General features: G+C 45.3%; 39 protein-coding genes (1 of these 39 cut by a window edge). 9 read left to right on the forward strand and 30 right to left on the reverse strand.

Going from position 1 to position 50,535, the window contains the following annotated elements:
* The 4 genes from QUB26_RS01455 to QUB26_RS01470 form a co-directional block, all read right to left on the reverse strand.
* Positions 1-568: the 5' portion of an SDR family oxidoreductase gene (locus QUB26_RS01455; protein WP_333240883.1), read on the reverse strand. 308 nt of this gene lie to the left of the window's left edge; 568 of the gene's 876 nt are visible here — the first part of the coding sequence; the start codon lies at positions 566-568; its stop codon lies beyond the left edge, outside the window.
* A 171-nt stretch (positions 569-739) separates the two neighbouring features.
* The gene (gene xth, locus QUB26_RS01460; RefSeq protein ID WP_333316258.1) at positions 740-1,525 is read right to left on the reverse strand and encodes an exodeoxyribonuclease III; all 786 of its coding nucleotides are present in this window, start codon (positions 1,523-1,525) and stop codon (positions 740-742) included.
* A 76-nt stretch (positions 1,526-1,601) separates the two neighbouring features.
* Positions 1,602-1,991 (reverse strand): hypothetical protein, encoded by a 390-nt coding sequence (locus QUB26_RS01465; protein ID WP_333240877.1) that lies wholly within the window; start codon positions 1,989-1,991, stop codon positions 1,602-1,604.
* 164 nt (positions 1,992-2,155) lie between these two features.
* Complete coding sequence (locus QUB26_RS01470; protein ID WP_333316260.1) at positions 2,156-3,634, reverse strand: NB-ARC domain-containing protein; 1,479 nt, start codon at positions 3,632-3,634, stop codon at positions 2,156-2,158.
* 215 nt (positions 3,635-3,849) lie between these two features.
* Here QUB26_RS01470 and QUB26_RS01475 point away from each other — a divergent pair, with 215 nt between their 5' ends.
* Together QUB26_RS01475 and QUB26_RS01480 are read left to right on the forward strand one after the other, a co-directional pair.
* Positions 3,850-4,590: a calcium-binding protein gene (locus QUB26_RS01475; RefSeq protein WP_333211172.1), complete on the forward strand. Its 741-nt coding sequence runs from the start codon at positions 3,850-3,852 to the stop codon at positions 4,588-4,590.
* A 505-nt stretch (positions 4,591-5,095) separates the two neighbouring features.
* Complete coding sequence (locus tag QUB26_RS01480) at positions 5,096-5,308, forward strand: type II toxin-antitoxin system HicB family antitoxin (RefSeq protein ID WP_333316263.1); 213 nt, start codon at positions 5,096-5,098, stop codon at positions 5,306-5,308.
* 84 nt (positions 5,309-5,392) lie between these two features.
* Here QUB26_RS01480 and QUB26_RS01485 read toward each other — a convergent pair whose 3' ends face one another.
* From QUB26_RS01485 to QUB26_RS01510, 6 genes are all read right to left on the reverse strand, one after another.
* Positions 5,393-5,656 (reverse strand): hypothetical protein, encoded by a 264-nt coding sequence (locus QUB26_RS01485; RefSeq protein WP_333316265.1) that lies wholly within the window; start codon positions 5,654-5,656, stop codon positions 5,393-5,395.
* Between the two features lie 17 nt (positions 5,657-5,673).
* Complete coding sequence (locus QUB26_RS01490) at positions 5,674-6,999, reverse strand: DUF2254 domain-containing protein (protein ID WP_333316267.1); 1,326 nt, start codon at positions 6,997-6,999, stop codon at positions 5,674-5,676.
* The gene (locus QUB26_RS01495; RefSeq protein ID WP_333316269.1) at positions 6,996-8,024 is read right to left on the reverse strand and encodes a mechanosensitive ion channel family protein; all 1,029 of its coding nucleotides are present in this window, start codon (positions 8,022-8,024) and stop codon (positions 6,996-6,998) included. Before QUB26_RS01495 ends, QUB26_RS01490 begins: the two co-directional genes overlap by 4 nt.
* A gap of 146 nt (positions 8,025-8,170) precedes the next feature.
* Positions 8,171-9,292, reverse strand: a complete 1,122-nt coding sequence (locus QUB26_RS01500; protein ID WP_333316271.1) for a hypothetical protein — start codon at positions 9,290-9,292, stop codon at positions 8,171-8,173.
* Positions 9,293-9,306: 14 nt separating this feature from the next.
* Entirely contained in the window at positions 9,307-9,858 is a 552-nt protein-coding gene (locus QUB26_RS01505; protein ID WP_333240853.1) for an SH3 domain-containing protein, read from the reverse strand.
* A 155-nt stretch (positions 9,859-10,013) separates the two neighbouring features.
* The gene (locus QUB26_RS01510) at positions 10,014-10,625 is read right to left on the reverse strand and encodes a hypothetical protein (RefSeq protein ID WP_333248158.1); all 612 of its coding nucleotides are present in this window, start codon (positions 10,623-10,625) and stop codon (positions 10,014-10,016) included.
* A gap of 494 nt (positions 10,626-11,119) precedes the next feature.
* Between QUB26_RS01510 and QUB26_RS01515 the strand changes: the two genes are divergently transcribed.
* Both QUB26_RS01515 and QUB26_RS01520 read left to right on the forward strand, forming a co-directional pair.
* Positions 11,120-12,043: a DUF2382 domain-containing protein gene (locus QUB26_RS01515; protein WP_333240847.1), complete on the forward strand. Its 924-nt coding sequence runs from the start codon at positions 11,120-11,122 to the stop codon at positions 12,041-12,043.
* Positions 12,044-12,093: 50 nt separating this feature from the next.
* Entirely contained in the window at positions 12,094-13,059 is a 966-nt protein-coding gene (locus QUB26_RS01520) for an S-layer homology domain-containing protein (RefSeq protein ID WP_333316273.1), read from the forward strand.
* 23 nt (positions 13,060-13,082) lie between these two features.
* Here QUB26_RS01520 and QUB26_RS01525 read toward each other — a convergent pair whose 3' ends face one another.
* The 6 genes from QUB26_RS01525 to QUB26_RS01550 all read right to left on the reverse strand — a co-directional run bounded on the left by QUB26_RS01525 (position 13,083) and on the right by QUB26_RS01550 (position 19,928).
* On the reverse strand, positions 13,083-14,714 hold the full coding sequence (locus tag QUB26_RS01525; RefSeq protein WP_333316275.1) for an alpha-amylase family protein: 1,632 nt from the start codon (positions 14,712-14,714) through the stop codon (positions 13,083-13,085).
* 423 nt (positions 14,715-15,137) lie between these two features.
* Positions 15,138-15,704, reverse strand: a complete 567-nt coding sequence (locus QUB26_RS01530) for a DUF3611 family protein (protein WP_333053759.1) — start codon at positions 15,702-15,704, stop codon at positions 15,138-15,140.
* 185 nt (positions 15,705-15,889) lie between these two features.
* Entirely contained in the window at positions 15,890-16,729 is an 840-nt protein-coding gene (locus QUB26_RS01535; RefSeq protein ID WP_333240837.1) for a hypothetical protein, read from the reverse strand.
* 342 nt (positions 16,730-17,071) lie between these two features.
* Positions 17,072-18,112, reverse strand: coding sequence for a hypothetical protein (locus QUB26_RS01540; RefSeq protein ID WP_333316277.1), 1,041 nt, complete (start codon positions 18,110-18,112; stop codon positions 17,072-17,074).
* 247 nt (positions 18,113-18,359) lie between these two features.
* Positions 18,360-18,974, reverse strand: coding sequence for a hypothetical protein (locus tag QUB26_RS01545; RefSeq protein WP_333316279.1), 615 nt, complete (start codon positions 18,972-18,974; stop codon positions 18,360-18,362).
* Between the two features lie 93 nt (positions 18,975-19,067).
* A complete protein-coding gene (locus QUB26_RS01550; RefSeq protein WP_333240827.1) occupies positions 19,068-19,928 on the reverse strand; it encodes a formate/nitrite transporter family protein in 861 nt (286 codons plus the stop codon).
* Positions 19,929-20,458: 530 nt separating this feature from the next.
* On the opposite strand from QUB26_RS01550, the gene QUB26_RS01555 reads away from it, so the two are divergent.
* The 4 genes from QUB26_RS01555 to QUB26_RS01570 all read left to right on the forward strand — a co-directional run bounded on the left by QUB26_RS01555 (position 20,459) and on the right by QUB26_RS01570 (position 24,037).
* Positions 20,459-20,710: a hypothetical protein gene (locus tag QUB26_RS01555; RefSeq protein WP_333240823.1), complete on the forward strand. Its 252-nt coding sequence runs from the start codon at positions 20,459-20,461 to the stop codon at positions 20,708-20,710.
* Between the two features lie 13 nt (positions 20,711-20,723).
* Complete coding sequence (locus tag QUB26_RS01560; RefSeq protein ID WP_333240819.1) at positions 20,724-21,773, forward strand: AI-2E family transporter; 1,050 nt, start codon at positions 20,724-20,726, stop codon at positions 21,771-21,773.
* Between the two features lie 212 nt (positions 21,774-21,985).
* Positions 21,986-22,837, forward strand: coding sequence for a DUF1206 domain-containing protein (locus QUB26_RS01565; protein WP_333240817.1), 852 nt, complete (start codon positions 21,986-21,988; stop codon positions 22,835-22,837).
* 231 nt (positions 22,838-23,068) lie between these two features.
* Positions 23,069-24,037, forward strand: a complete 969-nt coding sequence (locus tag QUB26_RS01570) for a TIGR03885 family FMN-dependent LLM class oxidoreductase (protein ID WP_333240813.1) — start codon at positions 23,069-23,071, stop codon at positions 24,035-24,037.
* 23 nt (positions 24,038-24,060) lie between these two features.
* Here the strand turns inward: QUB26_RS01570 and QUB26_RS01575 are convergent, their stop codons facing one another.
* From QUB26_RS01575 to QUB26_RS01585, 3 genes are all read right to left on the reverse strand, one after another.
* The gene (locus QUB26_RS01575; RefSeq protein WP_333240809.1) at positions 24,061-25,287 is read right to left on the reverse strand and encodes a mechanosensitive ion channel family protein; all 1,227 of its coding nucleotides are present in this window, start codon (positions 25,285-25,287) and stop codon (positions 24,061-24,063) included.
* Positions 25,288-25,688: 401 nt separating this feature from the next.
* Positions 25,689-26,600: a DUF2382 domain-containing protein gene (locus QUB26_RS01580; protein WP_333240806.1), complete on the reverse strand. Its 912-nt coding sequence runs from the start codon at positions 26,598-26,600 to the stop codon at positions 25,689-25,691.
* Positions 26,601-27,452: 852 nt separating this feature from the next.
* Positions 27,453-28,688 (reverse strand): HetZ-related protein, encoded by a 1,236-nt coding sequence (locus tag QUB26_RS01585; RefSeq protein ID WP_333240802.1) that lies wholly within the window; start codon positions 28,686-28,688, stop codon positions 27,453-27,455.
* Between the two features lie 43 nt (positions 28,689-28,731).
* Here QUB26_RS01585 and QUB26_RS01590 point away from each other — a divergent pair, with 43 nt between their 5' ends.
* Positions 28,732-28,983, forward strand: a complete 252-nt coding sequence (locus tag QUB26_RS01590; protein WP_333240799.1) for a hypothetical protein — start codon at positions 28,732-28,734, stop codon at positions 28,981-28,983.
* 225 nt (positions 28,984-29,208) lie between these two features.
* Here QUB26_RS01590 and dtd read toward each other — a convergent pair whose 3' ends face one another.
* The 11 genes from dtd to QUB26_RS01645 all read right to left on the reverse strand — a co-directional run bounded on the left by dtd (position 29,209) and on the right by QUB26_RS01645 (position 50,100).
* Positions 29,209-29,664, reverse strand: a complete 456-nt coding sequence (gene dtd, locus QUB26_RS01595; RefSeq protein ID WP_333240947.1) for a D-aminoacyl-tRNA deacylase — start codon at positions 29,662-29,664, stop codon at positions 29,209-29,211.
* A gap of 248 nt (positions 29,665-29,912) precedes the next feature.
* Positions 29,913-30,806, reverse strand: coding sequence for a DUF2382 domain-containing protein (locus QUB26_RS01600; protein WP_333316281.1), 894 nt, complete (start codon positions 30,804-30,806; stop codon positions 29,913-29,915).
* A 220-nt stretch (positions 30,807-31,026) separates the two neighbouring features.
* Complete coding sequence (locus QUB26_RS01605) at positions 31,027-31,887, reverse strand: DUF2382 domain-containing protein (protein WP_333316283.1); 861 nt, start codon at positions 31,885-31,887, stop codon at positions 31,027-31,029.
* A 659-nt stretch (positions 31,888-32,546) separates the two neighbouring features.
* A complete protein-coding gene (locus tag QUB26_RS01610; protein ID WP_333245954.1) occupies positions 32,547-33,062 on the reverse strand; it encodes a DUF1499 domain-containing protein in 516 nt (171 codons plus the stop codon).
* A 68-nt stretch (positions 33,063-33,130) separates the two neighbouring features.
* Positions 33,131-34,789: an adenylate/guanylate cyclase domain-containing protein gene (locus tag QUB26_RS01615; RefSeq protein ID WP_333246311.1), complete on the reverse strand. Its 1,659-nt coding sequence runs from the start codon at positions 34,787-34,789 to the stop codon at positions 33,131-33,133.
* On the reverse strand, positions 34,764-37,322 hold the full coding sequence (locus tag QUB26_RS01620; protein ID WP_333246309.1) for a response regulator: 2,559 nt from the start codon (positions 37,320-37,322) through the stop codon (positions 34,764-34,766). The genes QUB26_RS01615 and QUB26_RS01620 overlap by 26 nt, the downstream gene beginning before the upstream one ends.
* Positions 37,319-37,711: a response regulator gene (locus QUB26_RS01625; protein ID WP_333246308.1), complete on the reverse strand. Its 393-nt coding sequence runs from the start codon at positions 37,709-37,711 to the stop codon at positions 37,319-37,321. Before QUB26_RS01625 ends, QUB26_RS01620 begins: the two co-directional genes overlap by 4 nt.
* A gap of 210 nt (positions 37,712-37,921) precedes the next feature.
* Positions 37,922-39,346: a response regulator gene (locus tag QUB26_RS01630; RefSeq protein ID WP_333246306.1), complete on the reverse strand. Its 1,425-nt coding sequence runs from the start codon at positions 39,344-39,346 to the stop codon at positions 37,922-37,924.
* 7 nt (positions 39,347-39,353) lie between these two features.
* The gene (locus QUB26_RS01635; protein WP_333246305.1) at positions 39,354-43,298 is read right to left on the reverse strand and encodes a PAS domain S-box protein; all 3,945 of its coding nucleotides are present in this window, start codon (positions 43,296-43,298) and stop codon (positions 39,354-39,356) included.
* Positions 43,299-44,073: 775 nt separating this feature from the next.
* Complete coding sequence (locus QUB26_RS01640) at positions 44,074-46,842, reverse strand: family 10 glycosylhydrolase (protein ID WP_445299581.1); 2,769 nt, start codon at positions 46,840-46,842, stop codon at positions 44,074-44,076.
* A gap of 519 nt (positions 46,843-47,361) precedes the next feature.
* Positions 47,362-50,100 carry a DEAD/DEAH box helicase gene (locus QUB26_RS01645; protein WP_333246301.1) on the reverse strand — a complete coding sequence of 913 codons (2,739 nt, stop codon included), beginning with the start codon at positions 50,098-50,100 and terminating at the stop codon, positions 47,362-47,364.
* Between the last annotated feature and the right edge of the window lie 435 nt (positions 50,101-50,535).

The raw sequence follows: 50,535 nt of genomic DNA on the forward strand, positions 1-50,535 counted from the left end.
CCTCGACTGTTGCCGAATCTACTGCAATCTTTGCTAAGTCGTCGGTACTGACAACAGAGGTGCGGTTTTTGCCGTCGCCAATCAGCAGGTAAAGTCCGGTTTCTCGAAATCTTTCTGCTAGGGGTAACAAGCTGGAAGCAAAACCGGCAGGCCGCAAGATTGTATAATTCAATCCGCTGTTTTGCAGGTATTTTTCTACTTCTCGCTTGGCTTTGAATACTGCGGAATCTTCGTATCCCCGATCGACTCCGAGTACCGAAAGAAAGACAAAGTGCTGCACTCCGGCTTCTTTGGCGCAGTCGATCAGTTCTATGTTAGCGCGGTAGTGTACTGCTTGAACGTCGCCCCCGGTGCCGTGGGTGCTGATGATGTACTGCACTCCTTGGCAGGCTTTTTTAATATCTTTGTCTTGTTTTAAGTCGCCGATAAAAATCTCAGCGCCTCGGTTTTCTAGTTCTGAGTAGCGAGATGCGAGGCGAACGAATGCGCGGACAGGCTTTTCTTGCTGTCTGATTTCTCGTACAATTCGGCGGCCTAGTGCGCCTGTTGCTCCGGTTACTAAGAACATGATTTTTTGTGGTTGGTTGTTACTTACATATTGCACTTTTCTCAATAACAGGCAAGATGCCTGTTCCACAAATAGTTAATTTTCTTGTGGTGTGGGCATCCTGCCCGCCCCTCCAAGATTTATTGAGAATGGGGCAAGATGTCAATTGTTATTAACCTTATAACTTATAAATCAAATTTCGACAATTACGGGGGCGTGGTCGCTGGGTTTGATTAATTTTCTGGGAGCAATGTCTATTGTACAGTTTTTTGCTTGTTCGTACAGGGGAGGGCTGAGATAATGGTGGTCGATTCTCCAGCCGTTGTTGCGGGGAAATGCGGCGGCGCGGTAGTCCCACCAGCTATAATGGCCGCCTTCTGAGGTGAATTTGCGAAAGGGGTCGTTTAATCCTAATTCTATGATTTCTGTGAGTGCGAGGCGTTCGGCTACTGATAGGCCGACGGAGTTAGCATTAGCTTTAGGATTGTGGATATCTCGATCGTCCGGGACGATGTTGAAGTCGCCACAAATGCACAAGTTGGGGGATTTATCTAGTGCTATTTTGAGGTATTCTTGCAGCAGTTTGAGCCACTTTAGCTTGTACTCATATTTCTCGCTGCCAACTTCGGAACCGTTGGGAACGTATACGCAAATAATGCAAATATCGTCTATAATTCCGGCTATTAGGCGTTTTTGTTCGTCAAAAATACCTGTGGTTTCGTCGCCGAGAATGGGGGCAAATCCGGTGGTGATTTGCGTTAGGGGCGATCGACTAAAAATGGCGACGCCGTTGTAGGATTTTTGACCGGAAATGTAGCAGTTGTAGCCAAGGTTGGTGAAGGGTTCTAGGGGGAAGTCTTTATCGGGAACTTTGGTTTCTTGGAGGCAGAGAACGTCTGGGGAGTTTGTTTGCAACCAGCTAGTAACGTGTTCTATGCGGGTGCGGATTGAGTTGACGTTCCAGGTGGCGATTTTCATTAATACAGTAATCCTAAAGGTGAGGTTATAGGGAGAGCGATCGCACCTATTTTAACCTATTTGATTCCCGTTCAACTCACTTGATTTGATAAATGTAAGCATCTTCGATCCACGTCTGATTAATCCGATTATTTGTCAATCTTCTGCCAGATAAGTCTAAATTCCACTTTTGCTGTTCCTGACGTAAGCCCTCAATTAAGTCATGTTTTGGGCTGACTGCTACAAGTGCTGTCCAATCGATTTTCAATTCAGGTTTAACTTCGCGAAAGACTGACAGAATTTCCCCATAAGTTTTAAGAGGCCCTTCGCTATCGTACAGAGGTGAGGTGAGCATCAGCCGCCATGTTTCTGGTTCTGGTGCGTAGTTCCAGAGAGCAGAGTCAACTGATAGATTTGCTGCATTTAGAGCGTCTATTAGTCTTTGACCTTCTGCTATTTCGTGACTTAATAATGTTGCTGTAGCCATTGTAAAACTCCGTGAGTGGGGTCAGTGATTGCTGAATAAATGCAGATTCAGGACTTACGCATCAATATCAAAGAAACCGGGTTTTTTACCAAATTCTAGGCAGGGATGCAGTATTTTCGTAAAAAACCCGGTTTCTGCCTCCACGACTAAAATTGATAAGTTTATCAGTTTTTGCTTCTGGTTTTGTTGATTATATATTCTCTGATTACTGGCTCGATCGTAAAGTGCGATCGCCCATTTTGTTTTACCGTTTCAACTAATGACCGTCGTCCTAAAGATTGCATGACTTTTAACAGTTCTGGCGGTGATAGTTGCAGGTGTTCTGAGATTTTTGAGATGTCGGCAGGTTCGGGGGTACTTGCTAGCCAACCCATAGCTTGTTGTTCGGATGCGGTTAGGCGATCGAAATGCTGGTCCAGGAGTGATTCTAAGTCACCTAAGAATAGGGTATCATAGGAAAGGAATTCGGAAACGCTACCGCCGAATAAGTCTTGAATTAATGTGGCAACTATATTTAACCATAAGGGATTGCCTCGGTAAAGGTCGATCATTTCTGACCATTTATCCGGTTCTGCTAATCCTTTTTCTGTGAATATTTCTTGTGCTTCGGGGCCTAAACCGTTGAGTTGCAGAGATTTGCAGGGGCGGTTGTCGCCTTCTAAGGCGGCGATTTCTCTGGGTTTTTCCCAACTCAGGAGGATTAAGCAACTGTTGTGGGATGATTCTGTTATTTGTTTGAAGAATGCGCCGTAATTTTCATATCCAGGTTGGTAATTTCCTGCGAGTTGTCCGCTGCGGAAAATGGTTTGGATATCATCGAGGATGATGAGACAGCGGTGCGATCGTAAATAGTTGATTACCCCCCCCAACCCCCCCTTGCTAAGGGGGGGAGAAAGAGGTTGAATCTCTTCGCCGCGCCTGAGAGAAAGAGGTTGAATCTCTTCGCCCCCCCTTGATAAGGGGGGGTTGGGGGGGTTAGTTTCTTGCTGCTGGGAGAGGAATTTAATTAAGTCGGTTTGGAGTGATGCCAGGGGTGGAGAGTTGCGGAGACTTCGCCAGATGATGTAGTCGAATTCGTGTTGAATTTGTGGGATTAGTTGGAGTGTAAGGGCGGTTTTGCCAATACCGGATAAGCCTAAGATGGTGATGAGGCGGTTGCGGCCTAAAATCCAGTTTTCGAGGGTGGTGAGTTCCGATGTGCGGTTATAGAATAGGTTGGGTTCTGGTGCATCGGATAAGTCTAATCGCTGTTTGGGCTGAGTTTTGCTAGAGGTGTCCTGATTTTTATTTTCTAAGTTTGGGGTTTCTAAGGATTCAGGATGGTTTGCACAAACCTTAAACTTACCAACTTGTGCATTGTCGCCAAAATGTGATGAAACTATCGAAAATAGCCATCTTTCCACTGTATATGCAAAGTTAGATTGATTGATGTCTTCACCTAATGTTTCTGATAGAAGTTTCCATAATTTTGCTGCAACTTTCTTGACATGAGCTTCGCTACGGTGGCAGTTGGTGGCAATTTCTGGGTATTTCTGGCGTTGCCAAGTGCCTCGCAATATACCTTCTTGTAGATGGTTGAGGTGTTTTTCTGTCTTAGCGAATACGAGATCGTCAGCCACTTTTAAGACTTCTTCAACGTCCATAGGTCGAGTCAGGGTTTGGGTTTGGCCTATTGCGATCCTACTTTATCCTACGGTTTGATACTTTAGCAACTAAATCCTACTTTATCCAACTGAAAGAAATCAGGACAGGTAAAAAAATGCCTACTAAATCCTATTGATTTGATTTGATTTGAGTATATTTTTCACATATGCTAAAAAATCAGGACGCAATAAATTTAAGCAATTTTTAAGAAGCAATGGCTAACATCAATATTGCAAATACTCCCGATGCACAAGGCACAGAGGATGATGATTTCATTCGTGATACTGATGGCAGCCGCAGAACGTTCGGCTTGGGGGGTAATGACTGGATCCGTGGCTTGGGTGGCAATGATGAACTGTTCGGGAATCAGGGTCGTGACACACTAGATGGTGAGGGCGGGTTCGATACCCTCTACGGTGGTAAAGATGCAGATACTCTTGACGGTGGACTTGACGATGACGTTTTGTTTGGGAATGCGGGCACTGATACCCTTATTGGTGGACGCGGCAACGATCAAATGTTTGGGGGGCGTGATAACGACAAGCTATCGGGTGGCGACGGTGCGGACATTTTATCTGGAGATTTAGGTTTTGATGTTCTGAATGGAGGAGCTGGACGAGACACGTTTATCCTTCAAGATGAAGTCGCTACTAATACAGTAGATTTTCTGCAAGACTTCTTCCCTGGGGAAGACAAAATTGCACTTCCACAAGGTCTGACATTTGCTGACATCGAAGTCCTGACATTTGAAACTGCTGGGTTGAATCCACGTTTCGTGGAAAGGCAGTTTGAACCCTGGAATGCATTTTGTGGCGTCTGCGCTGGTGCCGATCAAAATCTAGCTCTACGAGTTAAATCCACTGGTCGAATTATTGGACTTGTGGATAAATCGCCAACTTCTCAGGTTCCTCTAACACCAGCGAGCTTGACAGCAGCGGACTTTATCAGCAGTTGAGGATTCTGCTATGCTGGGTGGTAGCCTGTCGCTATCGGAAATAACGTGGGAGGGTGAAAACCCCTGCGATTTATGGAGGGGATGAAACCCGACTCAACAGGTTTTAACCTGTTGTCTCTCTTATTTCCCGCGTTGATTTTCAGTGTACTTTTTAACTACTAATGAAGAATCTACTGAAAATAAGTAGATAACCAATTGGCAGCAAGGTAAGTAAATGCAACTCAGTAAAAGTGATCTAGCTCATAAATATTAAGGAAAGCGGCGATTCGGCGAAGGCAAATAGGCTGCGACGAATCGCATTTTTTGATGATAGAGCGATCGCTTTTCAATTTAGAAATAACCAAAAGGCGATCGCCCTTACGTCCCAAATTGTCACAAAGTGCGTGAAGCGCAGCTATCCCGTAGGGAATCGCGCCTCTTCCCCTGTACTTGCAAAAAAAATTACATCCAAGATAAACTAGGAAATAGAAACTAAGCAACCTCTGATGCTGAAAGCAAAAATATAATGAAAACTAAAAGCTTCACAGTCATCATTTACAAAGAAGAAGATATGTACATTGCCGAATGTCCAGAAGTCGGCACAATTGACCAACGCGAAACCATAGAACAAGCGATCGCCAATCTCAAAGAAGCTACAAGGCTCTATCTCGAAGAGTGTCCTTTACCCGACGAAATCACTCCCAGGTTTGTAACTAGCATAGAGGTTAGCTATGCCTAGGTTGCCCAGAATATCAAGTAAGCGAAGTAATTCGCGTACTAGAGCGTTTAGACTTTAAAATACAGTCAATCCTAACAAAGCTATTTAATAAACGTGGTGTTCTAAATAGGAAATAACTCCTGATTCTACTTGCTTTAATACCGCTTGGTGCTGATTTAATTCCGGTAAAATATGCACAAAAACATAAGCTACCGAAACCCCACTTGCTGCTGAAAGCCAGCGGTTGCGAGGAATAGGGGCAAACCGCAACTTGCCGCAAAATAAATGTGTCAGCGCTAAACCAATGCCACTCAGCGCGGTTAAAGCTAAAGTATTAGGAGCCGATCGCAAAGCTGCTGTTATTACCATAACTCTGCTCTACCCAATTAATCCTCTCCTAAAGCTTTAATGACTTGGTGATACCGTTCTTGCACATCTTTCTGGTCTTGCTCCTGAGAGATTTGTTCGCGGCTACTATTTAAAATCATCTCCGCGTGACGGCGTAAAGCTTCTCGTTGTTGGGAATTGCGGGTGTAAGTGGCGATGCAAGCTATAGCTTCCAATAAGCGAATTGTTACCGCCACATCTGATTTACTGTATTGGCGAATTTGGTTAAATGCAGTATTGACTAAGCCTTCAAACGTCACTCCTTCAACAATGACGCGCAAATTATGTTCATCGTCGTAGCGATAGGGGGAGGGAAAATCCCTTTGAGCGAGGCGGGATAATCCGGCGCTGAGGCGATCGATACACCGAATCGCAGTAAACGGATCGTTGATACCAGGAGAAATCGCACGCAAGGCAATTTCAACTAACTGATCGATAGGAAATTCTACATCTTGATATTCAGTCCGTTCTTTGCCCAGAATAAAAGCATCGTTAATCTGTTGTTTCAGGCTTTGATTCACCTGTTTTTGCGGGGAAACCATCGCTACATCGCTGCCATTGACGATAAACTTTCCCGGTCGAGTTGTAAGACTTACAAGCAGATTGTACTGACGGGCAATTTTCATTAATTCCTTGTCATCGATTCCTTGCAAATAACCCTCGCCAGTGGCTTTGATTGGACTTGCTTCCGAGTCAAAATTTGCCGGAATTTCTCCCACTTGTCGCGAGTTGTTCGCTTTACCTTCTCCGATTTTTTCGGGAAACAGACGATCTAGAGCTTTGTCTAAATCGCCACTAACCTGAGTAATTACATGGGAGGCTTGAATAATGGTTGATGCGTGATGGATAAAGTAAATCAGTACGCCGATACTGGCAATTGCCAATCCGGTACCAACTGTAACCGAGAGTTGGGGTACAAAGAGACTGTATCCTTCTCCTTCTGCATGAATGGTTCGCAGTACGAGTAAACAGTAAATAAACGTGGCAATGAAGGTGCCAAGCACGATTTGATTGCCCGTATCCTGCATAAAACTACGCAGCAATCGGGGCCCAAAATTGGAGCTCGCCAACTGAAGGGCCACAATAGTAATGGAAAAAGCTGTAGCAACAACGCTGATCATTGAACCGGCAACCGATGAAAGAACCGCTCGCGCACCATCGGCTCCACCCGTGTAAATCCACCTCCAGTTTGGTATATTACCCGTGCGGTCAATTGTCAGCATTGCGATCGCCAAAATCATCGACCCCAGCGCCATCAAGGTTGGGATAAACCAGTAGCTAGAGTGGAGCGAGTCCCAAATTTTGCTTAACTTGACATTTTTCATGAGTTGTGGTGGGGTGGCGATTGTCCGTTGCCGTCAGATTGCGATCGCTGTTCAATTAGTTGTCGCAGAGAACCGCTGATGCTGCGGGGTTTGGGAACTTCGCGATTACCAGCGGGCCATCCTTCGCGTTGACGTTTGCGATCGCCATCCGTCTCTTCGGTTTGGTCGTGAAACAAAATTTGCTGCGTAGGAAAGGGCAAGTCGATGCCATTAGCAGTCAGCTTTTCCTTAATCGCAGAAAGTACCTTGTCCCGCGATCGCAGATCGTCCATTCGTCGTGGGGGAGCAATCCACCATCGAGCGCGGATATTGACGGTACTTCCTGCAAGTTCCATCAGCAGCACGTCAGGAGCAGGGTCATTCAACACCTCATCCACACTGTGCAGAGCTTCCATCATTAACTGCTTGGCTCGGTGAATATCATCGCCGTAGCCGATACCAACGTCGTATTCCATCCGGCGTTTATCAAAAGCGGTATTCACCATAACAGAATTGGTGAACAATTCGGCATTGGGAATTACAATCCGGCGACCATCATAGGTTCGGATTGTTGTAGCGCGAGTTTCAATACTTTCTACAGTTCCCTCAAAGTTTTTAAACACAATCTGGTCATCGATTTGGAACGGTTCCGTCAACAGAATTAGGATACCAGCTAGGAAGTTTTGTAAGATATCGCGAAAGGCAAAACCAATCGCTACCCCGCTAATTCCCAGCAGTTGCACCAAATCGCCTGCTCTAAATGTGGGAATTACAATCGACAAGGCAATAAACAGACCAACCAAAACAGTAATACCCTGCGCTAACCTTCCCAAAACCAGTCCCAAATTCCGGGATTGGCGGTGGTTGCGAGTAAGCCGCCTGACCGCTCTCTTAATTGACCTCCCAACAAAGAAAAAGATTCCGAAAACAAGGAACGCTAGTATCATATTAGGCAGCAGGACAATGAAGTCATTGATCATGCTCTCAATCTTGTCCCAGACTCCAGATATTTCTGCTGTCATAAAACTTCCTTTTGCATCAGTCATTATTGATAGTATTAAAATTAGCCACGTCAAACTCTATCTTAAGGCTGTAGATTACTTTAACGTGAGGCTAATTTAGGACTTACACAGCCACAGTAAATATTGGGGATGGTTCGTTACGCAGAAAGCTAACGCACCAACAATTTTTTTCAAGTGGATATCGCAGCCACATCTTGACCGTTGAGTTTTTGTGCGATCGCATCCAGCACCCTCTGTTCTGCTTCGGAAACCTCTCCGCTACCTTCGGCAATGCGACGGCATTGAGCTAATAGCGGTACTGCAAAGTCCGGGTTAAGTTGCTCTAACAATGCACCCAATGGTTGAGGGGAGTTGATGTTAGCAGCAATCCTTTTGAGTGAATCAGCATTTAATTGCAATTCCTTCAATTCTGGCAGAATATCTTCCCAGTTTTTGTTGGGATAACTTGCCAAAATCATGTGAACCATAATTTGATCCATTCCTGCTTGCTGGGCGATCGCCACATCAAGATATTTCTCGCTTTGTTGCTGAATTGCTTGCAGCGTTTCGGTTCCAGGTTCTTCAGTATCTTCCCTCACTTTGGCTTCGTAAAACTGGCGCGCCGCATATCCCAGCGCGTACAGCATCGTAGCATTCGTACTCGCACCAATCATCGCGCCAGCCAGCGGTACGTTGCGTAAAAAGCCCAAACCAGCTCTCATTGCGTTGCTACCGCCTAGCGCTAACCCAAAAATTGCCAAAACCTCACCTTTTCGGGCTGGCTGTTGCAAATCCATCCCATAGGCGGCGGCAATTTCATAAACCATTTCGGTTTGAATCGCAGTAGTTGCGGCTAAATCGATCGCCAGCAGTGCAGCCGCGACACCGGGTAAAATGCTGCTAGCAAATCCGACACCACCGGCTTGAATCGCTTTTTCCACCATAATGCGATGGGCAATTTCGCTGGGATATTCATTGGGATACTTTTGTTGGAGTTCCTTGACTTGAGCTTCGGCTTTGGCTAAGTCGATGCGATCGCTGACCCCAACTAACCAATCAAGCCTGAGTACCCCCGCCACTTGTTTAACAAAGGGAAGATTGCCAACATAAGTTACCGCATCTCCGGTTCCTTGCGTCGCTTGTCCAATCAATCGATAAGTTTGTTTAGCAGCAGCTTCCCCCCAATCAACTGCTGTATCAACAACCGCTTTGCCTGTATTCAGTGCAGATTCTGTTGTCTCGGCAATGAAATTTAACAAACCAGGTTTTTGCTGTGAATTAGTTTCTTTTTTTAGGTTTGATTGGTCATCCATCACTGTTTTTTCAATTAACTACAATACGCCAGGTTTTCAGCTTGGACGTAGCCTCTCAGAGGCACTGTAATCGGCACCCAACCATCCGTTCCTATACTTTCAATCGTCACTCTTCGTCCATCCGCGACGACTCCAACCCTTTCCCCATCAGTGGAAGGTGCTTGATGTACGTTAATTCCTCTGACGGCTGCAACTTGGCGGCAGTTAGTAGGAGGCGGGGGAGTTGCGACTTCACACGCTCCCAGAAAACCACCATATACGTAACCTTTTAGGGGTGCTGTAATTGGTATCCAGCCATTCTCACCAAGACTTTGAATCGTCACATTTCGCGCGGAATCGATGATGCCAATCGCTTCGCTGTTAGCCGTCGGTTGTCGCCGAACATTAAGACCATTCTTCGCAATAACCTGGCGACAGCTATCCGGTACTTGCGCTAGTAAAGATTCACCTTGAATCTGTGTTTTATTTGTATTAGCGGCGAAGGAGGGAGCAACTAAAACCGTTGCCGTTAACAACATCGAAGTTGTTAACCTTGTATATTTTTGCCATATCCTCTGCTCTTGCATCGCTTTATCTCCTTTTAAATCTCTATGCCAAAACCTTAAAAAAGGTTTTTAGCTTGTTCATCTTCTCCAAGAAAGCATGAATCATCATCCCAATGGTATAAAATAATTCGACTCCCTCCTGTGCTTGTTAAATTTTCAGGTTTTATCATCGCTAATCAAGCATAAACGCGAGGTTTGCGAGCGCCAACAGCACCACCCATCATTGCCGCTGCCAAACTCAGCAAAGAGCCAAGTAGAAATGACCAAGTAGCTTTAGCTGTATTACCAGCTAGATCGCGAACTTGATTTGGGCCTACATTCTGGGCTTGATTGGGTATATTAACGCCGCCCTGTTGTTGTACTTGATTGGCAATTTCTCCAGCATTAGCAGCGGCAGCGCCAACAGCACCCGATATCCCGCTTCCTAATAACCAAGCACTAAGTGCTAATGTAGCTCCCCAAAGAATTGCTGCATTCAAAAATGCTGTTTTCTTGGTCATCGGGCCGCAGCTTTGAGCCATCACCCAACCGCCTAAAAAAAGGGAAATCAGCAAACTGATAATCGACCAAATTACGACCCCAATACCAACGGAACCTGCATCCGCGCCTGTTGCACCTGCGGTTAATCCGATCGCCATTGCCAAAGCGCTTAAAATTAGTTGAGTACCCAGAGCGATCGCAATTCCTGCCAAAATTGGCCCCCACCTCACTTGATCGTGGTAATCCACCAGCGGATTGACGATTGTAGGCTCAGTGAGTTCACTGCCCGATCGATCTGGATAAGTCATAAAAGATTAACCCCTGCGTTACGTTGTTACTTGTTTTCGTTGCTTGTAATTTAATTTTACTTAATAAGTATTACTAGAATATCTACCGAGGGGCATAATATTTTCTTATTTGATGATTTTAACGATCGAAAGTAGTAATTTCGATTTATGAGCGAAATCTCATCCAGAAAAAACCCCAGCAGCTAGTTAGAAATGTCCTTAATTTTGTAGGCTCTCGCGTAGTTGAAGTGATAATAAAACCTGAGAAATCCTTGTGAGAGCTTTTGGCATAAAGGTTGTAAGTTGGATCAACCCAACCTACGAATAATTAGATAAATTTATCACAATCAGTAGGGGAGAGATAAATTCATCTACCTAAAGATAGAAAAATATAAAAAAAAATCGCTCTTTTGATGATTCTCAATTTGCTGAATCATTCATAAGAAGGAAGTATTAGAACTGATATCTATCTAAAGTAGGTACACAAGTTGATCTAGATAGTACAGGAAATAACAATGTTACTTTACAAAATTGAGGATTTTAATCCCAACTACCGCCAAGCCGCTTTTGATGACGACGATATCAAAGGGCTGGAGGTGTATGGCGGAAGTACCGATGATAAAATTGGCACGATCGATACTGTGCTGGTAGATGAGACAGGACGTTGCCGCTATTTTGTGGTAGAGACTGGTTCTTGGATTTTTGACAAAAAAGTTTTACTTCCCATCGCTCTTTGTCACATTGATTTTAATGGGCGGCGTGTTTACGCTACAGGTTTGCGGAGTAAAGACCAAGTGGAAAAACTACCCAGGTATGAGCATGGGATGGCAGTTGATTACGATTATGAAGAACAAGTGCGGGGTATTTATCGAACTTCAACAGTAGAAGCGTCTGTACCAGTAGAAGCATCATTACCTTTAGAAGCACCCGTTCCAGTTTCTACAACGCATTCTGTCTTGCCTCAAGCTAGTAATCCTGCTTATGACCGGGATACCTATACTTACGAGCGAGAGCCCCAATTGTATCAGATGAACGAACAGGATCATCAAAAACTCAAACTGTACGAAGAACGATTAGTTGCAGATAAAACCCGTCGCAAAACAGGCGAGGTAATAATTGGCAAACAAGTTGAGACAAAAACGGTACAACTGGAAGTTCCTGTAGAAAAAGAGCGAGTTGTGATTGAGCACACAACTCCCGAATATGTAGGGAGTCGCGTAACTCCAGATACCGCCTTCAATCAAGAAGAAATGGCACATTTGGAAATCTACGAAGAAACCGTCAATATCAAAAAGCAAGCGTTCGTGCGCGAGGAAGTGCAAATCAGAAAAGAAGTTGAGCAAGATACGGTTGAGGCAACAGACACAGTACGTCGCGAAGAGTTAGATGTTGTAAAAACAGAATGGGAATCGGATAGAAAAAAACGTAATCCGCTTTAACTCAGCCAAATAGTATCGTTAAAAATGCAAAAATCAGGAGGAAATTTATCATGACTAATCGCAGGCATTTACCGTCAATCAGCGTAGCCTTTTTAGCTTTAGCAATTAGTGTCAGTGGCACTGGCTTTGTGCTAAGTTCCCAGCAAGTTGCTGCTCAACAAGCTAAATCGAAATTTCCTGATGTACCGCCGAATTACTGGGCGCGTCCGTTTATTGATTCCTTAGCTGAAAAAGAGATTGTTACCGGATATCTAGACGGAACTTTTAGACCCAAACAGGCTGTGGATCGGGATGAATTTTCGGCGATGATCCGCCAAGCTTTTAATCGAGCCAGCGTTAGAAAGATACCGAGTGGAAGTTACTTTAAGGATGTGCCTAAAAACTACTGGGCAGAAACTCCGATTCAAGAAGCTTATGAAACGGGATTTATGAATGATTTTCCCGGAAATGAGTTTCGTCCGAAGCAGTCCTTGACTAAGGCACAAGCATTAGTTGTGTTAATGAGGGGTTTAAATATGGATTACAATCCCCCTGTTGTCAAAACCGATCGAGTGGCTGCAACTCCAGCAAGACCAACTCCAGTAAATAAACGTCGAATTGCTAGGAACCGTTTGGCATTTCCCCTCGCAGCGACTGTTTTGATGCAGCCGTTATTACCTGTAGTCGCAAGGCTGCAGCCTGCGGCTGCCCCCACACCTAAATCGGCTAAGACTGTTCCACCAACAACGACAAAAGCTGCAACTGCGCCTGCTAAAAATTCGGCATTAGATTTTCTCAATTCGTACTATAAAGATGCCGAGAAACTTCCTAAATATGCGGTTGAGCCCGTGGCAGCAGCGACAAAGGCAAAGATAGTGGTCAACTATCCAGATCCCACAGTTCTTAATCCCAACGAGTTGCTGAGTCGGGGTAGTGCTACTGCCCTAATTCATCAAGCTTTGGTCAATCAAGGTCAGATAGAACCGCTTCCCGACAAGGATAGTGCTAAGTACATTCCTACGAGCCCACGTCGCTAGTTCTGCCATCAACATTAACTTTTTTACCCCTGGATTCGATTGACTCGAAACCAGCGATAGCCGTAGGCTTTTAAGGGAATAGATGGCGAGTCGGCATCGAGAGATTCATACAGCCGATCGCCAAATAAATCGCACAGATTGCTGTATTCGTTAGATTTGAGCGTAGCGGTACAAGGCTTGTCGGCGAGATTGTGGACAGCAATCACCGTCCTGCCTTCCCAGTCGCAGCAGTGGGCTAACACCGAGGGAGAGTCGGTTTCGAGAATGTGCCACTTGCCCCTACCCAACTCAGGACATTGCTTGCGGATGCTGATTGCACGTTCCATCCAGTTAATTAATGAGCCAGGATCGCGCTGCGCTGCGACGACATTGACTTGTTTGTAACCGTATTCTCCGTTGGCGATCGCAGGTCTGGCAAGGGCATCACTTGCAGCCGTCGAGAAGCCACCATTCGGTGCATCTGACCATTGCATCACCGTGCGAACGCTGTCTCGACCTTCCAGCGAAAGGTCATCCCCCATGCCAATTTCTTCGCCATAGCGCAGCATGGGTGTACCAGGCAGAGTGAACAGCAAGCTGTAGACAAGTTCAATCCGGCGACGAGATCCTCCCATCATCGGTGGTAAGCGACGACGAATCCCGCGCCCGAAAATTTGCATAGTTTTCTCAGGGGCAAACGCTGCAAAAATTTCCTCTCGTTCCGATGAAGTAATGCGGTCTAGCGTCAGTTCATCATGGTGGCGCACAAAATTAAGCCACTGACAAATATCAGGAATATCCGGTAAGGTTTTTAGTCCCTCGCGCAAGGCGGTGGATTCTTGACGCGCCAGGGCCAAAAACAGATGCTGGTTCAGCAAAAAGTTGAACAGAATGTGCATTCTGTCGCCCTTAGCAAAGTAGATAGAAATTTGCTCGCGATCGACATTTGCTTCTGCCAGCAACACAGCATCACCCTGACGCGATGACACAAAATCTCTCATTTCTTCCAAGAAACCTCGCAGCTTTTCGGGGTCTGCACCTTCGATGCCAATTCCTTCAATTAAAAACGGAACAGCATCAATGCGAAATCCAGACACGCCCAGTTCTAGCCAGAAACCCATAATTTTGCATATTTCTTCTCGTACAGCCGGATTGCCAATATTCAAATCTGGCTGTTCTTTATAGAAGTGATGCAAATAGTAAGCTTTTGCTTGTTCATCGTACTCCCAAATACTGTCCTCGACATCGGGAAATATCAGTTGTTCTGGATCAGTTTTGGGTGGATTTTCTGACCACACGTAGTAATCGCGATACTTGGAATTTTTATCGCTTTTAGCCGCCACAAACCAAGGATGCTGATTGGACGTATGATTTACTACCATATCGATCAGCACGCGAATTCCTCGTTCCCTTGCTTGGTGCATGAACTCGACAAAATCTCCCAGGGTTCCCAGTCGCGGATCAATGTTGTAGTAATCCATCACGTCGTAACCATTGTCCCGGTTAGGGGAAGGATAAAACGGCAGCAACCACAAACAAGTAATTCCTAGCGCGGATAAATAGTCTAGACGGTTGATCAGTCCATGAAAGTCGCCGACACCATCCCCGTCCGAGTCCATGAAGGTTTCAACATCGAGGGAGTAGACAATTGCGTTTTTATACCAGAGGTCTTTCATTGCAGTAAATTTCTTAATAGAGAAACTGTTGGAAATGGCTTTGTTCAGAAACCCGGTCACAGGGCCATTTAGGAAGCTGAATGCCACGGGTATAGCTCATCTTTCGGAAGATGAGCCTAAGTTATGTTTGTCCAGATTCAAAATCTATCCATCTCAAGCTCGATGAAATATCTGTCACTATAATAAATCAATTACGAAAAAAAAACGGTTGCTCAGACTGACTACCATTAGCAGGAGCGATCGCTATTTCCGATTAGATGTTCATGCAAATAGCCAACTTGTTTAGCTTGTAGCTGCACTGTCTTCGCTCTCTGGGAGCCAAGGCAGTGCTTTCGCCACCAACCTTAGTTAAATCGGCCAGGCCTTGTCAATCATAAGGACATAGAAGTTGTGTTTGCCTTTAGCGATCGCCCATGCTGCCAACTACTCTTCTACCCAATTGAGTAACCCAAGAGAAGTAACAGCTCCAAAAAAGTGAGCGCCAATCAGATTGACGTTGGCCATCGTCACAAAAATATCTAGAGAACGAATCACATTTTCTGGCGTATAAGCTGCGAGCGCTTGCGGTTGACTCAGAGTTTTTGCTAGGACTACAGCCACTGTTTCTTCAGATGCGACAAACGCGATTAATACCCCCACCAAACTAGAAACTAATCCAATCCGTAAGGTGTGAGTAATATGTTCTTTGCTGGGATATACCTGGGAATTTTCGGCGTGCAAAAGTCGGCCTAAAAGCCGATAGCGAAAATCCCAAAATATTCTAAACGCCAGCAATAACAGGCCCACTATTGCTAAAACTACCCCGAAACCAATACCTGCATTATTGGTTTGTTCGCCCATGTTGCGACCCAACATAGCAAATAATAAAACAATGCCGGAAACAGCACCCAAGAATAACTGTATCCAGAAGCTAAATCTACTAAACAAGCGAAAAGTTGCGACGAATTCGCTTTGGGTCAGCGGTTGCGGCACGGATTCTGGTTGATTCATTATATCCACCTTATTGCTGAATTGAGCATCAAAATAAACGAGGTAAGAAAGAGGTTCTGCTTGTCTTCCTGTCGCAAGCGATCGCCTGGTGGTTAGCTATTAGACTTCTGCAGAAAACTCGGTTAAGGGCAGGACAGGATGCCTAACCCCTACTCCCCGCAGTAGTTAGGAGAGAGGTGTATTGGTTACTGAGGAATGGCTGACGGATATACTCCTGTAGCAACTAAGACAGGTTTGTTGGTATACTCGGCTTCTAGCTTCTGCTTCAAGGTCAAATCCCATTGCAGATCGTAGTCCCGCTCAAGTTCAGCGACGACAAACGAACGCAGCACGCCGGTTACAGCCACCTTCTCACCTTCTCGCACGCTTGGTTGTGGAACTGTGTGTATCACTAACAAGTCTTCTCCGCCAATTAATTTCTCTTCATCCAAAGTGAACGAGTTTGGACTTCTGAGGCTTTCGACTTCACCGCTCACCGCCAGTGTCTTGCCGTAGTATTTTTGGGGGTCTGAGGTGAGTTCCCCCGGTGTGGGGGCTAGCGCCATCGATTGTGCAACGATCGTAGGTTTACTTTCGTACTCGGCGTACAAGTTTGGCTCTAAGCCTAATTTGTACTCGCGCTCAATATCTGCAAGGACAAAATTGCGAACTGTTCCTGTTACTTGAACTTCTTGATCTGATTCAGTCGGCAGCACAAAAGGCTTGCCGGTGGCATTGACAACCAAAATCGATTCGGTGCTAAAAAACTCCTTATCGCTAACTGTAAAGGTCGATGGCCCCAATTTTTTGACTGGTTCGCTTCTGATGGTCACAGTTTTGCCAAGCAGTTGTGCTGTTTTATCAACCACATTCTCGGTTGTCGTGGGAACCGTACCGGGTGTTGCAGGTGCAGGTGCAGGTGCCGTTGCTTGTCGCTGTGGGGTAGTACAAGCCGGAAGCAGGATAGCTGCTAGTGCGAGGGCGATCGCTCCTCCCTTAGCATTCGAGAGCTTTTGAGTGTAATTGTTCAAACGATTATTAACCATTGAAAAACCTCCTTGATTTTTTCTGTTTATTTTGTTGATGAAGCTACAGAATTTGTGTTTAAAACCGGGTTTTTTTATAGCCTAATTCAAAAACACTTGACCGTCAGGGTGAACTCTTAAAACTCCTTAATTGCCATCCTATTTAGTCGTTTCATCTGAGGAGTTGCTGATGCAACAAGAGGCATGGTTGGCATACCGATTAATAAACTGCCAGAGATGATTTGTAATATCCCTGGCGTTTTTTTTCAGCGATTTTTTAGTTGATACATAGATATCTTCTGATGGAATCTTTCAAATTTAGTCAGGTGTGCCAGATTTTTGGCAATAGTCGCGAGTCACCGCTCAATTTTGAAACAGTACCAAAGTTTCTTCGCTGGTGCGATCGCCTCTACTAGAACTGAGATTCACCTCGTATCGGGTTCCTGGTAGAGAAATGGTCGGCTTAAAAGCAAAGCTGAATTTACCTTGTTCATCCGCCCGAATTGTGCGTTCGAGGATATTTCGTTCAACTCCAAATAAACCTGCCACAGAAGAGGTAGCCTGAACGTTGACATTAACTGTCGCATTTGGGGCGCTGCGTCCTTCCACTTCAACCGTCCCGCTGACGCGAGCATTTTCTTCGGGAGTGATAATTTCTAGCGGGATTTCGGCAGTGTTGGAACGGCCATCATCGCCAGCAATTAGTTCTCGATCTAAACGGGAACGAATAACTTGATTTCCCGACTGCAAACTAGCAGTAACCGCCGCACCAGCAGGGGGGAAATAATCTTGGCTGCGGATCGTATATTCCCCTGTGTAAACGCCGTTGGATTCTTCCCGCATGGGGATGTTATAAGCAACTCCTTCAATGGAGAAATTAGCTGTAGCGTTGGGAGTGCCGAGCAATTTGAAATTGAGCGTGGTTCCCGGATCTAACTGCTGTACTGGTTGAGCACTGAAGCGGTTAATAGACAAAGATTGAAAGCGCCGATCGCTATAACCCGCAACTAGAGGTTGTTGCAAGCGGGTGCTACTGATGCGATCGCCTTGTTGCAAATTTGCCCGCACAACAGTATTTTCGGAAATACGATCGCCCTCGCGAATCATGTAGTTTGCCTCGTAAACTCCGGGTTGAACCTCCCGCATCGGCAGATTTTGCACTGCATTTGGGATAGTCAAGGTAGCTCTAGAATACGGGGTTCCTCGCAGCACGAAAAAGAGTTGAGTTCCCGGATCTAATCGCTGTACTGGATACGCGGTAAAACTGTCTATATCCGAGCCGACTACTCTTCGTTGAGCTACTTGGATAGAGGGTTTGGCGCTAGCTAGGGCAATTTCCGGTAAATAAATGGTTGAACCCAACAGAACCAGTCCAATTGCCGTTGAAAATGATTTTATTTTCATAAAATCCTCCTAAATCGCAACAACCAACCTCTTGCAGTAATGTGAAAAGAAAATTTAAATTATTAAAAATTTACTTTGGCTCAAGGTCGATTGTCTGTGTTCTACGTTCTACATTCTTTCAAAATGTTGCTTATATATCCATTTAACCTCAAGTCTCCAAAGCTTGCCATCTGTCGGAGGCAATAATAAAATATCTATCTGATGAAAGATGATTGAAGAAAAAATGATAATATTCCTTTCAGTTCAGTTAAGTGCGATCGCTCGGACTATTGGCGATAGATGCTTGATTCCCAACTGTCGCACTGGGACGCATCCATTCTTGCAACGTCCATAAGCCCGTTATGGCAGCTATTGCAGCTCCCAAACTATCCATAATCAAATCAATAATCGTATCATCCAGGCTCCCAATCACTTCGGTTGAGAGAACAATACCAGCCGTCCACTCGGTAACTTCCCACAAAGCACCAATCGCAATCCCAAAACTGGTTATTGTTAGCAAGTACAGCAGTTTATGGTTGCGAAAAATAGTCAGCATTGAACTGTATGCTAAAAAACTAAATGCTAAAGTCACGGCAAAAGTCGTGAAAGCATGAACAATTTCATCATAAAGTCCCGGTTGGTAAAATAGTCCGAAAACCCAGCCTCCGGCGTTGAGTAAGGCAGCAAGCACAAACAGGAAATCAAACAGCGTTGGCAAGCGATCGACCATCACCACAAACGCCAGGGATGCTACTAAGAATAAGGCTAACCCCAAGGCATTTTGCCATTTTCCCTGACTCAGAGCACCTATTACTGCTATTGTTAATAACGCCTGTCCTACCCAAGCTGCAACTCGATAGCCACGCCAGTTTGTAGTCATCATCAATCTCCTTCTATCTTAAGCTCGCACATCCCCGACTTCTTAGAGAAATCGGGGTTCTCCATGCCCTTTATGTGGTTTATGTGAGATCAATTTCTAGAGGTCATCTTGAGCAACTTGGGCATGGTTTAAGGCAGCGACTAAGGTAACTCCGCCTAAAATATTACCAATTAGAGTAGGTATCATGAATTTGCCAAAATATTCGGGCCACGAAACAGCTTTAATTGCCACTGCATAGAAAACTTCCACCGATCCGGCAATAATATGAGGAAATTCACCTAGCCCAACCAGGGAAGTGATGATAACAATTACCCACAGTTGGGAAGACTCAGCGGCGGGGAGAAGCCACACCATTAAAGCAATTAACCAACCCGCAAAAATTGCCCGCAATAAAGTTATCCAAAATCCTCCATCGATAACTCTTAAACCTATTTCGCCAAACGCTGTTTGAATTTCAGGCGGGAAGACTCCAACCTGTGCAACTATTGAGGCAAATATGAATGCACCTAACAAATTGCTGGCTAACACAATTCCCCATAATCGCAGCACTCGCATAAAAACTTTGCGTCTGCGATCGTTTAACAAAGGCAGAATGACAGTCAGGGTATTTTCAGTGAACAACTGCTGACGCCCCATCACCACAATGACAAAGCCGATACTGTACCCAAGGCTGACAATGATGGAACTCCAAGATTGCTGCGGTAAATTTGCTTGGAGTACACCTTGAGCCACCAGGGAAAATCCCATAGATAGTCCTGCGGCTAATCCAGACCAAGCTAGGGCTGAAACTGGACGCAACAACTCACTTTCACCCTCAATCCTAATCGTTTCGTGAATGATTAAGGCAGTGGGACGGATGCGCTCAATGATCTCTTCACGATCGCGATCGCTTAGTTCCAACTTTTGTTGACCCAGCAATTCTATTGCTTCGCTGGCTCGATCGCTATTTTGTGTCATCTCGCTCTTGTTAAATTATATGAACTTCGTAGTTCTCAGGATACAAACTAAACAATAGCGACGCGCCTAACCTGAGAATGAACTTTGGGTTTTTCTAAAAAGTGTCTGTAGAGAAAAAATAGTTGTGCAACATCTATCTTAAGTTGGGTGATTTTAAAATTGAATGTAAAAGCAATATATCTTAAGTAAGATATTCCGCTATTTGCTTTAATTTTGCACAATCTTTCCAATACATAGGTGTAGGGTGAAAATGTAAGAGTGGCAGTGTTAGGAGGTATCTTTGTACAAAATTAATTCCTTGAGTACAAGAAAACCTGACCAATTCAAAAATTCAACCACGAATGCGATTGTGGAGGCTTCTAGCTGGTTCGATCGCTGTAATTGGGAAGGAAAACTCCTCTCTCAAATTTGAGAACCTAGTCAAGCCTGAGTGCGATCGCATTCGTGATAGACATTGCCGTTTTTTTGAGAATAGCAGCAATTTTTTTGGCTTGGCGCGTACCCTCATTTGCAATTAGCCAATACCTGCTGTGAGTTTTACGTTCGCAGAATATCATGCAAGTGGCTCCGGCATTCAGTTCAATCTGCGGGATTTTGGGGTTTATAAAGATACTACCGCACAAGATTGGAGTCAGGAAATAGAAATTAGCCAAAGTCAGCGGCTGATGAATTTGGCTTCTGCAGAATACAGTGAGGATTCGGAATTGATGCGATCGCTCACTCTCGCTGTAGAAAGTTTAGCCAAAAAAATATCCCTGCTAGAGTTAAGTGTGGGTGAATAGAGAGGCTTTTGTTATGGGTTTAGGAAAGTGGATCGGTTTTTTGGCTTTGGTAGCCTCGCTCTATATTTTGTGGACAATTAGAACGATTGTTTTACTGTTTTTTACCGCCGTAATTTTAGCGATCGCTCTCAACCGTTTAGTGCGAAGATTGCAGAAGTCGGGTGCGAAGCGGGGAGTGGCGATCGCCTTAGCAGTTGCGATTCTAGTCACAGCGAGCGCTGTCTTGGTAACTCTCATCGTAACGCGCCTGAGCAATCAATTTCAAGAGTTGTCCCAACTCGTCCCGCTAGGGATAGAACAACTGCGAGTTGGGTTCTATTGGTTGCAAGCAAGATTACCCGGACAAATTTTTGATAACCTTCCCAGTATTGACGATTTAACCCAAGAAATTCAAACGCTTTTTCGGTGGACAAGTTCGCATATTTATCAGTTGTTTTCCAACTATCTAAGCTTGATTCTCAATACCTTATTAATTACCGTTTTGACAAGTATGCTTCTGGTAAATCCGATGCCATACCGCCACGCAGTTATCAGCCTTTTTCCGGCTTTTTACCGTCAGCGAGCCGATGAAATTCTCTCAAAATGCGAAGAGGGTTTAATGGGTTGGTTGGCAGGCGTTGCATTAAGCATGAGTTTTATTGGTATTACGAGCATTATTGGTTTGTTTTTTTTGCAAGTTCCACTGCCTTTTGTGAACGGGATTCTGGCATTCATATTAGCCTTAGTTCCCTACATGGGCGCAATGTTAAGCGTAATTCCACCGCTGCTGCTGGCTTTATTAGATTCGCCTGCAAAAGCAGGCGCGGTGTTGTTGCTTTATTTCCTAATTCAACAAATTGAAGGCAACTTGGTCACACCTATCATTATGGAAAAGCAGGTATCTCTGCTTCCCGCTTACACCTTAGCTCTCGTGACAGCATTCGGATTTTTCTTTGGTTTTTTGGGATTATTTTTAGCGCTACCAATTCTAATTGTTATTCAAATTTGGGTTAAAGAAGTTTTAATCAAAGATATACTAGACCGCTGGCAGACTGCTCCATCAGAGCCAGTCGATAACCCATAAAGTTATATTTGTCAAGCCCAATTTATGTGAAATTTCTTACTCAATCAACCGATGACACTCCCGCTCAAGACAGATTAAAAAAAAATCTAAACAAGCTAATCTTTAAATTAATAAATAATCACATAAATTATCTGTTTAAGAACTCAGTTAGCTGGACAGGAATGCACTATTGGGTATGGCAGCAGTCGTTAACAACTAAATTGTCAAAAAATATGAAACGGGACAACTCACCCACCGACAGCATTAAAGACTCAATTGGACAGGCAGCTTCTCATCCCTGGTTTGAGCGACTGGCAAGATTGGGATATGCTTCCAAAGGCTTAGTTTACTTTATTGTCGGTTTTTTAGCAGCACAAGCCGTCTTCAGTATGGGCGGCAGGACAACAGATACTAGCGGTGCATTATCAGAAATTGTTAACCAACCCTTCGGTAAATTTCTGCTATTTCTTGTAACGATTGGCATTATTGGTTATGCCCTTTTGCGTATCGTTCAGACAATTCTCGACCCAGAACACCAAGGACAGAAAATGGATGCCAAGCGAATTGCTCAACGCATTGGCTACGCCTTAAGTGCTTTAGCTTACGCAGGTTTGGCTTTAACGGCTGTAAAACTGATAATGGGTTCGGGCGGTGGTAATAGCGATACAACCGAAGATTTGACCGCCCAAGTTTTAGCGCAACCGTTTGGAGAATGGCTGGTAGGATTGGCAGGCTCAATTGTTATTGGTGTAGGTTTTTCTTATTTCTACCAAGCATATAAAGCCAAATTTCGCCGCCATTTCAAGCTAAATGAAATGAGCCAAACCGAGCAAACTTGGGCGACACGGTTGGGTCGATTCGGAATTGCTGCCCGTGGAGTTGTTTTCGTTATAATCGGTTTTTTCTTAATTCAAGCAGCAAGGCTATCGGATGCCAGTCAAACGAAAGGATTGGGCGAGGTGTTGGGAATTGTGGCACAACAGCCTTTTAGTCCAGTGATTTTGGCTCTAGTACCTTTGGGTTTAATTGCCTATGGCATCTACTCGGTAATTGAAGCTCGCTATCGGCGAATTTTTAGTTCATAAGCTTGCCCGTTATGCAGAAAGTTATAAGTTTTGAGTACAATATTTTTTTTACTTATCTAACTCAAAACTCATAACTTTTACACGGCGTTTTGATTAAATCACCTGCTTTTAAGTCTGGATATTTTAACTCAAAACTCAGGGCGGGCACGGGGGCACCGCCCCTACTGTACTCAAAACTCAGGGCGGGCACGGGGGCACCGCCCCTACTGTACTCAAAACTCCTAAAAACTTATGGCAAAAATTGGTTATCATGCTTCCCACGAACAGTTTAAGCCCAGTGAACTGCTGAAATATGTCCAAATGGCAGAACAAGCTGGCTTTACCCATGCCCTTTCTTCCGATCACTTTCATCCTTGGAGTGAAGCGCAAGGACAAAGTGGTTTTGCTTGGTCTTGGTTGGGTGCAGCAATGCAAGCAACGCCGAGGCTTTCCTATCGGGTTGTTTGCGCTCCCGGACAGCGGTATCATCCGGCTATTATTGCCCAAGCTGCGGCAACGTTGGCAGAAATGTTTCCCAATCGTTTTTGGCTAACGGTTGGCAGCGGTCAAGCGTTGAACGAACATATTACTGGGGATAAGTGGCCTACTAAGAGCGATCGCAACGCGCGCCTCAAAGAATGTGTCGATATTATCCGCGCCCTTTGGGCAGGAGAAACCGTCACCCATCGCGGTTTAGTGTGCGTAGAAGATGCAAAACTCTATACCCGCCCGGAAATTCTCCCATTAATTATCGGCGCCGCAGTTACCCCAGAAACCGCAGAATGGTTGGGCAGTTGGGCAGATGGATTAATTACTACTTCTCGCCCACCTGAAAAGTTAAAAAAAGTCGTCGATGCGTTTCGTCGCGGTGGCGGAGAAGGGAAACCAATGATTTTGAAAGTGCAGCTTTCCTATAACAGTAATGCAGAGAAAGCACTACAAGGCGCTCATGATCAATGGCGTAGTAACATCTTCAAAAGCAAAATGTTGACAGAACTGATAACACCCGATCAATTTGATGCCGCCGGGGAGTTTGTGCAACCAGAGGAGTTATATCAACACGTCCGCGTTTCGGCAGACCAAGAGCAGCATATTGAGTGGTTGCAAAAAGATATTGAATTGGGGTTTGATGAACTAATTTTGCACAACGTTAACCGAGAACAAGAGCAGTTTATTGAGGCGTTTGGCGAAAAAGTAGTGCCAGGGCTGACAAAAAGTTGATTGGTAATTATGATGCTACTGACTTACCGACTAGCATTGTCAGAATCCTGAGTCCGATCGCTATCTCCCAAACCCAATGCGGTTCGCCACTTATCGGGATGGCGCGGCATCAGTATTCGCACATCAGGATCGGGCAAGCCGATGCCAGCATCTTTGAAGGCAAGAACGATTGCCCCTCTCACGGCGGAGGTTGTCGCCACAAAGTCAGTACGCCGCGAGTCCGTCCAAAAGCGCACCTCAACCAAGATGTCATCCTGTCCCAAATCTCGAATTCGCACGGAAACTGGCGGATCTTGGAGCACGGCTTCCGTAGCTTGCGCTGCCTCTGTCATCACAGTTACCGCTGTTTGCAAATCGCTATCGTAGCCGATAAACAGAGTCACGCTGCTGCGACGAATCGGGGCGGCGGTGTTGTTGGTAATGCGCGAGGTGAACAATTCCGCATTGGGAACCAATACCACTCGACCATCATAAGTACGGAGTTGGGTTGCCCGCAATTCGATCCGCTCGACATTGCCTTCAGTTTCCCCGACAACAATTTGATCCCCAAGTTCAAAAGGACGCAATACCAGAATTAAAATGCCGCTGATAAAGTTAGAAAGGATATCTTTTAAAGCAAAGCCGAGAGCAAGACCCGTTAAACCCAATCCGGTGGCAACTGCCTGCGGATCGAACCCAAAGGCATCGAGGGCCACAATAAAACCGAGACTCCAGACAACATAGTAGGCGACTTGTTTGATTAGGTTTTCTATTGTTAAGTCTTCTACAATGTGACGGAAAATCACGCGCATCAACCAGCGCACCAAAGCCGCGATCGCCCAAAATACTCCAATCACCAGTAATGCAGCTAGCGCGCGGGGAATAATCGCGATCGCAGATTCACCCAGTCGTCCAAATCCGGTTTGCACCGAGGATTGCACCTCTGCCACAAAGCGTTCCGAAGGGGAAAGACGGCGCTGACTGGCTCGCGTTAGAGCGGTAGCAATCGCCCCTGACCACTGAGTTGCCAGGGTATCAACCGTTGTCAAATTATCCTGAGCGTCTGCTTTAGTTACGGTGACAACAGGGACTCCCGCAATCGTAATCACCCGCTGATCGCTACCTTGAGTCGGTTCAATGCGGGGAGGTGCGATCGCCGTAGGATTCTCCAACAGTCGGCTCATGCGCCGCTCAATCTGCCGCGCACGTGCGGTTGCATCTACGTTTTCTACCGCACTCACCCGAAACACTGCTCGACCATCTAAACGCACTGTTACCCGTTCGTCTTGCGCGCCTGCGGAATTCGGGGTAATACACGTTATCGTTATGGCAATTAAGAGCGCGAGCAACAGAACCGACCGCACGCTCGATCGTGCTAACCGCCTCCAATGAATTTTTATGCTTTGCTTGATTGGATGCACTACCGCTGTTGTTGTTTAAGTTGGGCTAAAAGAAATAGCGATCGAGGATATCCTAAAAAACTGGTCACACCGATGCTAAACGATAAAGCTAGGAATGCTGCACTTATTAGGGGTCAACGCCAGAAATTAAACATGAGAAACCATGTCCTTTTTTGGCAGTGGTAGTGATTTTTTAGGTTCGTATTTGCGCTTCAACGCTCATGTGGGCGAAGACAGCGCAACTACAAACCCTTTTTCAATTCATTCCCACTCTAACGCCCTTCCCTCTTCACCTCCAACTCTTCACGACGCAGTGTTTCCGTTGCCTCAACGGTCTCGGTTTCAACCTCTTTCCTGATGTTAACTTCTTCGCGCACGAAAGCTTCTTTTTTGATATCAGCAGTTTCTTCGTAAACGTCCATACGCATCACCTTTTCCTGCTGGAAGGGAGTATCCCGATTTACTGGGGCACCTGCCTTTGCTGGAGTTACACTCTCAATTACAACTCGCTCTTTTTCTGTTGGAACTGAAACTCGTGCCGTTTCAGTTTCAACTCGCTTGCCAATTGCTACCTCGCCAGCTTTGTGACGGCTTTTTTCTGCAACCAGTCGTTCTTCGTAGAGTCGGAATTTGTGATGCTCGCGATCGTTCATCTGATACAATTGAGGCTCTTGTTCGTAAGTGTAGGTGTTGCGGTCATAACCAGCAGCGCTAGCTTGGTTAGAGACAGGACGCGGCCTAGAAACTGGTGCAGATGCTTGTACAGGCAATGAGGTTTCCAAAGGCAATGATGCTTCTACAGGTGCAGACCCTTCTACAGTTCGAGTACGATAAACACCCCGCACTTGTTCTTCATAATCGTAATCAACCACCATCCCATCCTCATACCTGGGTAGTCTTTCTGCTTGGTCTTTACTCCTCAAACCCGTCGCGTAGATGCGTTCTGCATCAACCTCAACTCGACAAAGTGCAACTGGAACTAATACCTTCTTGCCAAATATCCAGAAACCCGTGTCAACCACAAAATATCGGAAACGTCCTGTCTCATCAACTAGCGCTGTATCAATTGAGCCAATCTTCTCATCTGTATTTCCAGCATAGATATCCAGACCTTTGATATCTTCGCCATTAAAAGCAGCTTCGCGGTAGTTGGGATTAAAATCTTCAATTTTGTAAAGTAACATACCAGTCCTTCCTTTTCTATCTATATCAACTTATGACCCCATTTTAGATATATCTCAAATTTGATGCTTCCTTCTTATGAAGGATTAAGTGAAACAAAATAGTAGGATGAGTATATTTATTTTAATTTTTTTCTGTCTTTGGATAGATGACTTGTCATTTTTTATCCACCTTCTGCACTCTCAAGTGTCACAATCGGTTTTTAACTATTTTTATAAAAAAATACACTTATAAATTAGACTTTGATCCTCTACATTAACGCATAAAAAATATATAGCAACCCTAAATTATTCGCGTAATTATTGTAGGGGCAATCCGACCCCTACTCCCCGTGGTTGCCCCGATAGATAGGGGGTAGGCACGGGGAGTAGGGGTAGCACTACCCCTACAAATTTACATGAATGATTTAGGATTGCTATATACATAATTTATTACTTTAAAAATAGACTTTTATGTGAGATATTTTGGGCAAACACATTTGAAAAACTTTGCCTTGATTATGCTACACCCTATGTTTAAATATCATTATGAATATATGCCCGGTCGCCTCTTCAGCAAGCAATTTGTCCTAACTGATGACTAATGACTAATGACTAATGACTAATGACTAATGGCTAATGACTGATGACTAATGACTAATAAAAACAAATTCCCCGGCCTAACCAGGGAAGGAAAGATATTAAAAAAAGTAATGTTGTTTTAATAAATTGAATTTGCCAATAAGCGGCGATAAATTAGTAGCAGCCCTTGTTGAGTTGAGAGCGGACGCCGGGGCGGGCAGTCCTGTGTAGATGCCGCACCCGATCGCATTTTCCAGTCTCAAGAAAACAGTTGCATTCATATTTGAGTACCACTTAAGCTTGGTTGCTGTTGCGAGTCTGGCTAGCCAGCTCCAACAGTTGCGCCCAGCGTTTTTGGACTTGTTTGGGAGTGCATTTGATCGCGGTGGCGATCGCCTTGTCGCTTTCTTGATTCCGCTTCATTTCTAACAATTGCTGCATTTCCGGCGACAGTTGAGCGCGAAAAGCTTCCCATTTGTCCGAAGTCATTCCCAGCTTTTGATCGACATCAGCACCCAGCCATTCGTGGACGAGTTTCCAATTTTGAGTGCGGGCAAATTTTTCGACGTGGTACTTGAAACGTTGTTGCAAGTAGTCGCGCTGGCGGGAAGACAAACCGAGCACGCGGTCAATTTCCGAAGCCGAAAGGTCTTGCAATTTTAAAGTTAAGTAATTCACGCATTCTGGCTGATTTTGCGATTCCAGATAGGCGATCAATTCCGAGACTACTCGATCGCGCAGCACAGCATCAGCCGGATCGACAGTTTCCGATACCATTTGCTCGCGCACTTGTTGCAGCGCCGGAGAGCGGCTGTAAATTTCCGCATCTTCTCCCTTGCCCGATTCTACAGCCATTTCAATGTCGATCGCAGTTTCGGGAGGCTGGCCCTTGGCAAATCCTTGAGCGCGCAACACGATCAGGCGTTGGCGGTTGCGGCCGGGCAAACCGATTTGGCGCTTGGCGTAGTGTTCGGTGAAAGCCATGTACTCAGCCAATTCTAGCTGCGTGCGGGGCTGGTAGGTGACATCGAGTTGATGTTCGCGGCGGAAAGCTCGCAGAGATTCGATGTAAAAGCCTTGCAAAAAGTCTTCAATCATGTTGTAGCGAGCTTGAAAGTTCAAGTTCGATCGGAAAGAAGCAACATGGCGGTAAATCATAGCCGCGAGGTGAGAATGCAGTTCGACGCGGCCTTGTTTGGAACCGAGGCGGTAGTATTGCAGGGTTTTTTGCAACCGGTGCTCCGCCAAGGTGATTTGCCAAGCTTCCACTTCGCCGGAAATTTGGATGCGATCGCTCTTTTGGCAAATCCGTTCGACTTCCTTAGCAATCCGCATCGCCACTGCTTGAGCGCTGCGGCTGGCAGTTTTCATTTCCCCTTGCAATTCTTTGAGGGCGAAGTCAGCCAAAGCGAGGATATCGATGCTGGGAACAGTATTGATTTCGGCGTTTGGTTCGCTGGAGGTAGCCGGAATGCAGTTGAAGCCAGAAGCGGTGTTGCAGTTGACGGTGGTGGCAGTTTTGACAGTCATGGCATTTATCGGGTGGTAGGGCACAGCGGGTGTGCGAGGACATTTGTCAGAGTGTGAGGCGGCAGTTGCTGGCGGTTTCGCTTGCTGTGCTGATTCAACTCTCTATACATTGAATGTTACGGAAGTAGAGATAACCGTAGTTATGCCAGTGTTCCACTCTCTCATGCAACAGTTTTTGGCTGCTGAATCTGATTCTAATCGCTGGCTGTGGAAGATTGATTTTATTGCCATTAAAGCCTTACTGTACAAGCATTCTGAGCAGTTATGTGGGTGGGGCGATCGCCAGGAAAACTGAGGGTGCTGCCAGGCCGCTGAGTGGACAATCTAATAACTGGCTATTTGAGGGGGTTTTGGCCGTTAGAGATTGTGGAATCGAGACTTGGCAGAGTGTAGCTATCTGCAATGTCTTCAGAACCTACGCAACAGCAGTTAGGAAACCCGGTTAATCTGAAAATTTGATCTTATCCAAGAAGGAAGAAGGAATCAGAAAGAAGCACACAGAGCTTTGTTTGCAAACAATTCACCCTGATTCTTTCTCTAATACCAAAGTCACCGGCCCGTCATTCTCGATCGAGACTTGCATCATCGCTCCAAACAAGCCTGTTTCGACTTTTAAGCCGCTCTGGCGCAACTTTTCGACAAATTTTTCATAAAAAATTTCGGATCTTTCAGGAGCCGCTGCTCGGTCAAAGGAAGGTCGCCGACCTTTGCGGCAGTCCCCGTAGAGCGTAAACTGACTGACAACCAGCAACTCGCCGCCAATGTCTTGTACTGACTTGTCCCAGCGCCCGGTATCCGTGGCAGAGTCGGGAAACAAACGCAATTCCAGGCATTTGCGAGCCATCCAATCGAGTTCTGTTTCGGTGTCGGTGTCTGCAATACCTACAAGCAAGTTAAGTCCGCGGCCAATTTTGCCAATAATTCGATCGTCAATCTCGACTTGAGATGATTTGACTCGCTGGAGGATGACTCGCATGGGAAATCGGTAATTAGGAATGAGAATTAAATAACTTCCACTCTTGAAAGTGGGATGGGCGTCCCGCCCGTCCTTTTTGGACGGGCGGGACGCCAATCCCACAATAACAATTAAAATTGTAAGTTATTTAATTCGCGATCCTTAGTAGATGGCGGTGAACTTTCTCCCCAGGACGACTCGCCAAAGTCCGCTGTTAGATTTAAGTTTCTTGCTAATCGCTAGAATCTACACCGAAAAGAACGAATATTTTAACTCTCTGAGTTGTGTTCCGTCATCCATTTTTGGTAAGTATCCTCAAGTTGCTTGTCTTCGAGAACGAGTTCTAGGCGGACTTTGACGCAACCGTGACGGGGTTGAGAGGCGATCGAATTTAAGATTTTGCTAGCTTTCTGCACAGAGGTAAATTCCGCCTTAACTGTCGGTTCTTGGCGATCGCTCTTAATCTCCGTCAAATCTATACCGGTGATGCTTCCCTCGCCTAAATCTATTTCTGCCAACACCTTCGGATCGTCGCCGACTTGTTCGACAATCAGCTTTTCCCACTGGATAGGCACTTGTACCATCCGAGTTTCAATTTCTTTACGCACTATGACTTCGCCGACTTTGCGCTTGCTGCGATTGATCACCAATCGTTCTTCTAGCAGGCGAATTACTTCTTGATCGACAATATCCAAGTTGTCCTCATCCTGATCTGTATCCAAATTTGGATCTGTGAGTTCGGCATCTGTTAGATTTGACATAGCTGTTGAGGGATTTGTTAACTCACTGTTGCTGAATTCACTATTCGCTTCTGAAGCATTTTCTAAATACTGACTCCCCGCATTTGCCGAAACTCCCGGCAGCAGATCGACTCCATCAGAATTAATAGTTACAAACAGGGCTTTTTGGTGATAATCGACTTTTTTTAGCAGCTTAATACTTAATAAAAAAATGCGGCTATTTTCGCTGCCTAGCCCTGCCACCACAAAGTTTAACTGACCGTTAGCATCAAAATAGACATCTTTAACTTTGCCTACTAAGTGACCTTGGTTGTCTTTGACGGTAAAACTTTTTAGCTTAGTTCTGACTTTTTCAGGAACCCGGTTGAGACGGGTTATTGATTTGGCAGTTGCTATCTTTTCTGCTGATGCTTGACCGTTCATTTTTTAAACTTTCCTGCTTAGGGATTTTTATTATGAATTGGTAAGGGGAAATTGGTAAAGGCGGGGAAAGTGCATAAACGTTGCCAAAACTAGACAAGTTTTGTACCCCCCCGCCAATCACATAGGAATTGCACGATCGCCACCAATTCAATCAAACCTGCGCGGTGACAGAATTATGTCATTAAGGCGCAATTCCTATGCAATAGCTGTTGCGGTTGGTTTAGATCTTTTTATTTTTATTATCTACAACCGCAGTGCCATCAGTCTTAACGTCTAATTCTTCACGACGCAAGGTTTCTTCGCCCTCAACCGTGCTGCGAACAACTTCTTTTCTGACGTTGACTTCTTCCCGGACGAAAGCTTCCTTGTGAATGTCGGCCGTTTCTTCGTAGACTTCCATGCGTGCAACTTCCCCTGATTGGAAGTCAGCCTCACCGACTGAAACTACTCGACCCGCTTCTACCGGGGTTACTCGATCGATTACAACTCGTTCTTTTTCAATGGGTACTGAAGCTCGCGCTGTTTCAGTTTCCACGCGCTTGCCAACTGCTACTTCGCCTGTTTTTGCGCGGTGTTTGTTAGCAATCAAGCGTTCTTCATAAAGCTTGAGATTTTGGTGCTGCTGTTCGTTGGTTTCGTAGAGGGGGCGATCCATATCGTAGCTGTAGCTGCTGCGATCGTAGCTAGCAGGAGTTGCAGTGCGGGCAGTGGCAGTTTCTTGATTGCGGTAGACGCCTCTTACCTGTTCTTCGCGATCGTAATCTAATGGTTCTAATTCATTGTAAGCCGGCAATTGTTCTGCTTGAGATTTGCTACGAAGGCCTGTTGCGTAGACCCGATGGGCTCCGTAGTCAAAGCGAGCCGAACCGATTGGCAACAATACTTTTTTGCCAAAAATCCAAATACCGGTATCAATTACCAGATAGCGGAAACGACCTGTGTCATCAACCAAAGCGTCATAAACTGTGCCTACTTTTTCATCCGAGTCGCCAGCATAAACATCAAATCCCTTGATGTCGTCTCCAGCAAAGATTTCTTCCTGATAATTAGGATAAAATTCTGCTAATTTTTGAAGTGCCATGTGTTTTTTCCTCTTTGCTCTACTTAAATTTATAGTAGAAATTAATTCGCTCACTTCCCTCTCCCTAAAGTCAGAAGTGTATAATTTAGGTTGTTTAATACTATAGGAATACTACGGCATCTCTGCTTCTGTGCTAGCGCGCTCAGCTATTTTAAAGATTGTAAAACTATACAATCGTCAACCTTATAACAAGTTTTAAAACTGAAAGCCAACCGTAGGAACACGGCATTGCGGTGTCCTACTCCCCCTGCTGGACACTCCTTTGTTCTGTGGCTACTGTTAATAATTGTTAACTGGGTGGTGAAAAATCAACATTATATAGTAATACATAAATATCAAAGCCCCTCATCTTGCAGGAGAGGGCATGGCTGTTTTATTCTCAGGGAAATCATCGTTTTGTAGGGGTAGCGCCCCCGTGCCTACCCCCTCCACGGACGTGGGGAAATCATCGTTTTGTAGGGGTAGCGCCCCCGTGCCTACCCCCTCCACGGACGTGGGGAAATCATCGTTTTGTAGGGGTAGCGCCCCCGTGCATACCCCCTCCACGGACGTGGGGAATCGGTGTTTCAAATATCGGGGCAACCACGGGGGGTTTGCCCCTACGGATAATGAAACAGCCGTGTAGGAGAGGGGCTTCAGGAAAGCTAGAAATTTTAAGTTCAGAGTTGATTGAATTGAGTTCTGATAGTTTCAATCCGTTTGCGGTTAACTCCCAAATCCGACTGTCCCAGACGCGAAGCCGATCGCACATGAATGACTTTCGCTCCATCATCTACCAAAAATTCAACGTCATCAACAAACCCCATCAAAGCACTGGTGAACTCCGCATACAGGTAATTATCAGTTGCCGTGATAATTTTAGTTTTGCCATAGGACTCGATCGCCCCTTTGAGCTTTACCATCGCTTCACTCTGGGACGAAGTGTATGCCAAAGGCTCAATTTTGTGTTCGGCATCTTGACTGAAGCTGCTGACGCAGTTGGGGGAACTCGGGCACGCTGCGAGTTTTCCTGACTGAATCCCGATATTGGCAGGTCTAGTTCCAGCAAACATTGTTTTTTCTCCGGGTATAGCGATAAAAGTAGCGATCGACAGTATCGCTACTGCTAGCAGTGATATTAAAATAACTAGGACTCTTTTCAACGCTGTCGGCGATTTTGTTTCAACTGTTTGCAAAGGATTAGCCCTCCTGAAAGTATAAATGCGGTCTACCTTTCATATTAATTGAAATTTACATCATAAACTTAAAAAGATTTCTTTTGTTCTTCAATTAACCAGTAAGTCAGCATCCTTCCTTTGCCTTTGATCGGGATATGACCCCGTTCTTCCAAAACAAACTGCTCTTTCAAACGCTCGTAAGTCGCCTCCGTCACTTGAATTTTACCAGGCAATCCGTTCGACTCCATGCGTGAAGCAACATTAACAGTATCGCCCCACAAATCATAGCTAAATTTACTAATCCCAATAATTCCAGCCACCACCGAACCGCTGTGAATTCCGAGCCTCAATTGAAAATTTTCTCCCATTTTGGCATTAAACCTCCCCAAAGCTGCCTGCATCTCCAAAGCTAAAAGTGCGATCGCCGAGGAGTGATCCTGCCGCGGCGTCGGCAAACCCCCAACCACCATGTAAGCATCCCCAATCGTCTTAATCTTTTCCAACCCGTGCAATTCAGACAACCTATCGAACTCCGAAAAAATCCCATTCAAAATTTCTACCAACTGCGTCGGACTTTTGTGAGCCGAAAACTCTGTAAAACCCACCAAATCAGCAAACAAGACGCTCACCTCATCAAAATGCTCCGCTATCAACTTTTGCTCTTTTTGCAAACGATCCGCAATAGGTTTCGGTAAAATATTCAGCAGCAATTTCTCTGTTTGCTCTTGCTGCACTTTCAGAGCTGCTTCAGCTTGTTTGCGCTGAATCAACGAACCGAGCTGCGTAGCAACCGCGCTCACTAATTCCAACAAGCGCGGCTGACATTTCAGAACTTTCTCGCGATAAAAAATCAAAATAGCTAACACTTGGTTTTCCGCCAAAATTGGCACCCCAAAAGCCGCTTTCAATCCCACACTCAGCGCAATTTTAGCTCGTAAAAAAACTTGTTCCGGTGCAGTAGAAACATCATCTATCCATTCAGACTGCTGCGACTGCCAAATCCTACCCGGAAGTCCCACACCGGGAGCAAAAATCAACTCCCAACTTGTTTGTTGGAATTGGGCAAAACTGGAGTCACTGACGTACCTACCTGTAGCGCATTTTAAAAACCCCTCACTGCAAGGAATCCAAGCTTCGCCCAGATTCCATTCAATAGTTTTGCAAATTAAACCTAAGATCACATCTATAGCCGACTCAAAATCTTCAGATTTGCTAATAGCTTGTGTGGCCTGCAGCAGCAATCTTGTTTCCATTTCCACCTGGTGGCGTTCAGCGATTTCCTGGTGCAATTGGATATTTTGATCGGTCAATTTTTGATTTTTTTCTTGCAATTGCATTTGCAATGAACGCACAGTAAGTTGATTGCTGACTCGTGCCAATACTTCTTTCACCTGAAAAGGTTTAGTTATATAATCCGAGCCGCCCACTTCAAAAGCTTTGGCTTTATTTATTCCTTCTTCTAGCGCGCTCAGAAAAATGATGGGAATTTCCCGAAATTGCGATTGGGATTTTAATTTTTTACATAGTTCGTACCCGTCAATATCCGGCATCATAATATCGAGTAAAATCAAATCTGGCGCGCTAGATTGAATAGCATCTAACGCCGAAAAACCATTAGTAACTGGTCTAACTTTATAGCCATTTTTTTGCAAAATCCTAATCAACAAACGCAGATTATCTGGTGTATCGTCAACTACTAAAATATCCGCTTGATAGTTTTCAGTTTGTTCCGCCTTCATCTGCATTATCTGATTCCTCCGCCTCGGCAATTAAATTGAGAATTTTCTGGTAATCAAAATTATCGAGATGACCCTGGAGGATTTCCGCCAATTCAGGATGAGGCCTCCTTATTTCGTCGATTGTCCTGACAATTAAGTCAAAATCAGCACTGCGGATTACCTGCTTCATGTTGTCTATCCATTCTGCGGGAAGTATGGGTAAATAAGCAAGCGCAGCATTAGAGAGCGAGTCAGATAAATTATTTGGATCGCCTATTGAGATAAAGTCCGTTGAGTTAGAGTAGAGATACCTCACCCCCAAATGTTTGGTGATGGCATCAAATATATCGGTTTTGCGGAAAGGTTTGCTAATAAAATCGTCGCAGCCGACCAATAAAGCAAACGCTTGCCTTCCTTCAATTGTACTAGCTGTCAAAGCAATAATCTTCGGAATCGGGGATTCGGGATCGGAAATATTCATTTCCCCTTCTTGCTCTCTCTGCTTGATTCTAGTCTTAATTTGTTTAGTAGCTTCGTAGCCGTCCATCACTGGCATTCGCACATCCATCAAAATTAAGTGCGGATGCCAATTTTCCCACATTTCTATTGCTTCCTGGCCGTTGGTGGCTTCTTCCACCCCGAAACCTAAAGGAGAAAGCATTTTGACTAAAAGTTGGCGGTTGTCTTCGCGATCGTCCACAATTAAAATCCGGTAGCACGGTTGATTGGGTTCCAAACCACTCACTTCGCGGTTAAGTTCCGGATCTGGAAGCTCAGCAGCATCAACTGCACCCACTGGAATTTCAAATTTAAAAGTAGTGCCGAGTTCCAGTTGACTTTCTACGACAATTTCGCCTCCCATCAGGCGGACAAATTGACGACTGATCTTCAATCCTAAACCCGTGCCTTTCTGATTTTTTTGACCGGAAGCTGTTTGCACAAAAGCATTAAAAATGCTGCCCAATTCTTCAGGAGCAATGCCAACTCCTGTATCTTCAATTTCAAATAGAAGAAAAAAACCAGGCACAGTTGAACCCTCAGCCTCATCGCTCCATTCAACCTTGGCAAAATCACTGCTAGTTCTCGAAAATTCCCGAATACTTCTTGTGGTATCAAAGCAAGCTGTAGAACTATCCAGTAAATCCAGAAAACCCGATTTTTCTAACTTGATAACTCTTAAGATGATTTCGCCTGTTTGGGTAAACTTAATCGCATTACTCAGAAGATTAATCAACACTTGCCGCAGTTTAATATCATCGGTTCGCACGTACTGAGGAACGTCAGCATCGCGCTGAAAATGCAACTGCAATTCTTGATTATGTACCCGCAGTTGAAACATATCTTGCAAATCGTCAAGCAAGCGGTAGATGTCGAAGTTTTTCGGGTTAAGTGTCATCCGCCCCGCTTCGATTTTTGACAAGTCTAAGACTTCATTGATCAAGGTAAGCAAGTGTTCGCCACTACGGCGAATAATTCTCATATTTTCTCGGTTTTCGACAGTAAGATCCGGACTGGGTTCCATGATCTGTGCAAAGCCGAGTATAGAATTGAGAGGGGTGCGTAACTCGTGGCTCATATTGGCGAGAAACGTGCTTTTAGCTTTGTTTGCTGCTTCAGCAGCTAATGCAGCTTGTTGCAGTTGTTCTGTACGTTCGTCAATTTGGGCTTCTAAGGTGTGGTGGTAATCTGCTAGTATTTTTTCCGCTTGTTTGCGATCGCTAATATCTTGAAAAGCTGCGATCGCATAAACAATATTTCCGCTAGCGTCAAAAATCGGCGTGGTATTGATCTCGATCGCAATTCTTTTGCCCTCTTGACGGATTTCTACATCGTCAACCTTGACAGATTCTCCTTTCAGTGCACGCAAAATTGGCAGATTATCCGGCGGGTACAGCTCATCAGTATTGGCAACATAAAGTTGATAAGTGGCAGCTAATTGTTCCGCAGTGCTTTCCGGGATAGTGTCTGCACCCAGCAAATCCCGCGCTGTCTGGTTGAAATAGGCGATCGAGCCATCGGGATGATAAACAGATACCCCCACTGGCAAAGCTTCTAAAAATTGACTCAGGCGGCTTTCACTCGCAGACAGCGCCTCATTTACTAGCTTTAACTCCTCGTTTACTTCTTGGCGCTTATGAATTTCATCTGTTAACTTTTGATCTTGCAAATAACTGTGAACTGCTTCTACTACCGTTAATTTTAAGTCTTCATTTTGCCAAGGTTTAGGAATATAACGGTACAACTTAGCATACTTGATAGCATTACTCAGGGCTTCCAAATCAGCTTGTCCCGTTAGCATAATAGTCAGCGTCTCCGGCGAGCTTTCGTGAATTTTTCTGAGCAGTTCATCTCCTTTAATATCCGGCATGATATAATCGGAAAGCACCAAAGCAATCTCGTATTCATCTGCCCGCAAATCTGCCAGCAACTCTAAAGCATCAGCCCCCCCTTCAGCGGTTTCAATTATACACCGATCGCCGATCGCCTTTTTCAGTTCAATCTTTAAACTGTTCAAAACGTCAGGTTCATCATCAATACAAACAATCACAGGTTTTTTCATAACTTAGCCAGCCCAGATTTTATAGTTTCTATTAAGTCTTTGCTTTGCCAGGGTTTGTACAAACAACAGTATAAATCTGCTTCTTCTACTGCCCGCTGAACAGCCGATACCTCCGCTTGTCCAGTCAACATCACTTTAATAATTGTAGGATACTTTTGGTGAACTTTGATTAAAAGTTCGTCACCTTTAATTCCCGGCATCAGCCAATCCGAAACAACCACAATCACCTGAGCTTTTTCTTGAAATTCCTCAAGTAAATCTAAAGCTTCATCACCACTTTCAGCTAATTCATAAAAATAATCATTCTTAAATTCATTTTTGAGCTGAATCTTGAGAGTATTCAAGATATCCGGTTCATCATCAACGCAAAGAATTACAGGCTTATTCATCTTTTCCTCTCTGCTTAAATTGTAGTAGGTTTACTGACATGAATTCCTTTTACATTATTGATTTCCGGCAAAGATGCAGGATATCTGCCCCCTATCTTATTTTAATAGGACTTCCGAAGATAAACCCGGTTTCTTGTAATAAATCTTGTATTTATCAGCGAGACAGCGACGAGTGTCACCGGGAATCAGCCCCCTGCAGGTAAGTTTTGTTTAATAAATTGGCAGCGAGACTGTAAAAGTTGTCTGCCCCGGTACAGAATCTACAGCAATTGTGCCTTCGTGTTTTTCCACAATTTTTCTTACAATATCCAATCCCAAACCGCTACCTTCGCCCGCAGATTTTGTCGTAAAAAATGGCTGAAAAATTTTGGGAATAACTTCTGAGGGAATACCTTTGCCGTTATCAGTAAACTTAAGTAAAATATTCGCCCCTTGCTGCCCAGTTTCAATCGTCAAAACACCTTTATAATCCATTGCTTGCAGGGCATTATGAACGAGATTCGTCCAAACTTGATTTAAGTCATCGGGATAGCACATAATTTCGGGTAAATCTCCATAATTTTTCACTACTTCTATACCGTGTTTTAGTTGATTTTGATAAAGGGTTAACACCGTTTCAATGCCATCATGTAAGTTCGCCTGGACTTTTTCTGGTTTGCTATCAAAATGAGCGTAGGTTTTTAAGGCAAATACTACTTTTCCCGACTTCGCTGTTGCTCTTTGGATCAGGCTAATACTTTTTTTAAAGCTCGCAAACTGGTAAGCACTATTTAAAACTACTTCCCAATCCGGCGATTTGAAAAGTGGCAAGAACTCTTCTATATTTTCGTAGATTTCCATGTCAACTAAAGTATCCGCAATTTCCTCGGAGTTTTCAACAGATTCTGCCATCATGTCCGCAGTCAACTGCTGCTTAAACTTGCGTTTTTCTCTACTTGTGAATAAAATTTCTTGATGGGTTGCTCTGTACATTAAAGCTAAAAAATAAGCTTTGCTTTCGTCAGAAAGTTTTTGATAAATTTCCTGAAATTTCTCTAAAAAATCGTCTGAAAAATTAGCTATATTATTAATAGACGAACCTATAATACCCAAGGGGGTATTGATTTCGTGAGCAATGCCGGCAATCAGTTGTCCCAGGGCTGCCATTCTTTCCGATTGAATCAAATGCTCTTGGGTGGCTTGCAGTTGGTGGATTGCCGTTGCTAAATCTTGATTTTTTTCTTGCAAAGTTTGTTGCAGCGAACAGATTTTTAAATGAGTTTCTATCCGGGCTAAAACTTCTTCAACCTGAAACGGTTTAGTAATAAAGTCAACTCCGCCAACTGCAAAAGCTTTAACTTTATCCAGCACGTCATTAATCGCACTAATAAAAATAACAGGAATGTCTTTGGTAATTTCAGAAGCTTTGAGTTGCTGGCAAACTTGATAGCCGTCCATTTCCGGCATCATAATATCCAGCAGCACTAAATCCGGAGGTATTTTTTGAGCAGCAGACAATGCTAGCTTGCCATTGGGAACCGGGCGAACTTGATAGCCTTTTTCGCTCAAAATTCCTGCCAGCAGCCGCAGGTTTTCTGGCGTATCGTCTACTACTAAAATATTAGCTCGATTGGTTTTAGGTAAAGTTAAAGTCATCGGGTCTTTACTGTTTCTCGCTGAGTTCGATTATGTTCAAAATTCTGTCATATTCAAAATTATTAATGCAATCTTGAAGCTTGGCCGCAAGAGAGGGATTGACAGTGCCGATTTGTGCGATCGAACTGGCGATCGCCTCCATGTCCACACTCAAAATACTTTGCTTGAATTGGGCCATCCAATCTGGAGAAAGAGAGGCGAAAGCCTCCGGTATCAGCACCTCCTGACTTGACTCCTCTACACCTGTGGCACTTACTGCAGTTGGATCTTCATAAATATAGCGTACTCCTAAATGTTTCCCCATTGCCACAAAGATATCCTCCTCTCGGAACGGTTTCCGCATAAAATCATCGCAACCCGCCGAAAGAATCACCGCCCGTTCTTCCTCCAAAACGCTAGCAGTTAGGGCCACAATCGCCGTTGCTTGCCCCCCAGTTGTAGTTTTAATCTGTTTCGTTGCCTCATAGCCGTCCATCACAGGCATTCTCATGTCCATCCAAATCAGATGCGGTTCCCACTCCCTAAAAATATCAACCGCTTCTTTACCATTATTCGCTTCTCTCAACTCAAATCCGAGTGGACTGAGAAGTTTTACTAACAGTTGGCGGTTCAAAGGTTTGTCGTCCACAATTAGCAAGCGATAACTCGGTTGATTTGGTTCCAGGGCAACAACTCGACGTTGAGTTTTTTTGCTTTCAATATCACTAGCTTCAACCAAATGAACTTGGATATCAAACTGAAATAATGCACCATTTCCGATCTCGCTGCTAACCGTAATTTCACCTCCCATTAATTGCACGAACTGGCGGCTAATAGCTAAACCTAAACCCGTTCCTTCCTGAGAATCTTTACCTGTTTTCGTCTGCACGAATGCTTCAAATAACTGATTGATTTCCTCAGCAGCAATGCCTGCACCAGTATCTTGAACTTCAAAATGCAGCCAGTAGTGGCCGGGCAATTGGTCAGTGCTGTTTTTATGTATATTCCGCCTTCCTGCTTTGACTTGCATCGACACTCCCCCTTCTGAAGTAAATTTAATTGCATTATTGAGCAAATTAATTAAGACTTGCCGCAATTTAACTTCATCAGTACAAATGTAATGGGGAACTTCTGCGTCTCGGTCGAAGATTAATTGCAAACCTTTTTGCTCAGCTTTGAGAGCAAACATATCTTCTAAATCGTCGATTAGTTGGTACAAATCGAAGCTTTTTGAATTAATAGTAGTGCGTCCGGCTTCAATTTTTGATAAGTCTAAAACTTGGTTAATTAAAGTCAGTAAATGTTCGCCACTCCGCAGGATAATTCCGACATCTTCTTGATTTTCCTGAGACAAACTTTTACTGCGAAGCATGACTTGAGCAAAACCGATGACCGCGTTCAGGGGCGATCGCAATTCGTGGCTCATATTGGCGAGAAAGGTACTCTTCGCTTTGTTTGCTGCTTCGGCCGCTTCTTTCGCCTGCTGCATTTTGATTTCCGCTTGTTTGTTATCAGTAATGTCTTTAATAAAACCTTCGTAGTAAAGCAGATTTCCTGCTTCATCGCAGACAGCGCGACAATTTTCCGAAATCCAGATTATGCTGCCATCTTTGCGGTAAATTTCCGATTCAAAGTTTGATAGTATTCCGTCCTCGTTCATCAGCGCAGCAAATTCATCGCGGCGGTTGGGTTTCACGTAAAGCTGGTTATTGAAATTCGGCTGTACTGCTATTAATTCTGCAGGCGATTCGTAACCGTAGATGTTAGCTAAAGCGGGGTTAGCGCTGATGTATTTCCCGTCAATAGCAGTTTGAAAAATTCCATTCAAAGCATTTTCATAAATATTGCGGTACTTTTCTTCTGCTTCCCTGAGTGCAGTTTCGGCTTTTTGGCGCTCGGTAATATCGCTAGAAATCGACAAAAAACAAGCTTCTCCCTCAATATCGATGGTTTCTATAGACAGTAGTGCCGTTCTTTCTGTACCATTTTTATTGCGAAACCTCAGCTCATAATTGTGAAGAGCCGTCTTATTTTTCAACATTTGAATCATGCGATCGCGCTCTCCCAAACTCGCCCAAAAATTGAGTTCTACCGCAGTTTTGCCAATGATTTCTTCGTGACTGTACCCCATCATCCGACAAAAGCTTTCATTGGCTTCTATGTGGCGACCATCGCTAATTCTAGTCAGAGTAATTGCATTAGGACTTAAACGAAAAGCTTTAGAAAACTTTTCTTGTGCTTTGGCAAAATCGGCGGTACGTTCGGCAACTTGCACTGCTAAATTGTCGTTGTATTCCTTTAATACTTTCTCCGCTAGTTTGCGTTCTGTAATATCTTGAAAAGCGCACATCCCGTAGATAACATTTCCTTGAGCGTCATAAATAGGAGTTCCCCAAACTTGCAGGGGAACAGTTTTGTCAGTCGAGGTGATTTCAAGGTCATCAACTGTTACACTCTTACCCTGCAAAGCATTTAAAATTGGGTCGCGTTCTGCCGGGTAAATTTCCTGAGTCCCAGCTAAATAAACTCGGTAGGATTGACGTAAAGTTTCGGAATCGGCTGGTACAATTCCTTGAGCTAACAATTGCTCTCCAGTAGGATTAATGTAGTGAGGTTGACCGTTGGGATCGGCAATAAAAATTCCTAGCGGTACTGCATTTAAAAATTGTTTTACTCGGTTTTCGCTTTCCGAGAGAGAAGTAAATGAATGCTGCAATTGCTCGGCCATGCTGTTAAAAGCAGTGGCAAGTTCTCCGAGTTCATCTTCGCGATTCAGAGTCAGCTTTGTATCCCATTCATTCCGCGCCAAAGCTTTCGCCGCCGCATTCAATCTTAAAATCGGCTGAACTACCCATTTAGCAGTAAGAATCCCCAGGATTGTCGCCCCTAGCAATGCTGCAAGCGACAGTAAAAAAGTGGTGCGCGTGTTGAGGTTAATTTGCTCCATAAAGTCAGACTCTGGCACAACTACGACAATCAGCCAATCCAACCCTCGATCGTCTTTAAAAGGAGCTACCTGAATAAAATTTCGCTGGCCATCAACATCAAAAGTAAGTTGTTGAGAATTATTAATTTTAGCTAAGCTATCGTAGGATTTATCTAAATGTTGTGCAGTTTGGCGAATTACCGGATTTTCGCTTTCTGAAGCTTTAATGCGCCTTGTTTCTTTACCTTCCACCACGAATTCTGGACTCGCCGTAGAAGTAGCAATTAACATCCCCGATCGCTCCATGACAAAAGTTTGTCCTGATTTGCCAATTTTGAGGCTAACCAGAAATTCTTTGATTCGGGAAAACAGCAAATCGCTGCCAGCTACGCCTAACAATTGGCCAGCGTCGTCGTAGATAGGCAAAGCAGCAGTAATTGCCAGTTCCCTAGTCAAAAAATCTGTATAAATTGGAGTCCAAATAGGTTTTTTTGCCGCAGCCGCTGCTATGTACCAAGGGCGAGTTCGCGGGTCATAAATATCGGGTGAAATTTGCACTAATTGAACGCGGTTTCCCTGAGAGTCCGCAGTATATCGAGCTAATTTATTGTCAGTAGAGATGTCAGCAGCCGATATCAAAATCCCATCTTTAGTGCGGATTGCTCCAGAGTGTTCTCCATTTTCTTTGCCTGTGTAAATGATACTGATAGAATCAAAATATTGAATTTGTTCTAGAAAATGATGTTCTAGTTTTTGCTGGTCTTCTAGGTTCAATTGCCCCAGTTTTATGCCTTGAAGGTTCAGGTAATTTACAATGTGGGGAATTGACATATAATGTTCCATGCGGTCTTTGATGCGATCGCTAATTTCTCCCCGCAACTGAGCAGCAACATCGTTGACTGCCCGCTGACCGTTTTGGAAAGATAGCCAACCTACAACTCCTACCGTGCCGACAATTTGCACTAAAAAAGGAACCACAAGCACCGTTTGTAATGGAACTTTGCCGATAAATTTTGTAGCTAAACGATTGAGGGGTTTAGGAAACATATTCATCCTAAAAGTAGTGAAAATGGGCATTTTAAATTAGTAGATGTTAAAATCTTGGATCGAGAGACGAGCGAGGAATATAAAATCCGGTTAATCACTCATCGTCAAATTGTTTTAACTGGACCTTTAAGAGTTTTGAGGACTTCCGTCCTCACTAAGTAGGTGCAAACTTATATCTGGCACCATTCTCAATTAGCCTTTTAGGAACAGGCTTTTCGGCCTGTTCCACAAGAAAAATTATCTTTTGTGGAACGGGCCCCAGAGCCCGTTCTTGAGAATGGTGCAAGATGTGAGTGCAAATAAACATTACATGGTTCGGGCGGGTGAGAGGACTCATCTACTCGCTGTGATCGTGGATCTTAGCTCAATCCTCCCTGATAAGATACTATGGTTATTTTGTGATGACCTACTTAGGATCGCGAATTAAATAATTGACACTCTTGAAAGTGGGGAGTAGAGGTTGGGCGTCCCGCCCGCCCTTTATGGACGGGCGGGACGCCCATCCCACAAGAACCATGACGCATTGTAAGTTATTTAATTCTCATTCCTTACAAACTTACAGTTCGCGATCGCACTCCGACCCAAGACAGCGGGTTTCGGCTTCGCTCAACCACCGGGTTTTTTACTGCATCTGAGGGATTGAACGAAGTATGACTGTGAAAAAAACAAGGTGAGGATTACCCGTGGATCGCGAACTAACTTAATTAGAGTACGATCGCCCAAATGTTAGCACGATCGCACTATCCAGAGCAGCAAACACCCCAAAAATCTGTATTTACCTGCGATTCAACTCCATCCTTTCGCCGTAACGTAAAAGCATATCCAAACTCTCCAAACGATTCTGCCAAGTTTGTACCTGATAGCTATTTTCCGCAGAATGCAAGCGCATCGAAGATTGAAACTGAGATTGAAAACTCCCCAACAATCTTTTAGCAGTTGCTAAACTTTCTCTAGAAGGATTTGCCGCCAACTTGCTCAAAGCTTGCGCCAATTCATCCGCTCGACTTTGCAAAACCTTCAGTTCAGATTCCGACACCCGCAACTCATTGTTAGCTAACAAAAAACTCCATTCCTGCTTGAGAGCAGTATACCGCGAAGCCGCCGCCGCAAAGGGCTGTCGGTAAGGAATCGGCTCCGCAGCAGAAGTGGAACGCACCGGCGGGCCTTGAGTGCGGTTAAAAAATCCCTGCATCGCGCTGCTGATACTTTCCACAGCAAAAATAGCATAGCCCCCAGTCGGCAAATCGCGCAAAGCTTGAATTTGGTCGATCGCCACAACTTCCGGGAGAGTCAACAACTTAACCGAGGGAGAAATCAAAGCCGAACCCAGAATTTGTTCATTTACCAACGGTTCAGTGATGCGTTGAAGTCGGTTCGTATCCAAAGCATAAGTCATCGGCACAATCAAATCTACAATGCCCTGACGAGCCCAAACTTCCCAATTTTGCTGAATTTTGTAAATCCGCTGACTTTCCGGGTGCGGAAACACCGCCACCGACAGAATTGTGCGCGGATAATTCTGCCGCAAAAGCTGAGAAACTTCAGCTACAAAACTATTAATTTGATTAGTTTTAAACTCAACCCACTGCCGCCACAAACTGCCGTTTCTGGGGGAAATATTCACCGGGTCTGAACCAGTCAACTGCCTAAATTGCTGCCTCGCCGCAATACCGTAACCGTAAGTAAAATTCGCATTATCATCTTGAAAAGGATAGCGAATATAGTCTAATTGTACCCCATCTACTTTGTAGTTATTGGCAATTTCGTTGACTATTTGTAGCAAATAATTCCGCGCTTCCGGGTTGGCTGGGTCGAGATAAAATTTACCATCGTTAGGATTTTGCGTGCGTCCTTTATTGTCAATATTGGCCCACTGTGGATGAGCGGAAAGCACCGGGCCTGGATAAGAACTAGGCTTGCCAATTAAAGTATTGTGGCGCTTATTTCCTGTGGCAAAAACCCAAACCCAAGCGTGCAGTTCCATGCCTCGCTCGTGGGCTAATTTAACCGCAGATGCCAGCGGATCCCAGCCAACTGTCAGGGGGTTTTGTTGCGGTGCAACTTGACTCGGATAAATCGTATATCCGGCATTCAAAGTTTCAAAGAAAACAGTATTGATACCTGCGGCGGCGAGCCGATCGAACACTGCCGCCAAACCCTGTTCCGATCGTGCTGCGACGATCGTCCCGCGATCGAGCCAAACCGCCCGAATTTCCGCCCCAACCCGCTGTCCTTCCTTCGGGTAATTTTCCCACAGCAACTGCCGCGCTTCCACCCACTGCGATCTCGCCTCCGCGTAGTTTTGCTGTTGCAGGAGTTGGTCGAAAGTTTGCAAAACCTGCCGCGCTTGGGCGATCGCCCGTACCCTGATCGCTTGCAGAACAGGGGGGCGACTGGCTGCTGGGCCGCCTCCGCCCTGTTCTGCAGCCAGCAGTTGAGGGGAGGTAGCAGCATTGAGATTGATGGCGGTATTGGCTGAATTAGATGCTGTCAGGGCGCTTTCAAACCGGCCGAGGAGGTTAGTGAGTTCTTGGCGCATCAAGTACGCTTCAATGCTGACGATCGGCTTATTGGAATTGGGCTGCACGTCCAAACCCGCCGGCGCCGACTGATCCGAAGGGTCTGTAAAAGTTGCAGGAACTGAATCGGGAAGCGAGCCAGAGGGAGAAAGTCGGCTCAGCGGGGTAGTACGCGGCAAACTAGGGCTGTTTCTAGTGACTCTTGAGGGGGGGGTTGGCAGTGGGGTTGCGGCAGCAGGGGGCGGCGCAGAGGGCCCAGAAGCGATCGTGCCTCCCCAGCGGGCGATCGAGGCTTGGAGCCAAGCCTTATCTACATTTGCCGAACCGTCGCTACCCCAACGCCAGCCAAGGTAGGTAGCGCGATCCGTGGCGATGGCTGCAGAGGAACCGGAACTATCTTTCCAAGTAGCAATAGTTTGACTGTTCGCATCAGCCGGAATCAATACACCGCCTTGGACAGAAGCATTTTGTTGTGCAGTCGGCACCCAATTGCTAGAAGTAGTGCAAGCAATATCCCGACAGCGGCTGCGCGGTTGTGGCGTCGCCGGTTGGGTTAACGGAAAAGCCCAATAGGCCCCAAGGAGCGATCGCAAAGATTGGCGCACCAAGGCTGGGGAACTGCGGCCGACGGGGCCCGAAGCAATCAAGCGGCCGCCCTGGGATGCCCAAGCTTCTAAAACTTTAATTTGCGCCGGAGTCAAAGTTTCAATGTTGGGTAAAAACAGCACGTTAACGCCTGTTAAATCCCCCAAATTTTTGATTTCTTCGAGATTGATTGGTTTGTAAGCAATGCCACTTTCCCAGAGGCGCGTGGTAATCTTTACCCAGTCGGGAGAATTCTCGGAACTGCGAACTACGCCCAGAACTACTTCTGCGAAACTCGGAGAGGGAAATAGGATGAAGAGATTGAGTAATGTACTCGCTAGAGTGCCAATTAAGACTCTTTGCAAGAAAGTGAAAAAGCGAGTTTTTTTAGCCTGGGAGCAGGCATCCGGCAGTTGATCGGGCTTTTTGATTTGTTGCATCATAAATAGGAGAATTACCCAGCGCACCGTTTCGGAAAATTTCAATAACAATTAAGATCGATCGATCCGCACCATACAATTTTCTATCCTGCCCTGCAACCTGAATCAGGAAAAAGTGCGATCGATCGATTTTATATTTTAGATTTTGGATTTAAATCTGGGTCTATTCCTTATGACAGTTGACAGTTGACTGTTTGGTCAGTTGGGCATTGGAACAATACCGATGCCACCGGAAACGATTTTAGATTAAAACCTGGGTGCATTTGGGTTGAAAAACCCAAATACAATTTAGATGCCGCACAGCTTAGGAATGAGAATTAAATAACTTGCATTTGTTGTAGGTTGGGTTGAGGAACGAAACCCAACAATCAAGCGTGGCGTTGGGCGGAGCGAAGCGTAGGGTTCGTTCCTCAACCCAACCTACGAAGTTATTTAATCCACGATCCTGACAGCCAAAAGTCAACAGCCAACAGCCAACAGCCAACAGCCAACTGTCAACAGCCAACTGTCAACACTTTTCTAAGTTGCAGCTTCATTCACCGGGAATCTATCGATTAACTGCATCGCCCGACAAGCATTTCTCCGCAAAGAATCGGAAACATGAGGAACATGAGGAATCTGAGACAAGAAATCCAAAGTCCGGCGCAAAATCCGCACCACATCCCCTTCATCCAAACTCGTATGGCTAATCAGTTCCAGCCATTCAACACCCAGAGCCCACTGTTCGACCAAAGTCACTAAATCGCGTTCCAGCCAAATCGGGATTGCAGAATCGTGCTTGCGCTGCACTTGAAACAATCGGCGGCGCAAGCCTTTTTGCAGATTGTCCAAAGGTGCCAAAACTTCTGGCGACAGCGAGTAGTGAGTCCAACTGTCGGGCCTGGAAACTTCTGTAACTAAGGCCGCGCAAGCTGCAGCGAGGTGGTGGGGGTCGAGTTCGTCAAACTCGGCAGACATCAGGGACAAACCCAGCCACAGTTCGTTATCCCCGCGAATAGCGGCGCAAGCTTGACCCAAGATTGTGGGTACTAACCTACCGGAGGAGTCATCTCGGTTTACATTTGCCGAAACTACTCTTTCCAAGCAGCCAAAATTCAGCAAGATGTCGATTAAGTTGAGAAATTCCTCCCAGTAGCGAGCTCTCTGCTTTTCTAAGTCTTCTTCGCTTTTGCGAACTTCTTTTTTCAATTCTTCCCGGCGGCGCTGACGTTTGAGCAAAGTACCGGGATTGCCCCATTCTAGAACCGGGTGAATTTCTAGCTGAGCTTCTAGGGCTGCGATTTTCCGCTGTTGCTCGATCGCCTCTGGGCTCGGTTCTGGTGTGGGCAATTGTGGGATCGATGCAGCAATCGAAGCAGTTTCTTCAGTTCCCAAGCGGCACTGGCCGAGTCTCAGGGGCATTTCCGAGGGCGGGTTCAAGGTATCTGCAACGCTCAAGCGGGGTAATTCGGCGTGCAGGCTAGCGACATCGCTAATGGCGACGATATACCAGCGGTTATCTTTGCCCAAGCACACTAAATTTGGTGCTTGGCCAGAACCTGCGACTTTGGCAACCAATACGGCGGGTACTGGAGTTGTGTGCGATCGTTTGGCTGTCGGAACGTGCTTGCCTTTAAGACTCAGAACCGTTCCGAGCACTGCAAAAGCCACAGCTACGGACATTTCCTTAAATCTGGCTTCTTCAGCTTGCTGCAATAGAGTTTTCAGCAAACGTTTGTCTTCTTTGAGTCTGCCCTGCAATTTTTCGTAATGGGCGAGGTTTTTTTCCAGGGTGGAGACATTTCCTCCCGCCGCTAAGGACTGTTCCAGCACTGCTAATTCTGTTTGCAGTCGGTCTAATTCTGATTGCTGGGGCTGCAAGTACAAGGTTGATAGGTATTGACCGAAACTCCGTTCTACCAACTCTTGAGCTTCGTCGAGAGTGTGAGTTTGCAGCAAATTCAGCACCATGCCGTAGCTGGGCGTAAACTGACTGGCGAGGGGGTCGGCTTTGGCTGTTGCCAAATAGGAGGCTTCTTTTGCGCCTTCAAAGCGCGTCTGAACTGCGACCACGTGCCCCAGCTTGTCCATGCCCCGCCGACCCGCCCGACCGGCCATTTGGAGGAATTCTGAAGCGTTTAGCAGTCGGTGTCCCTTGTCGGTGCGCTTGGACAGGGTGGAAATAACTGTGGTGCGGGCGGGCATATTAATCCCGGCTGCTAGGGTTTCGGTGGCAAATACGACTTTAATCAAACCTCTGCCAAAAAGTTCTTCTACTAAACCTTTCCAAGCGGGCAAAATGCCTGCGTGGTGGGCGGCGATGCCTTTTAAAAGTGCTTCTTTTTGACCGAAGCGTTCTGCTTCTGGGTTTCGCTGTAAAAAATCGTCAATTATGCGTTTGAGTTCGGCTGTTTCGGCTTCGTTAACTAGGGAGAAATTGCCGACTTCTGCGACTGCTTGGTCGCACCCGCGACGGCTGAAGATGAAGTAAATTGCTGGTAGCATATCTCGATCGTCCAACCGGGCCAAAACATCGGTCAAACTCGGAGTGGGGATGCTGCCTCTTTCTACTTTTTGCTGCTTCTTTTTGGGGACTAACCGGGCATTCGCTCTTTTGCCGGTCTCGTCTAGCAGCGGAAATATCCCTTTTTGGTTGGCGAAGTGGAATTGCAGGGGTACTGGCCGAAAGTCTGAGTAGACGAGCTCTGTGGGCCCGTGGACTTTGTTAATCCAGTCTGTGAGTTGGTCGCTATTGGCAACGGTTGCTGAGAGGGCGAGCAGTTGAATTTCGCTCGAACAGTAGATGATGGATTCTTCCCAGACGGTACCACGCTGGCGATCGTTCATGTAGTGACACTCGTCGAGCACGACGGTTTCGACTCCGGTGAGGGAAGTACCGACTTCTCCGATCGGCGTACCGTAGAGCATATTCCGAAATATTTCGGTAGTCATCACCAAAATCGGCGCATCTCGATTGACGGAGATGTCGCCGGTGAGCAAACCTACGTTGTCGTCTCCAAATTGACTGCGGAAGTCGCGCAGCTTTTGGTTAGAGAGAGCTTTGAGGGGAGTGGTGTAGAAGACGCGCCGCTTCCTGGAGAGTGCTTGATGGATGGCGTATTCCCCGATTAACGTTTTCCCAGAGCCTGTGGGAGCGCACACGACAACGGATTTACCTGCATCGAGGGCGGCGATCGCCTCTCTCTGAAAGTTATCTAGCTCGAAGGGAAATATGGTCTTCAGATCCAGCTCTGGGCGGTTCTGGGCAGTGTCTGGCACAAGGATTATTATCAGGTTTCAGGGTAAGTATGCTGAAATCTTGCTGAAAGCAAGTCAGCAGAGGACTGTACTGATTTTAGACCAACGCCCGCAAATCGGCTATGAAGGAAGAGGGAAGAAGGAAGAAGGAAGAGGTAATAAGGAAGAGGGAAGAAGGAAGAAGGCAAAAATTTTTTCTTTCTTGTGCCAACTGCCAAAACATGAGGTGCTCATAGGGCATAGGGTTCCGTGGGCATAGGGCTCGCCCCCATACCTCACCACGCTTGAGAACCGCTATATTGATTAATCCCAGCCGAAGTCTCGATCGCACAATTGGGCTAGTCTTTGGTTGTGCGATCGAAAGTATGCTCTCAATTGCTCGTATATTGTGTCGTTTAATATAAAAATAGCTGTTGGCTGTGAACTTGGCTCAAGTGCTGCGATTTGTGGATTAAA

The organism is Microcoleus sp. B4-C1 (genome assembly GCF_036705285.1).
Lineage (GTDB): Bacteria > Cyanobacteriota > Cyanobacteriia > Cyanobacteriales > Microcoleaceae > Microcoleus.

What these genes read in the sequence shown, in the direction of transcription:
- xth (WP_333316258.1), bottom strand. Translation starts at nt 1,525, where the DNA reads ATGAAAATCGCCACCTGGAACGTCAACTCAATCCGCACCCGCATAGAA.
- QUB26_RS01465 (WP_333240877.1), bottom strand. Translation starts at nt 1,991, where the DNA reads ATGGCTACAGCAACATTATTAAGTCACGAAATAGCAGAAGGTCAAAGA.
- QUB26_RS01470 (WP_333316260.1), bottom strand. Translation starts at nt 3,634, where the DNA reads ATGGACGTTGAAGAAGTCTTAAAAGTGGCTGACGATCTCGTATTCGCT.
- QUB26_RS01475 (WP_333211172.1), top strand. Translation starts at nt 3,850, where the DNA reads ATGGCTAACATCAATATTGCAAATACTCCCGATGCACAAGGCACAGAG.
- QUB26_RS01480 (WP_333316263.1), top strand. Translation starts at nt 5,096, where the DNA reads ATGAAAACTAAAAGCTTCACAGTCATCATTTACAAAGAAGAAGATATG.
- QUB26_RS01485 (WP_333316265.1), bottom strand. Translation starts at nt 5,656, where the DNA reads ATGGTAATAACAGCAGCTTTGCGATCGGCTCCTAATACTTTAGCTTTA.
- QUB26_RS01490 (WP_333316267.1), bottom strand. Translation starts at nt 6,999, where the DNA reads ATGAAAAATGTCAAGTTAAGCAAAATTTGGGACTCGCTCCACTCTAGC.
- QUB26_RS01495 (WP_333316269.1), bottom strand. Translation starts at nt 8,024, where the DNA reads ATGACTGATGCAAAAGGAAGTTTTATGACAGCAGAAATATCTGGAGTC.
- QUB26_RS01500 (WP_333316271.1), bottom strand. Translation starts at nt 9,292, where the DNA reads ATGGATGACCAATCAAACCTAAAAAAAGAAACTAATTCACAGCAAAAA.
- QUB26_RS01505 (WP_333240853.1), bottom strand. Translation starts at nt 9,858, where the DNA reads ATGCAAGAGCAGAGGATATGGCAAAAATATACAAGGTTAACAACTTCG.
- QUB26_RS01510 (WP_333248158.1), bottom strand. Translation starts at nt 10,625, where the DNA reads ATGACTTATCCAGATCGATCGGGCAGTGAACTCACTGAGCCTACAATC.
- QUB26_RS01515 (WP_333240847.1), top strand. Translation starts at nt 11,120, where the DNA reads ATGTTACTTTACAAAATTGAGGATTTTAATCCCAACTACCGCCAAGCC.
- QUB26_RS01520 (WP_333316273.1), top strand. Translation starts at nt 12,094, where the DNA reads ATGACTAATCGCAGGCATTTACCGTCAATCAGCGTAGCCTTTTTAGCT.
- QUB26_RS01525 (WP_333316275.1), bottom strand. Translation starts at nt 14,714, where the DNA reads ATGAAAGACCTCTGGTATAAAAACGCAATTGTCTACTCCCTCGATGTT.
- QUB26_RS01530 (WP_333053759.1), bottom strand. Translation starts at nt 15,704, where the DNA reads ATGAATCAACCAGAATCCGTGCCGCAACCGCTGACCCAAAGCGAATTC.
- QUB26_RS01535 (WP_333240837.1), bottom strand. Translation starts at nt 16,729, where the DNA reads ATGGTTAATAATCGTTTGAACAATTACACTCAAAAGCTCTCGAATGCT.
- QUB26_RS01540 (WP_333316277.1), bottom strand. Translation starts at nt 18,112, where the DNA reads ATGAAAATAAAATCATTTTCAACGGCAATTGGACTGGTTCTGTTGGGT.
- QUB26_RS01545 (WP_333316279.1), bottom strand. Translation starts at nt 18,974, where the DNA reads ATGATGACTACAAACTGGCGTGGCTATCGAGTTGCAGCTTGGGTAGGA.
- QUB26_RS01550 (WP_333240827.1), bottom strand. Translation starts at nt 19,928, where the DNA reads ATGACACAAAATAGCGATCGAGCCAGCGAAGCAATAGAATTGCTGGGT.
- QUB26_RS01560 (WP_333240819.1), top strand. Translation starts at nt 20,724, where the DNA reads ATGGGTTTAGGAAAGTGGATCGGTTTTTTGGCTTTGGTAGCCTCGCTC.
- QUB26_RS01565 (WP_333240817.1), top strand. Translation starts at nt 21,986, where the DNA reads ATGAAACGGGACAACTCACCCACCGACAGCATTAAAGACTCAATTGGA.
- QUB26_RS01570 (WP_333240813.1), top strand. Translation starts at nt 23,069, where the DNA reads ATGGCAAAAATTGGTTATCATGCTTCCCACGAACAGTTTAAGCCCAGT.
- QUB26_RS01580 (WP_333240806.1), bottom strand. Translation starts at nt 26,600, where the DNA reads ATGTTACTTTACAAAATTGAAGATTTTAATCCCAACTACCGCGAAGCT.
- QUB26_RS01585 (WP_333240802.1), bottom strand. Translation starts at nt 28,688, where the DNA reads ATGACTGTCAAAACTGCCACCACCGTCAACTGCAACACCGCTTCTGGC.
- dtd (WP_333240947.1), bottom strand. Translation starts at nt 29,664, where the DNA reads ATGCGAGTCATCCTCCAGCGAGTCAAATCATCTCAAGTCGAGATTGAC.
- QUB26_RS01600 (WP_333316281.1), bottom strand. Translation starts at nt 30,806, where the DNA reads ATGAACGGTCAAGCATCAGCAGAAAAGATAGCAACTGCCAAATCAATA.
- QUB26_RS01605 (WP_333316283.1), bottom strand. Translation starts at nt 31,887, where the DNA reads ATGGCACTTCAAAAATTAGCAGAATTTTATCCTAATTATCAGGAAGAA.
- QUB26_RS01615 (WP_333246311.1), bottom strand. Translation starts at nt 34,789, where the DNA reads ATGCAGATGAAGGCGGAACAAACTGAAAACTATCAAGCGGATATTTTA.
- QUB26_RS01620 (WP_333246309.1), bottom strand. Translation starts at nt 37,322, where the DNA reads ATGAAAAAACCTGTGATTGTTTGTATTGATGATGAACCTGACGTTTTG.
- QUB26_RS01625 (WP_333246308.1), bottom strand. Translation starts at nt 37,711, where the DNA reads ATGAATAAGCCTGTAATTCTTTGCGTTGATGATGAACCGGATATCTTG.
- QUB26_RS01630 (WP_333246306.1), bottom strand. Translation starts at nt 39,346, where the DNA reads ATGACTTTAACTTTACCTAAAACCAATCGAGCTAATATTTTAGTAGTA.
- QUB26_RS01635 (WP_333246305.1), bottom strand. Translation starts at nt 43,298, where the DNA reads ATGTTTCCTAAACCCCTCAATCGTTTAGCTACAAAATTTATCGGCAAA.
- QUB26_RS01640 (WP_445299581.1), bottom strand. Translation starts at nt 46,842, where the DNA reads ATGCAACAAATCAAAAAGCCCGATCAACTGCCGGATGCCTGCTCCCAG.